This is a genomic window from Bacillus cereus group sp. BfR-BA-01379 (assembly GCF_022663605.1).
Taxonomy (GTDB): Bacteria; Bacillota; Bacilli; order Bacillales; family Bacillaceae_G; genus Bacillus_A; species Bacillus_A mobilis.
On record NZ_JAKUFT010000045.1, the window covers coordinates 1 to 41,069 of the forward strand.

Consider the following 41,069-nt stretch of genomic DNA (forward strand, 5'->3'; position numbering starts at 1 on the left):
TCTTATTACAATCGTCTTTTCTAAATCATTTATAAAGGGGCAAAAAACTAATGAAATTTAAAGTATTCTTTTTAACCATTACGATTCAAAAAACTAAGTTCTCCGACAGTGAAATATTGCATGATCATCAAATCAATAAAGCTATGGAAGATGTAAAAGAACGTCAAAGTCACTACTGTAGCCATCTATAATTCCTTTCGAAAGGAGGAATGTATTATGAAGTTTCACCTTTTCTTTTTAACAATTACAATTCAGAAAAAAAACTATTCTGAAGCTGAATTAAAACAAGAACAACAATACAAACAGGTTATAGACGAAATTCGAGATCGTAGAAGCAAATACTACTCTCACCTATAAACCTTTAAAATATAAAAATTGAAAGGAGTCGATTATGATGTTGATAGCACGTTCTAAAGAAATGATTTGGATAGTTCAGAGGGATTCCACATAGTTTTATAGACATAATATCACACAAGTATATCGTTATATTTGATGTGTAATAAATATATAATAAAATTAGACCCTTGCACTTTTAATTTCGAGTAATCAAACAAAAGATACACCACTTAAAAAGCGGTGTATCTTTCTCAACATATACTATTTTCGATTACTTCGTTTCGTCTTAAACAGTCTCACTAAGTTCGATACAACTGTTTTCGTTACTGCATAAACTGGTACTGCTAAAATCATTCCGATAATTCCCGCAAAATTACCTACCCCTAAAATTAAAATAATAATTGTTAACGGATGGATATTTAATTTTGAACTCATAATACGCGGTGAAATGATGTTACTTTCAAACTGTTGTACAATTGTTACGATAATAATTACGTACAACGCTTGCATCGGAGATACGAACAGACCCACAATTACAGCTGGTGCTGCACCGATAAATGGACCTAAGTTAGGAATGATATTTGTAAATGCTGCTATAATTCCTAATACAAAAGCGTACGGTAAATCGATAATTAAATAACCGATAAAAGTAAAAGCACCTACAAATATACAAACGAGCGCTTGCCCTTGAATATATGCAGATAATGTTTCATTCGTTTCCTTAATGATGCGAAGTCCTTCTTCACGGTAAGATTCTGGTAATAGACTTACTGCTTTACCTGGAAAGGCATGTCCATCTTTAAACATATAAAATAAAATGAATGGTACTGTGAAGATAACTAATGCAACGTTCGTGATAATACCAAATAAAGCCGTTGCACTCGACGTAATTGTGTTTGGTATATCCTTTAAGTATTCAATCGCATTTTTCTCAATTGTTTCAATGGAAACATAATTTTGTGTAGATAACCATTCAAATAATCTGTGATGGGATAAATCTTGTATGTATAGTTTTCCCTCTTTAATATAACCTGGCATATTTTTTACTAAGTCCATTAGCTGTTGTGAGATTGTTGGAACAACAACTCCAACTCCAACCGCAGTTAATGTTATGATAAAAAGATATAACAGTAAAATCGCTAAATTTCTAGGTACTTTTTTATTCTCCAAAAAGACTAACAATGGGTTAAATATGAAGTATAAAAATAACGCGATTAAGATTGGGAAAAACAACGTCGATATGAAGATACCAATCGGTTGAAATAAAAACGATATTTTTGTGCAAATAAATATGATCGCTACAACCATTAGCACTTCTAATGTCCAAAAGTGCACTTTCGATTTCAAAAAAACGTCCTCCTTTAAACTAGCACTTCTCTTCATTGTACCAAAATAAGCAAGAATTTCACATAATATTTTCCTTTACAATATTCCAAAATACCAATAAATACACTACAATGAGATTACATACAAATTTGCAGGTAAAGGTGATAAAAATGACACAATGCATCATTTGCAGAAAAGATACGAAAGAACTTAGTGAACAATATGTCATCCCAGAAATATTATGTGGATATTATTTCACAAACTCTATTTGTGATACTTGCCATGAACAAATGACAACAAATATTGACCGTCCCTTAATTCGACATAAATTAAGTCAATTTAAGATTGAGCAAATGAAAAAACAAATTGATTCTCCTCTCTATACGAATAAACACGGTGAGGAACTTGCGGCTGCTGAGACAGATGTTGTTGAAGTAAGTGATGAAATACTTTATTCCAATGCATTAATTATGAAACTATGTAAAAAGCACGATATTTCACTACATAATGAAATTTGGAAAGAAGAACGTGTCACGAAAGTAGCTAGCTCTATCCAACGTGAATTACTTTTAGATAACCGTAAATACAAAATGAGTGTATTAAAAATGGCTTATACTTTCGCTGTCCAAGCTGTTGATGGCTATTTTGAAGATCCAGACGCGATTGATATTTCTAACATTCTATCAAATGCGGATTTCATCGAATTAAAAGAAAAGAGCATTGTCCGCGATTTAAGCAAAAGTTCTTTATGGAATACATTAAATACAAATAGCGAAAACCATTACTTTATTTTATTAAGTGATAAAGATGGCCTGTTCTGTTTCATTCGTCTATTTGATATTTTTGACGTTGTCGTTCATTTATCAGAAAAGAGATATGAACTTTCATCGCCTATTGTCGGCGTAAATAATGTAAGTAAGCAGGAATTTTATGTCCAAACTTTAAAACAGTATATGGATGGGCTATTTAAAGAAAAAACTCCTTCTATTTAATCAGAATCAGAACATACGGTCTCCTTTCTTGATGAAAAGACACTGTGTTATAATAAGTATGAAAAGAACAATACAATCACATAAACCAATTATTAATTGTATATAAATAAAAAAGACTAGTGTGCGGCTACACACTAGTCCACGTAACTTAGCAGATTGGATTGTTCATTTATCCTATTTGTTTCTTACAAACAAAACAACCCACATTCTATTGGCATAGGTGGGTTGTTATTTTTTGAGCTTGTCTATTAAAACGACGACGAACGTTAACAATGCAACGAGAAACAGTCCACCCTGCAGTAGCAACGCTATTTCACTCACGTATTATCACCCCCCTCCTACTTTGGAGAAGTGATAATTGAACAACCAACCGTACCTTAAGTTACTATTTAATTTTACCATATTTTCTAATAGTTTACGATGAAAACCCGCAAGTGAAATACTTGCGGGTTTATTATCCCGTATTAACAGGCAGTAAACAAAATAAAGCAAAACATAGGTGAAACTTTAATCCTCACTATTTTTTTAATGCATATGCATCCGCAATCATTTCACCAACAATTTTATTTTCTTGTTTATTCTCGTCTTTCAATAATGGGAATAATAATTCTGCTACTTCATACGCTTCTTCTAAATGCGGATATCCCGATAAAACAAACGTATCAATTCCTAAAGCTTCATATTCTTTTATTCTATTTGCTACTGTATGCGGATCTCCTACAAGAGCAGTACCTGCACCACCCCTTACAAGCCCTATGCCAGCCCATAAGTTAGGACTTATCTCTAACGACTCTCTCGTACCTTTATTTAAATGAGTCATTCGTTTTTGTCCGACTGAATCATATCTGGCAAATGTTTTTTGAGCAAGCTCAATTGTTTCATTATCTACATATCGAATTAACTTTTCAGCCTCTTCCCATGCTTCTACCTCTGTTTCTCTTACAATTACATGTAATCTGATGCCGAATCGTACCGTACGCCCCTTCTCTTCTGCAAGCCTTCTTACTTCTTTTATTTTCTCTTTCACTTGCTCTGGCGGCTCTCCCCACGTTAAATATACATCACTATGTTCAGCTGCAACTTCTTTACCTGCAGCAGACGATCCGCCAAAATAAATTGGTGGATACGGTGTTTGAACAGGAGGAAATACAACTTTACTATCCGTAACTTTAATATGTTTCCCTTCTAAAGAGATCGTTTCACCTTGTAAGGTCGATTTCCAAACTTTTAAAAATTCATCCGCTGCTTCATACCTTTCATCATGTTCAAGATATAATCCATCGCCATGCAATTCAACAGGATCTCCTCCAGCTACTACATTAATAAGTAACCTCCCATCTGAAATTCTATCAAATGTCGATGCCATCCTCGCTGCAACTGTCGGTGACATAAGTCCTGGTCTAACTGCTACTAAAAATTTTAATTTCTCTGTTTCGGCTGCAAGTGCCGATGCTAATACCCATGGATCTTCACACCCTTGACCAGTTGGAAGCAACACACCTGTATATCCTAAATAATCAGCTGCCTGTGCAACTTGCTTATAATAACCATATTCAGCTGTCCTTCCTCGTTTTGTCGTCCCTAAATATCGACCATCTCCATAGGCTGGAATAAACCATAACAAATCCATATCTTTACACATCCCTTATTTTTATTAATACGTATACTGAAATAATCTATATAAATTACCCCTAATAATTTATATGTTAATTCCCTGTCTCCCCTTTAAAATTATCTCGCCATCTCAAAAACTTTACTTCTAGTAAACGTACGAGTGAATCAGAAAACTTCCCGACAAATGCAAAGATAATAATACCGACAAATACGATATCTGTATTTGAAAATTGCCTTGCATCCATAATCATATAACCAATACCTTCTGTAGAGCCCATAAGTTCTGCTACCACTAAACTCACCCATGCAACCCCTAAAGATAATCTTGCTCCAAGTAATAGGTTTGGCAATGCGGCAGGTAAAATCAATTTCGTAATTAATTTTCTTTTACTAAACTCTAACACTCTCGCAACATCAAATAATTTTGAATCTACACCTCGTATCCCTAAAAACGCGTTTACGTATAAAGGAAAAAATGCGCCGTCCGCAATTAATAATACTTTCGATGTTTCTCCAAAACCGAACCATAGTACGAAAAGCGGTGCCACTGCTAAATGGGGCACAGTTCTTAACATCTGTACAGACGGATCTAAATATTGCTCACTTCTCGTTGAAAATCCAACAATGGTTCCTAAAATAATTCCTAAACTCCCGCCGATAAAGAAACCAGCCGCAGCCCTAAATACACTAATACTTAAATGACCGAATAACTCTCCTGTTTTTATAAGTTCTTGAAAAGCTAGAAATATATCTAATGGCGTCGGTAAAACTGTTTTAGAAACGAAATCGAATACGCCGGCTAACTGCCAAATAATTAATACGATAATTGGTATAGTAATTGCTCTTACTAGCACTTTTATATTCGTCTTTCGCACTTTCTTTACATTCTTTTTGGCAATCGTTATACCTGCTGGTTTCATAACAGCTTTCGTATTCTCCAATTTACAAAACCTCTTTTCATTTTGCCTTTAACGCTTTTTCTACGTAAGAATTGTCTACAACTTTATCTGTCTTTATTTCTTTCTTTATAGAACCGAGCTTATATTGAAAATCCGCTGTCTTTTGCTGTTCAGTTATTATTTCTTTCGTTACTGGAACTAAAATTGGCTTGTCGTGATCAAATACTTCTTTTACAATTTCAGCATCTATTTTCTTTGCAGAAGTATATATTTTTATCGCTTCATCTAAGTTTGACTCTTGCCATACACGTGCCTTTTCATAAACTTTAAGGAATTTCTCAACTAATTCTGGATGTTCTTTCACAAATTTTGTTCTCGCAATTAAGAATTCTGGAGAAGAAACATTTAATTGTTCACCATCTGTAATAACCTTGGCACCTTTATTTAATGTATGTAGCGAAATGAATGGATCCCAAATTGCCCATGCATCTACTGATCCGGATTCAAATGCCGGCTGTGCTTCATCTGGCTGCAACTGAATGACATTTACATCTTTCGTATTGATACCTTCTTTATCTAATGCTCGATATAATAAATTAAATGCGCTACTTCCTTTTGCTACTGCGATTTTTTTACCTTTTAAATCTTTTACACTCGTAATCTTGCTATCTTTTTGTACAAGAATACCTGTTCCTTTTCTCGCATAACTTGTATTAGCAATTTCAGTAAATTCAATACCTGCTGCTTGCGCGGAAATAACTGGAGAGTTGCCAACTTCGCCAAAGTCTAATCGATTTGATGCGATTGCCTCAAAATAAGGAGGTCCGCTTTGGAACTCTGTCCATTTCACCTTAACTCCTTCTTTTTTAAACTCCTCTTCAAACCATCCCTTTTTCTGTGCCAGTAAGAGCGGGCTTAACCCTTGTTGTATACCTATTTGAATGGTTACATCTTCTTTCTTACTACTTGCTGTACTTTTTTCACACCCTAATAAAAATAAAGATATAGCTAATGCAAAAGAAAGAACTTTGCCTTTTTTATTCATATATAATCCATCCTTTCCTATATACTCGTTTGAATCAGTCCCCCGTGTTCAAACTGCTGCAATATTTTCGTACGAATTTCTTGGAATAATTCCGAAGTTTTACTACGTGGATAAGGTAAATTATTTTCAATCACTTTATGTATTTTTCCAGGCTTTGCACTCATGATGATTATTCGGTTTGAAAGATATATCGCTTCGTCTATATCATGAGTAACAAATATCATTGTTATTTTCTTCTGCTCCCAAATATTCAACAATACTTCTTGCAAATGACTTCTAGTAAAAGCATCAAGTGCCCCGAATGGCTCATCAAGTAATAATACATTCGGATCTCTTAATAAAGCTCTCGCAATCGCAACACGTTGTGACATCCCGCCTGAAATTTCTTTCGGATAAGATTTTTCAAAACCGTCTAATCGAACGATTTCAACCCATTCTTTTACTTTATCTTTTACATACTTATCCTTTAACGACAAATCTGCAGCAATATTTTCTTCAACTGTTAGCCATGGAAACAAGCGGTGTTCTTGAAAAATAAATCCTTGTTTCTTACTCGGTTTTACGATTTGCTCCCCATCGATAACAACTTTACCTTCAAATTCGTCATCTAATCCAGCAACAATTTTCAAAAGCGTACTTTTTCCGCAACCACTCGGTCCGATTACAGTGACAAGGTCCCCTCTCTCTAATTGAAAATTAATATCTTCTAATACTTGGACCGTACCAGTTTGTTTCGAAAAATATTTTGATACTCCATTAATTGAAACAGTCACTTCTTCCCCTCCTTGAAATGATTCATTCAAATGAATAGATACAACATTTGTATAATAAAAAAACCAAAGGCATTTCATCTTGTAATGAAATGCCTTTGGTTTCTCCAATCAGCTATACGTTATAGAATTAACTACATATTATACAAATTTTTCCGATAAGTCAACTAGGTTTTAATAAACGGTATTTATTTATAAAAATGTTAGCAGTTTCTGAAATGATATTCGGAAGCGATTCTTGAATTGTATTTTTCACCGTATGAAGAGCTTTTTCTACATATCCATCTTCAAAATGTTCTAACGGCTCAGGTAATTCATCCTCATCCAATATAAATAATTCTCCACTTGGAAGTACCATAATATCAAGGATTAGATCTTCAAAGGATACCACTTCATCCGTTATATCAGTATTCTTTACAATATTAAAATAAGAACCTAGATAACTCCCATCCTGATCTCTCCAAACGTATAAATTATATGGACGATTCCTCCAGTAATATGCAACTGTATAACTTCCTTTCGGGATCGTTAACTTCGTATCGTTTGCTGCCATTGTAAAAGAGTACTGTACTTCATGGTATAAAACAATTTTATCTGGCTGCGTTTCTATTAATAAACAAGCATGATCTACAGTTGTAGCATCATAGCGAATTTTTCTTTCAATAATTTCAATCCCTGACGGACGTAAGCAACTCATGTTTTAAATGCCCCTTTTATTTTAGTTCTTTCATTATATCCCTTTATATTTCCACTAAGAAAGCGTTTAGTCAATTCATTCATTCATTGTTTTTTAAGTTAGAATTTATATGATTTCATTTTCTACTTCACAAAAAAGCTCCTTCTAAGTTAGAAGGAACTCCAATAGCATTATTCATGTTTCAACTTCTCCGTAACCATATCATAAAATTTCCGTTCCTCATCAACATTTAAGTGAACACGACTTACAGTTTTAGAAAATCCATATAACAATCGCGCCTTCACTGGCTCTTTTAGTGTTATTTCAAATGTTGGAGGTTCCTTTATAAATTCCATCACAGTTGCGTCAAGGACCTCTTTCTCTTTCTTTAAAGATTCTCCTTTATAAAACGAAATTTTATCAATTTGTGTAAATGGTATAACAATTTTCTTTCCTAATCCGATTTGAATGATTATTTGTTCTTCTGTAATGATAATCGGATTTTTACGCATTGCTTGTATTTCAGCTAAACAATAAACCATTCCGTATACGTTTAAGACAAGTAAAATCCATGCTACTACTGGATTCCATTGATGAAGCAAATAATGAAAACCGATACTTTCTATTAAGGTAGCATGAATGATCATGATATATACACCTATTGCACCAGTCTTTTTGTGATAGGTGTATACAGATTCACCTTCCGGTACTGTTGCACGCCACGATAAAAATGCATAATAGATTAACTTACACTCTGTTACAATGATATCTACTAATTTATTTCTTTCCATAGTAGCATCAAACGCTGCATCAATCGCATAAGAAAATGGAGAACACTCTCTTTTATATTCTTTATATTTTTTTATTATGTTAGGCAGCATTCTAACGATTTTATAAAGAAGGAATAACTCTAAGCATACAAACGCAATTTCTCCTGCAACTATAATATAGGAAACGTACGAAAAAGCTTGAAAATAGTCATTTGGAATAATAAACCTTGCAAATATATACCCGGCTATTACGACAGGTATTATATACGTTAACGAATATCTTTTTCGAATAATAAAGAAATACGTAACGACTGGAACTACAAACATACAATCTAGCAAAGAGCCAAGCACTACTTCTTTCGGAGCACCTGGTACAATTGGAAGAGCATACAATAAATAGTTTGATAACAAGATGAAAGATATTAATCCAAACCAAATACCTTTTCGCCTTCGTGATAGTTCGACATTCATACATTCACCCTCTATTTAAAAACCTCGTCTAAATGGTCTTTATAAAATGAAATGGCACGTTCATATTCTTTTACTTCCTCTACTTTCAAAACTGTTTCAAGTAATAATTTCATTGCGGATTCATGATCGTTTACGTTATATTTTGCTAATGACAAAAATACTTTTATCACATCATTATCCGGAAACTGCTGCAAAGCTGTTTCTAAAACTGTAATTGCTTTATCATACTCACCTATACAACGATATGTACTGCCAAGACCGATATATGCGCCGCAAAGTGACTCACCATCAAGACCATTTGCAATTGCCTGTTCATAATACGGCAAAGCCTCCGTTTCAAGTCCCATTACATCATGTATCCAGGCGCATTGAAACAGCACTTCGGCATCCCGCGTAAAGTTTGTTAACCCAATAAGTATCTCTCTCGATTGTGCATATTTCTTTTCATTTCTTAGTTTTATAGCTTGCTTTAATAAATGTTCCATAGAATCCACTCCTCACCAATTATGCTATGTATCCATCTTAAATGGTTAACGTTTGTGTAAAAGTAAAATTCCCATAAATTAAAGTTTCGCTTACCTATATATATTATACAGATTCATTCTTATCCAAATACTTAAAATTATAAAACAGTAATGTGATTACATAGTACTTCTAACCTTTTGACAATTTCTTTGGCTGTTTCATCTTTGCCGTTACATAACTTCCCTTTACCGTCTTGTCCAATTACGTGGTGTACTGCTCCGCGCGAATATAAAGAATGTGGTGAATTCGCAATCATTACACTTGCCTTCGCTTCTTCCATTCTTTTCTTTGCTCTTTTAAACAGTTCTTCTTCATTTATATCACTTTCAAGTTTAAAGCCAACGAGTACCGTTTCTGAATCCCACTCTTTTATTTGTTTTAATACTTTTGGAGCCTTTTGAAAATGAATAATTGGTGCTATATCACTTGGAATTTTCCCATTCATATCAAGAACATTACCTTCTTGATCACAAATTTTGTCTACAATCCAATCTGATCCAGCGGCTGCCATAATAACCGCATCTACTTTTTCATGCGTAATTATACTTTTCATTTTATCTTGTAAATCAACAATTCCTTCAAATGGATGTAATTCCAATTGATTATTTATATCGTTAGGTTTTTCAGCGAAATAACCGTGTAAATAAATAACATATGCCCCTTTATTTATAAGCTCTTCGGCGATTATTCTCCCAATTGTACCTTTTGCCATATTCGTATGCCCACGTACTTGGTCCCATTTTTCTAAACAACCACCACTCGTAATTAATACCTTTTTCCCCTTCATTGTAACCATCCCTTACTGATTTTTCTTACGAAACCATTCTGTTCCAAAGTCAACGATATCTCGTTGCTTCATAAGACGGCACGTTGCATTTCCTATTTTTCCATTTGTTACAGTTCCTTTTCGCTCAAACTCTACACCGATTTCTACAAACTTATCAGAATCGTAATCCATATCAACAAACTCTTTCCATACTCTTTCCCCATTCTCTATAATTGGTGCCCCTACTTTTATTAACTCACATGCACCAGTACGTACTTCAGATAAATGAACAGACGTATTGGAATCATATCCAACACCAATTAATAATATGTATCCGTCTAAATCGTATATTTTTCTTAATGGAGATTCCTCTCCTAAACTCATTGATAGCGACTGATTCATCGTTATTTCTTCTGCATGCTTTCCCCATGCAGCAAAACTTCCTAACGGATGGTTACTACGTACTACATTCGGATATGTACGAAAACATTCCACTACTTTTCCCATTGCTCTTGTTGGTGTTATATGTGGCTCAAATGCTGGTACATTATCCCTGATAATCTGCCACCATTCTTCAGGTACAGGTGGTCTTGACCAATGTTTTGGATCAGATAAATCTGAAGATTGCGTCGGCATAATAATTGTTCCCTCTTCCGTAATCACTTTCATTAACGCCTCTACTACCGCAACCGCTCCGCCAGATACCCAGCCAATCGAACTTAGCGAAGAATGTACAATTACCGTCATTCCTTTTTCTAGCCCTAATTTTCTTAAATCATTTGAAATTGTTTTGATTGTATTTGGCAATGGTGTACTTGCCACTATATCATTCATTTTCACGATTGTTCCCCCATTTTTTTAAAACTACTACATACATATATTATCATATTTTTCTTAATTTTTAACTTAATCATTTTTCATACTTATAAAATAGCGAACTATAAAAACAAATTGATTTTTAACATATACAGAAAGAACGTTTAATACCTCTTAAAAACGTGTAGTTTTTATCAATTAACAAAATATTTTTCAAATCAATTACAAATATAACACCAAAAAAAAGAATCACATATTATGTTAGTGATTCTTTTTCTATAAGATAACGATGCACCATTTCAACAAAAAAATGGCATATTTAATTTTAAAATGTGTTTCTTATAAATATTTTTCAATTTATGTATTTAAGCCTCGAACTTCAGGAACATTTGAAGTTATTTTTGCCCTTGTAGTTGCTCTACTATAGTTTTCGCCTGTGTATCAAGTCTCTGAGCCGCTTTACCAATACCATTGAATTCATGAACTGCTTGTTCTATACATGAGTAACTTTCAGTAACTCTCTTTTCTGATTGAAGGGTCCCTGCACTAATCTTTTGTACCTGTTTGGTTATATTCTCCACATTAAAGTGTACATCTGTAGTTACAGTTTTAACTTTATTTGCTAAATTACGAACTTCATTTGCAACAACATTAAAACCACTACCATAGGTACCAGCATGGGCAGCCTGAATTCCAGCATTTAAGGCCAATAAATTAGTTTGTGTGGCAATTTCATTAATCGTTTTTACCATGTCGCGTATCATATTAGTTTGTACGTTAAGCTCTTGTAATAACTTCATATTGTCATTAGTTTGTTCGACTATTTGTTTAATGGCCGCGGAAACCATATGACTACGCTTAATCCCTTCTTGCGCACGTTCCTTTAGATTTTCCGCCATTTCTTGCAATTCAAGTGTTACCTTTGCCGTTCCATTCTCACGCGCAGTAATATCTGTAGCGACTTTAATAACCGCTTGAATTTTTCCATTCTTATCTACAACAGGGGTATATGTCGCTTCTAGCCATATAATTTTCCCTTGTTTAGTGATTCTCTGTATTTTCCTTTGAAATGAGACTCCATTCCGAAAATTTCTCCAAAAGATATCATATTCTGGACTTTGAGCAAACTGTGAAGTACAAAACTGACGATGATGACTGTTTAATAGTTCATCCACTTCATAGCCCATTGCATATGCAAAATTATGATTTGCCCATATTACTTTTCCATAGGGATCAAACTCAATCATAGCTAGTGAACGTTCTAATGCAGCAAGTACCTCCCCTTGATTTAATACTTGTGTACTAAGTGAAATAGTTTTTGAAATATTATCACTCTTCATATACTTCTCTCCATTTCAAAAAATTAAATATCATAGCATCTCCCATTAAATATACCACTATCGAATTATACTAATATTTATATAATTTGTCCCACTTTAATTAATACGCTCTTTAATAATATTTTTTTCAAAATAAAAAGAGCACTTTTAATTTCAAAGTGCTCTACCATTAATGCTTTTTTTCATATATTTCTTACCCTTCAATCGTAACCCCTGTAAACATCGATAAGTTGCCTGTTATTTTCTCACCTACACGTAAAAATAATCCTGCGGCTCTCCCGCTAATACAGTGTGAACCAATTAATAGTTTACCAGTATACGGACCATCCCATGTGTCAATTGTATAGTCAGGCATTTCTATGTATTGCTGGTATATTTTTCGCTGTTCAAAGTAATACTCCGTTTTATCTTCAGCTAATAGTTCATCATTATCGTATATAGATACCCCTCCACCTTCACGGCCGTATAAAGGCTTAGAAACATATGGTTCATTTCTTTCTAAAAACGGCTTATTTGTAAAATATGTTGGTATGAAGTAGTTCTGAATGATTTCTCTCTCTTCTTTCTCAAAGAAAACTCCCTTTTCGAACAGTTGCCAAATTAATGCGAGTACACTTTTATTTTGCATAAGAAAAGCTGCAGGTGGATTAATGATTTTCACTCTTCCTTGCGCTATATGATCTAAAAACTGAAGTCCAATTCTTTTCCCATTTTTATCAGTATCTGAAACTAAATATTCAATTGGATATAGTCTATATAAATAATGGATTCGTTCACCATTTTGCGTATATATACCATCATCTGCAACAACGATATCTTGTATGCCTATATAGTCCGTTGATTGATCTAAGCAATAGCTTCTTAAAAATTGAACTGTTTGATGATCTTCATCGTGCCAATCATAACTAGTAAAATATATCGTCTCGATAGGACTTATATTATAGTCATGTTTAATTTGTTCCCACGCCTGCACAATATGCTCTTCTATATGATTTGGATGATTCACATCGTGATAACGGCACAACACTTCATTTGCGACAGACGGCTCTAAATAACCTGTTGGTGTGTCACAATTTACTTCTATTAATTTTATATCTTCACCATTTACGATAAAGTCAAACCTTGTAAAATATGAAAACAAACCAATATGTTTCATTCTCACAATTTCCCACGTTTCAGCTGGAAATCCTAGTTTTTGAAAATCTTCTGTCGTATTTACAATATATTGATACGTTCTATATAACACGTACATAATTTCTTCTGTCGCTTTTGAAATAGCAGTATACGTGTTTACAGGCATACGATACATACCCGTTGCCATATATTGATTCCATTCTTCCTTCTCTAAAAGGCTCGGCCACGTAAATCCATTCCTACCAGCCTCTTCCGCAAGTGAAAACCATACTTTCATATACTCTTTTTGCTCTTGTTCTGTATACATGACTCCATTTTCCTTTCGTGTTATGATCCGGCTGGTGCTTTTGCATTCCCAATTCCACTGGAACCAGAATTCACTTTCGGCGTTTGTGTCGTAGATGATTTCGGCGTATTTGTATCTGGCGTCACTTTATTTGAGGAATTTGGCTGTTGTTTATTTAAATCCACTTTATTGGAAGAGTTATTATTGTTACTGTTAGTTCCGCCGTAATAACCTCCACCACCGCTGCCACCAGTTCTACTTTGGTCTTTTTCACGATATGGAATAACATTATTTGCATACGGTTTCTTCATTATATTTGGTTTTGCTGTATAATTCATATTTGTAGTTCTGCTTGCTAGTAAATATCCTGCTACGAATGGAAGTATTGGTAAATGTGAATTTTCATTATACGATGAAAATGACGGATTATTTTCCTTGCATAACTCATCATTCTCTACATTTTCATTAGTAGGAGTTTTATCGTCACAATTTAATGTTTCTTGTTCATTCCCTTGTTTTCCACCATCTGTTTTAACAGCAGTACTTTCTTTCTGGGCCGTTTCTTCTTCATAATCGCCACAGCCTGTTAATAAAAAAGATGACACCCCAATTGAAGTAGCAATTTTTATAAATTTACTTTTATCCATTCTCATTTGTTATACACCTAATTTCTTTTATCTATATTTTTCCAGATACCTTTATTATATAATGTAATTCTTACTTTTTTCAAACTATACTCAATATGTATATTTGCATATTTTCAATGCTATCCTTCCAGATAGCATTGAAACCTTTCGACTCCCGGATACTTTTCTCCTAAACTTTTAACCAGAAAACCAATTTTCTTATAAAATTCTACTGCCTCTTTGTCTGTCTCTGCTTCTACATAAGTCAATTGATGTATTCTTAATACTTCCTTTATCATTTGCAATGCAATTCCTTTATAACGATATTTCGGAGCGACTGCTATATGGCAAATTCTCGCTTTATTTGCTCCGATTATTTCAATACCTATACAAGCTTTTTCTTCATATTTATAAAAAGTCCCTTTATTCTTTTCATAAAATAAAACTGCTTTCTTTAAGCTAGTTTCACTTGGACCAATTGCATACTGTAGTACATGTAAAATTGGATCTTTTTCAATTTGTTCAACACGCTGTAAATTCATTCTTCCATCCTTTTCTATGAAAAAAGACTAGCTCTTTATAAAAAGAGCTAATCTCATTACGCCGTTATTTTTTCTTCTTTCTTCACAACGACCGCTACATAACTATGTAGTATCATTCCGACAATAACAAGACTCATACCAATCCAAGATAAAGATGACGGAATTGGAGCAGATAGTAAGATGAGCTCTCCTACTAGCGCAAATAAAACTTCACCGGATTGTGTTGCTTCTACTGTTGCTAGTTTTTGCGGATCATCTTTTACAAGATCTGTCGCAAAGAAGAATAATACTGTCGCGATTAAACCAGAACTAACTGCTACAATAAAACATTGGAAAACTTGGCTACTTGACGGTAGCCCGCCTGTTGATACTTCATAACCAGATAGTAAAAACCAAAATGGTAAACTTGCTAATGTCATACCGAGAACTCGCTGGAATACATCTAACTCTCCTTTACAAACTTGCATCATTTTCCGGTTTCCAAGAGGATACGCAAACGCTGCAATAAGAACAGGAACTACACATAAAACAGTTTCACGAATTCCTAATGAAGAAGCATGTTCTACTTGCATGAGTACAACACCGCATAAAATAATACCCGACATAACTAATTCCTTAATTGGAAGTTTTTTATGTAATGGATCTACAGCAAAAAATGGTGTTAATAAAATTCCTGCGACGATTGTAATTTGCCATGTTGATGCAACGAGCCAACCAGGTCCAAAAGCTCCAGCAAAACTAAGTGGTGCATAGAAGAGACCAAATCCTACGATACTCCACACTAGCCATTCTTTCGGATTATTTTTCATATATTGAAAGAGTTGCTTTAAATTACCTCTATACATGACAATAAGTAAAAGCATTGGAACCATAAAGTAGTACCGTAATGAAGCACTCCAAATCCAGCTTCCACCTTCTAAGTCCATTGCCCGATTTAAAACGAAGGTAAAGGCAAAGAAAAATGATGCCAATATCCCTACTGCAATAGCTTTCATTATATAACCCCTTATAATAGTTTTTATTAAATAACTCTCAATCTATTCGGATGCAAAATTTTTTAACAGCATATTAACTTATAAAAATAATAGTGTTTTTATTTATTATACAATATATTAAAATAAAATCAGGATGAATCGCTACATCATTCGTTTCATAGATTCCGTTAATCGAGATGTGTATGCATTTTATATCTGCTATATGCATAATGGTTAGTGCATATTGTACCGATGAAAAGTTTTGGCTTAAGAAATAAATTAGTTATTTGGATGTGATCATATTGAAAACATATAAAATTTCCATGGTATTCACCTTATTGATGTTAGCTGCAGGACTTTCTTTTCTATTCATTTGTATTTTAGCTTTAATAGATGAATTTTTCTTCCTTGGTATTCTAATCTTAATCATCCCAGGCATTTTTATATACTATGGTTTTTATCTTTTGAAAAAAAGAAAAGAGAATACCGGTTTTTATTGGGATGATGAAGGTATTATAATTGATTTAGATGGGAATAAAGTTTATTGGTATGAGATAGAAGATATTGTATACAGCGGTTTTCCAGAAACAAAAGCGACTGTAATTTCCACTCACTATACTCATCACGAAAATATAAGAATACGCCATAAAAAATGGCAACCTACAATTTCGCATATAATTTACTGGTATTTAATGGCGCAACCAAAAGACTACCATAAAAATTTGATGTTAACTTGGGAAGAAAAGAAAAAAAAGCCAATTTAAAATGAACTCCCCCTAATCTATTAATTACGGGGAGTTTTTCACACTTACATTTAGATTATATGTAGTTGATATTCTTTGTACAATTTTCTCAACCGACTAATATGAGCTTGATGGTACCGATTATGATCGGCTATATGCCATATCCCCCACCTTATAGTCGCACTTTCTCCCTTTTCATAAAAAACTTCCCGTGTTAAATCATTTTCTGTTAGTTTCATACATTCCTCATATAACATACGTTGCACAGCTTCATAATCTTGCATTAATTGTTGCAGAGTCTGTTTTCTTAAACTTGGCAGTTCTCCTACTTCATTTAACATAGGTCCATATATTTTTTCAAGTGCCAGTGGAACTGCTTCTCTTTTTAAGCGATACACCCAATGTAAATCAACAACTGCTAAATGTTGAAGTAGTTGTCCGATGTTATTTTCATTATTTTCTGCCCCTTTAAAAAACAGTTCCTTCTCATCAGTACCTTCTACTAACTTTTGCAGTCGTTTAAATGTATCAGTAACCGTCGCATACAGAATCGCTACTTGCGTGTTCATATTTTTGTCTAAATGGAGATCTTTCATACTAAACTCCCTCTCTTAAAGGAACAAGACCATATATTCATCGTCACTATATACACCGTTCATCTTTAGAGCTCTTTTTTCAATTCCGTACGTTTTAAAGCCTATTGATTCATACAATTTTTTTGCTGGTTCGTTTGTAGATACAACACCTAAGTTCAATTGTTCCAAGCTCATTTCTCCTGCTCTTTCAATTGCCTTACGTATTAACTCACGTGCAAGACCACTTCTTCGATTACTAGCATCTACATACATCGCAACGATATGACCTTTATGTTTATATGCCTCTTTTTCTTCAGTTAGTAAAGTGACAACTCCAACTAATTGATGATCCTCATTAAAAGCACCAAATGTACAGCTGGTAGTAGCTGTTAAATTACTTTCCACTCGTTTAATAGGATTTTCCTGGCGAATTGCCTCTTCATAAGTTGTTACAAATGCCTCTGGATTTACTTGTAATGCTTGTAAACGTAAGTCCCAATATTTTTCCGCATCTTCTTTCATAAGTAATCGGATCATATTTCTTCAGCCCCTTAAGTTAACATAATATTTTTATAAACCACTATTTAAAGAATCGTATTCTTTTCTTAACATACTATAACGATAACGATGAATGAACTTCCCTTGACGTAATCGATCATTTCTCATTAGCCCTTCACAAACAAAACCAGCCTTTTCATAACTCTTTCTAGCTTGAAAATTATCTTCATCTACACGTAACCAAACTTTTTCTAATTCAAATTCATAGAATGCAAGATGTAACATACTATATAGAGCCGCTATTCCATACCCTTTACCCCAGTATTCTTTATTACCAATCGCGATTCCCAGTTCTGCATTATTATTTGTTTTATCAAAATTTTTAAGATCTACCCATCCAATATGTATGCCATTCTCTGCAGTGATAGCTCTTTGTTCATAGCCATTTTTCCGATTTATACATGCTTCAATCCATTTTTTCGTTTCTTCACGAGTAAACGGTGGATATTGATCTGGTACAACTAGATGTTTTGTTACTTTTGTATCTAATGACCATTGATAGCGATCTTCTACATCATCTAGTGTCAGTTCTCTTAATTGAACGAATGGTACATTCATTGTGCTATCCCCTTTTTATTTTCCTATAGAAAATCCTTCGAACATTCTTCCTCCATACTGTTCTAGCGTTTTTTCTACAAAAGTAATTAATTTACTTTTCTCTCCTGTTGTATAAAAATGATCAAACGCCGCTACAAATTGATCTGCATATTGTTCATCATATTTTCTAAGTACCCTTATAAACCATTTTGAATTTCCCAGCCATTTACCATTTACTCTTAATACATATTCATGTACTAAATCAGCTAATAGATTCGCGATAAACAATTCTTCTTCTCTTTTTGTCGCCCCGATAAAGTCATCCAAAGTATCCGTAATAAAATATCGCTTCTGCTTCATTATTTCTTCGTTCCATTTAGCTGGTCCTTGATTTAGTAAATCATTTGCTTCTCTTTTTAATTCCTCAACAATTTCATTTTCACCTTTTAATACAATTCCCTCTGAAACTAATTGTGGCAACGAAGGTCTTCCGCGATCACAATCACTTTTAAAAAAGGTTTTATACGTTTCAAAATTATGTACAAACACCTCAACGGGCCATCCATTACTATAGAAAGATTCTCTATAACAAAATGACAAACTACAATCTATTATTACAATGTCCAGATCAGATGTTTTTGTCGCTTCCCCTCGTACAACGCTTCCTCCCAGTAAAGCTACATCACAATTCGGAAATTGTGATGTAATGATGCTTTGTGCCGCTTCCATTGGTTTCATAACCGTTCTCCTATTCTTATTTCACTTTCTTTTTTTCAGCTCTTTCTCTCGCTTTTTTTATATATGGCTCTGCATCAGGTGTTTTGCATGACGTTGCCCCGTGATCAACCTGTACTTTTCCAATTTCACGTGCAATTTCAATCGCTTTTCTCTCTAAGTCTTCATTACGAATTCCTATCGCAATTAAAGCACTATTCATCGCTTCTTTTTTTCTATTTTTTTCATTATGTATATTTACTTTAATCTCTTCTATATAAGGAGAAAAGAAATCATCATGTAACGTTTTATTTTTAATCGCGATATTCGCTAATAATGACCAACCTGCTCTTCCAATCCATTCATCATCAGAATTTGTCCATTCTTCCATTCTTTCTATCGCGATTGGCGATGTACAAATAGCGGTCATCAAAACGTCCATTAAACAATAATAATCAACTTCTTGTACCCATTTATTTAGCTGTTCTGTCGTAACTTTCTTTGGATCTAAAATCATCGTCGCTAAAGTCATTGCATCCAAATTTTTTGTTTCCCATAATAAAATTGCTAAATCATGATCTTTTTTTATCTTCTTTTTTAACAATTTTAAATTGGCAAAACTAACTCCGAAGAGTGGCTCTTTCGCTCCGTGGTTTTTATACGTTTTACGATTTTGTTCTGTTCCATATTCCTCTAGTTGTTGCATTACTTCTTCCAGTAACATATGCACACCTCTTTTTCTTTTATGTTGATTTCATATATGTATGTACGATATATTCTACATTACTTTTTGGTTTTCCTATATGTATTTTAAAAATACGGTATGTGAAATTTTATAGTTGCTATATATAATTAAAACAACCACGAAAAACCTGTACATTTTACATATACAGGTTTTCATTTCATCAATTTCCCAAAGTGTAAGAAATAGAATTTGAAAGAACTTTTATTTGTTTGATTCTCTCTTTATTTTTTGTAAGCTCTTTACATCTGACCACTCTTCTATAGACCCTGCGTCCGGAAAAACTGTAACTACATTAAAATTCGCACCTTTTTCTTTTCCAATTTGTTTAGCAGCTAATAAATTCGCTGCCGCAGACGTTCCTATTTTCATACCAGTTTCATTATAAAAACGTGCCATTTCATACAAGGTTTCTTCATATGAATAAGTCCATTGTTTTTCTATCAAATTGTCTTCCTGTTCTATGAAATGTTGTTTCCTTCCTAAGCCAAACCCACCTGATCCAGCATATTTCTTTAAATCATTCGGTGGTTGTTCGGAACCATAAGGCAATTCAGCAGGCATTACTAAATGTAGCTCAACATTTTTGGTATAATTCTTTACTTCTTTATAGACTCCCATTAGAGTTCCACCAGTACCAGCAGATGCTACCCATGCGTGTATTGGTTTTCCATTCATTTGTGTAATAATTTCTCTGCCTGTACCTTCTATATGACTTAATAGATTTGCGTTATTATAATGTTGGAATAAAAAGTATAACTCTGGTTTTTGTTTGCTAATCTCAATTGCCTTTTCAATTACTGCGTAGAAACCCATACATTTATCAACTAAAATCACGTTAGCTCCATAACACTCAAGTTCATTTAGTAATGATTTACCAGTTCCAGAACTTAAAACTAACGTGCATTCAACCTCTAAATAATAACAAATATAACCAATTGATCTCGCTAAGCTTCCACCACTATACTCTAAGATAGGTTGTTTTTTGTCCGCTTCTTGTAAATATTTTTTAATCATTCCAAGTGCAGCTCTATCCTTAATCGATTCTGTAGGGTTGTGCCATTCACATTTAGCATAAATAGAAAAATCCTTCGTTTCTTCGCATTCTAATTTAATGAGAGGTGTGTTCCCAACATTTTTAGCAAACTCATTAAAATGCTTTAATGTCATACTTCTATTCCTCCTACATAAATCATATTTATTTTTAGCTAAAATACTTTCTACATTTTCATAACTCTCTTAACTAAATCTTTTTATATAAAAATCCCTACAAATACTGTAGGGATTTATGACTAAATCATTTTGTTACACTACATTACATACGAAAAGAGCTTCTTTATTCAAATGCGTTCATAAGCACAATTCTCCAACCATCTGGATCCTCTATTGTGGTTCCTTTCTCTATCCAATACGGATTTTCTGGTTCCACCTCATGATAGCCCATATTACTTAATCGATTCACTATTTTTTCAATTTCATCTTTATTAGGCATATAAAAAACTAGTAAATTATCTTTTGTCGGTGCCGGACATGGGCTTCCATTAACGTGCGTTGTAAACTCCAAATGATACTCGGCATCCGGTAATCCAAACATAACCCCATCATATCCTTCATGATTGTGAAATTCTCCTATACGCTTTAATCCTAACCCCGTCTCATAAAAACTTATAACTTCTTCAAATTTATCTGTTGGTCTTGCAATTCTAAATTGAACCCAATTCTTCATGCAAATCTCCTCCTTTTCATTTTCCAAAGCTTTATAGTAATCATTATAGGTTACATATATTCCCTTTCATATCCCTCATTAGTGTGAGAACTGCCTAAGTTGAAAGACCTATTAGTTTATAAATAGTAGGACTTTAGTATTAAATTTATATAAAAATAGTTATATAAATAATGAGATGAAATAAATAGTTCTTCCTTATATTTTATTACGTATGAAAAAGGTCTCCTTGTAGGGCCTTTATATACCGATCAGCAGATCTTTGTACAGCCTTATTCGCATCTTCCACCACACCATGAAATGCATTATATAGTCGACTAAATTGGATATCTTTTACTTTCTCTGCCATATCTCTAACTTTATTCGCTGGTAATGGAATGAGATTTGGATAACTATACATAAAACTTACCCATTTTTGATCGGAAACTACTTGTATAATATCACCTGATAACAAAATTCCTTTCCCTTCGTTACCTTCTTTCCAATGCATAACAGTCCCGCCCTTAAAATGGCCTCCTAAGCGATGCAATGTAAGTTCTTCCGATAATATCAAATGTTCCCCAGACCAAAATTTAATTTGTTTACTCGGGCAAACCACCCACTCTTTATCATCTTCATGAATATAGATAGGTACATTGAATGTTTCCGCCCATTTTACTTGTGTAGAGTAATAATGTGGATGAGAAAGTGCTATTGCCTGAATACCACCTAAATCATATATACTCTGAATCGTCTTATCATCTAAATAACTAATGCAATCCCACATAACATTTAGAGTTTTACTTTGTATTAAAAATGCTGTTTGTCCAATTGCAAATTTAGGTTTTGTACTAATGCTATACAAACCACTTTCTTCTTTTATTATTTCATTTTTGTATAAATTGCTATTTTGCATAGTTTCTAATGTTGTCCATGACTGCCCAATTGGATTCACATATTGCCTTTCCTCATTACAAATTTTACAACTAGAAGGCACTTCTTCATTTTCAGGATACTGTACTCCACATGTAGTGCAAATATAATTAACCATATTCCCACTCCCTTATTAAATTTAATTGTTCTTATACCAATATTTTAATAGAAAACAAAAATATTCGAATCAATAATTGGAATGAAAATGAAGTAATACGAAAGTATGATGAATCCCTTTTCGTTTTGATACCCGTTCGTCTAAAAAAGCACATACTTCATTATTAAAAGAATTAAATTTAATGCTTGAAAATTTTCATAATAAAGTTTAAAATCACCCTATTTTTTCAAGACTACAATTGATACAAAATCTTGCATACTTTTGACCAAATTTTTTTGCGCTTGTAAAAAAGTTTTTTTGCAATTACCGCCCTATAATTGCTAATATAGTAGAGTAGAACTTTTATAGAGAGAAGGAAAATTATGCACAATGGAATTCGAATGACAACTTTAGTAAAAAGGGCTATGTTGATTTGCGCGGGGGTATTATTTACATACGAAGCAGCTTTAGGATCAGCACATACTGCTCTAGCAAGTACAGAGGATGAAGCAAAATCTGTTCAACTTGTAAGTGAAATTCAATCATCTCTTGCACCGAAAGAAGCTCCAAAACAATATAACGGGCAAGTTAGAAAAGTCGCTTACTTAACATTTGATGATGGTCCTGGAAAATACACAGCTGAGCTTTTAGATATGTTAAAAAGAGAAAATGCAAAAGCAACATTCTTCCTAATTGGTTCAAACGTAAAAGCATTCCCGGATCTTGTAAAACGTGAAGATGCTGAAGGCCACTATGTTGGGATGCACAGTATGACTCATAACTACAAGAAACTTTACACAGAAGGTCATTACGTAGATGAAATGAAGGAAGATCAAGGCTTAATCGCCGGCGTTCTAGGTAAATCGCCTGTATTAACTCGTCCATCATACGGCTCAATGCCAGGATTAAACGAAGCTCTTCGCAACAAAGTTGTCGAAAATGGCTTAAAAGTTTGGGATTGGACAATTGATTCTTTAGACTGGAAATATAACAAAATGCCTGTTGACGCTGCATCAGCTAAAATTGTAGAAAACGTTCTTAACATTGCTAACAAACCAACTGAAGTTATTCTTATGCACGACATTCATCCTCAATCCGTTAAAGCAGTACCTGGAATTATAAAAGGACTGAAAGAAAAAGGATATGAATTAGAAGCCTATAATGAGAACGAACACTTCCCATTAAACTTCTGGCATGATAATCGTATGTAATATGAAAGACTCTATTTCCTCTAGTAGGTTATTGAGTCTTTTTTTCGTATTGGGCATTACTTCTCTTATATTCGATTCCCCTCCTTCCTTTATATCAATAGAAAGTAAAAATTACATTAATTTAACTTAAAAACATAACATGTTATTCTAAAAACGACTAGTACGAAATTAAAACATATATCAAAATACAGTAAAAAATTTAGGATTGAATATACAAATTCAATCCTATTTTTTATATTATCAACACTTTAGCACATATTACTCTTAAGGAGTGATGTGTATATGGATTTTCTTTCAGCCGAATATTTGTCTGCCTTACTTGCCATCATTGTAATTGATTTAGTGTTAGCCGGTGATAATGCCATTGTAATTGGATTAGCAGCACGGCGATTACCGAAAGATCAGCAAAAGAAAGTGATTATATGGGGAACTATCGGGGCAATCGCGATTAGAGCCCTGGCTACTTTAGTTGTTGTTTGGTTATTAAAAATACCAGGGCTACTTCTAATTGGTGGTGTACTCCTTATATGGATTGCTTACAAATTAATTGCTGAAGGCAAAGACCATGATATTAAAGCCGAAGAAGGATTTTGGTCTGCTATTAAAACCATTATTATTGCTGATGCGTTAATGGGTATTGACAATGTACTTGCTGTTGCAGGAGCTGCCCATGGCAATTTTTCTTTAGTCATCATTGGACTATTAGTATCTATTCCAGTAGTAGTATGGGGCAGTACATTAATTTTAAAATGGGTGGACCGGTTCCCTGTCATCATTACAATTGGAGCAGCTGTTTTAGCTTATACTGCCGCGAAAATGATTGTAGATGAGAAATGGTTCGCTGGATTTTTCGAAAGTAACCCTTTCATAAAATGGGCATTTATCATAATTATCATTGCTGGTGTAGTATTCTTTGGAAAGATGAAACAAAAAAATAAGGATAACTCTATATAATGACAACGTTCTATTTACAAACAAAAGCGCTACTCTTATGAGTAGCGCTCTTTCATATTTATTTCGTTTCCCCGTCTTCAGTCGTCTTTACCTTCGTTTTATTTTTATCACGATGGTTATAGTTGTACTTCGAACGATCTACCGGTGTAAATCCTTCCGGTGTATAGAATCGTAATAAGTCACCGTTTACGACTTGGTCAGAGTATTTCAGTGATTTTTGAACCATTTGTTCATTTTCTTTTATTTCGTCTGTTAATTCTACAGAGTTACCAGTAGCTGTATCATAGTATTTTCCATTCAATGCAGTAACTGTTGGACTTACGAAGTTACCGTTACGGAATGGAACAACTTGTTTATGCTCTGGTGATAATAAATCTGATCCAAACTGGACATAATTTTTCGTATCTGTACCTAATAAGTGTAATAGTGTCGGAAGAACATCAATTTCTCCGCCGTATTGATGCTGTACGCCACCCTTCATTCCTGGAACACGAATGATTAATGGTACACGTTGCAGCTGTGCATTTTCGAATGAGTTCATTTCTTTACCCATTATTTGAGACATTGCTGCACCATGATTATCGGAAATGCCGTAATGATCACCGTACATAACGATAATTGAGTTATCGTATAAACCAGATTGTTTCAAGTAATCCAAGAATCCTTTTACAGACTCATCTAAATAACGTGCTGTTTGGAAATACGTATCTACTGATGAATCACCTGTTTTAGCTGGTTCAATCGTCGCTTCTTCTTTATCAATCGGATAAGGGAAATGGTTCGATAGCGTAATGAACTTCGTATAGAACGGTTGTTTCAATGTTTGTAATAATGGAATAGATTCGTTAAAGAACGGTTTATCTTTTAATCCATAGTTTACTACATCTTTTTCGTTCATATCGTAGTATGACGCATCAAAGAATTTATTAAAACCAAATGATTTATAAATCTCGTCACGGTTCCAGAACGTTTTATAGTTACCGTGGAACACTGCTGATGTGTATCCTTGTTGACCTAAAATAGCTGGTGCTGATTGAAACGTGTTATGAGCTTTATTTGTAAAAACAGATCCTTGTGGTAATCCAAACATTGAGTTTTCTAGCATGAACTCCGCATCAGATGTTTTACCTTGTCCTGTTTGATGGAAGAAGTTATCAAAGTATAACGTATTCGCATCTTTTGTAAATGAATTTAAGAACGGTGTAACTTCTTGCCCATTTAATTTATAATCGATTAAAAAGTTTTGGAATGACTCTAAATGAATATAAATTACGTTCATTCCTTTACCTTTACCAAAGTACTCAGGATTTGGACTTGCATATGTTGATGCAAGATAATTTCTAACCTCAGTCATATTATCTCCATCAGCTAACGCTCGTTCTGTTGATGCTTTCGCACTTTGAATGCCATCATAAATCGTATAGTTGTATGCCCCTAAATATTTCACAATATAATTACGGTCAAATGTTCTTGTTAATAATTCAGGACGATCGGATTCTGCAAGACCTAAGTTAATGCTGAATAATAAAATACCTGCTACAAATACTAGTGATAATTTATGCTTCGCAACACGGATAGGTTTTGGACTTGCAAATTTTGTTGCTACTAAAACAATTAAAATGATTGTATCTAAGAAATATAGTGGATCATATGCGTGTAGTAATGCAAAAATACTACCACCTAAATCTCCAAAGTTATTCGTTTGTGTTAATGTCGGGAACGTAATAAAGTCGCTGAAAAAGCGATAATATACTACGTTTGCGTATAAAAGTATAGACATTAACAAATTAATAACAATTAACCAAATGTAAGCACGTTTCCCCTTTGCAAATAATGCGAGCCCTAAAAATAGAACTGCTGAGCTTAACGGGTTGAAAAACAGTAAAAACTTTTGGATTGTGTTGGATATCCCTAAATTAAATTCTGTCACATATGCTGCATATGTTTTTAACCAGAATAAAACAATGGCAAACACAAAAAATCCAAAGTGATTGCTTAACACACTTTTGCTCTTTAATAAGAACTGTTTCATCTCTCCACCTCTTTTAATCATCCAAGGCTTATTTTGATATAAGTCTGTCTATCTATTCAATTTTTCATCTTCAAATAGATTTTATCTGTTTAACTATATGAAGAATATTAGTAATTATAATTTGAAGCTTTTATTTATTCAACTATTTCTTTTTAAATATTTTGACCTTGGTTTCTATTTAACAAAATACTTTTGTAACATTTTCTGTTTTCTCCCAAGTCTCATCCACTAATTATGACTCCACATACTATAAACCTTTATTCACTGCTTCGCAAATAAATATGTCTCCAGTTCTGGAACATTCATGTAATATAATGAAATTCACAATAGAAAACATTTGTTTTTATCCGGTGTATATTACACCCCTTTCATTTATTTCAAGTTTATTCATGATGCAGCCATTTCTATATTTGTAACATCAAAATATCTTTCAACCTCCAAAGTTATTTTTGTATAATTATTCATAGTTCATATAATCAATGATTATAAAAAAAACTCACTCTCATTACGAGAGCGAGGTTTTTCATCATTTATTATTGACCTTTGTACATTGCATCTACTTGTTTTTGAAGTTCTTCATTTTCTAAGAACTCATCGTAAGTAGCCTCTTTATCAATTACACCGTTTGGCGTTACTTCGATAATGCGGTTTGCAATTGTTTGTACGAACTGATGGTCATGAGATGTGAATAGCATTGTACCTTTAAATGCGATTAAACCATTGTTTAATGCAGTGATAGACTCAAGGTCTAAGTGGTTCGTTGGATCGTCAAGTGTGATTACGTTCGCACCACTTAACATCATTTTAGATAGCATACAACGAACTTTTTCGCCCCCAGATAATACAGAAACGTTCTTCTTAACTTCTTCACCTGAGAATAACATACGGCCTAAGAAACCACGTAAGAAGCTTTCTGACTCATCTTGTGGAGAGAATTGGCGTAACCAATCAACTAAGTTAGAGTCACTGTTCTCAAAGTATTTAGAGTTATCTCTTGGGAAGTAAGATTGAGATGTTGTAACGCCCCATTTGAATGAACCGCTATCTGGCTCCATTTCACCCATAAGAATTTTAAATAATGTTGTCATCGCAATATCGTTACGACCGATAAATGCAACTTTATCACCTTTATTTAAAGTGAAGTACACATTATCTAACACTTTTTCGCCATCAATTGTTTTAGAAAGACCTTCAACAGTTAATAAGTCATTTCCTATTTCTCGCTCAGGTGTAAAGCCAACGAATGGATAACGACGTGATGATGGTCTAATATCATCTAATGTAATTTTATCTAATAATTTTTTACGAGAAGTTGCTTGTTTCGCTTTAGATGCGTTTGAGCTAAAGCGTGCAATGAAGTTTTGTAACTCTTTTACTTTCTCTTCTTTTTTCTTATTAGCATCTTGTGTTAATTTTAAAGCTAATTGGCTTGACTCATACCAGAAGTCATAGTTACCAACATAAAGTTGAATTTTACCGAAATCAAGATCAGCCATGTGCGTACAAACTTTATTTAAGAAGTGACGGTCATGGGATACAACGATTACTGTATTTTCAAAGTTCATTAAGAAGTTTTCTAACCATTGAATCGCTTTTAAGTCCAAGTGGTTGGTAGGCTCATCTAGTAATAGAATGTCTGGTTTACCGAATAAAGCTTGAGCAAGTAATACTTTTACTTTCTCTGCTCCAGTTAATTCTGACAATTTCTTATCATGAACATCTTCACCAATACCTAAACCTTTAAGAAGGATTGCAGCTTCTGATTCTGCTTCCCAACCGTTAAGCTCAGCGAACTCACCTTCAAGTTCAGCAGCACGCATACCATCTTCATCACTAAAGTCTTCTTTCATGTAAATGGCATTTTTCTCTTGCATTACTTTATAAAGTTGCGTGTGACCCATAATTACTGTTTCTAATACTGGGAACTCTTCATATTCGAAGTGGTTCTGTTTTAATACTGCTAAACGCTCACCTGGCGTAATATGTATGTCACCTGTTGATGGTTCGATTTCTCCAGATAAAATCTTTAGAAATGTCGATTTACCAGCACCGTTTGCTCCGATTAAACCGTAGCAGTTACCTGGCGTGAATTTTATGTTAACATCTTCAAATAATTTGCGATCCGCAAAACGCAAACTAACGTTACTTACTGTAATCATTTGTGTCCTCCTACTAATACCGCTTATTTCAGCGTTTTCTCACCGATTGTCTTAAAAAATCGCATATTACGACTCAATTATTGTAGACTATAGCTATTATATAGTAGAAGATGGATGAATAGCAACGGTTGATTGCTATTCATCCCTTTTCTACCTTGAATAAAATGTATGTTTTTAATGAAACAATATTATATAGAAGCAAATTTTATAATGAATAGAGATATGATAAATGAGGAATTTGCAAAATATAAAGATGTGATGGACAAATTTATTAAATAAGAAAAATCCCCTTTTAAAAGGGGATTTTTTTACTTTCTTTTACTTAATTTTTTCGTATAATTCTTCATTTTATTCGTTAACCCTATTAAAGCAGGTAACAATATTGGCATTACAATGATAGCTAATAGTAACAGTGCAACACCAACAACGGATGCTACTTGTATAAGTGTCAATACACCTGAAGGGATTAATGCAGCAAATGTACCACCTAAAATAAGCGCAGCTGATAATACGACTCCTCCTATGTGACGAGATGCATTTACAATTTTCGTTGCAGGGTCCCCTTCTAACTCATTGTATCGCATCATTACGAAAATGCTATAATCCACACCTAAAGCGACTATCATTATAAAACTAAAGAATGGTACATTCCAGCTTAATGACTCTACGTTTAGTATGTGTGTACTAATTTGTTCACTTATACCAAGTGATGCAAAATAAGCTAATATTAAAGAGCCAATAATGAAGATTGTATTTAAAAATGACCGTGTAATAACGAGTAATACAACCGCAATTCCAATTAACATAATCGTAGCTGTACGTAAGAAATCTTGGCCTGTTACTTCTTTTAAATCAACGTTTCTTGCTGTTGTACCGCCGATCGCTTTTTTGGCTGATTTTAATTCTGTACCATTTAACGTACCGTCTATCGTTTTATTAATTTCTTCAATGATTGGCATCGCTTCTTTCGAATACGGATTTACGTCTAAAATGATTGTCATTTTTGCAGTCTTTCTATCATGTGACATGTACGTATTCAATGCTTTTTGGAAATCTTCTCCCTCTAAAACTTCTTTTGGAATATAAAATTTCTCAGAGCTTTTGGATTCATTCAATTCTCCTAAATATTTCTGAGCATCCCCTAGTCCGTTACTTACCTTTTCGAGCCCTTCTGTACTTTTAAATAATCCTGATTGTAATTGCCCCATCTGTTCTTGCAAGTCTTTCAGCCCGGTTAATAACTGGCCTTGCCCATCATTTATTTTTGTTAATCCGGTTTGTAACTCAGATGACTTGTTCGCAATTTGTTTAGAACCTGAAGCACCTTCATCTAATCCATTTTTAAGATCAGCTGCTCCTTTTCGTAATTTAGTAACTCCATTGTTCATTTCTTTTAAGCCGTTATCCACTTTCAATAACGATTGATTCGCTTCTTTAAATGAGCCCATCGCCGCTTTATGCTGCGTTGCTAATTGATTTAATTCATTTGAAAGCACACCTAATTGCTTTTGAGCCTCTTTAGCAATTCCTATCGTTTGCAGTATGTTCGGATCATTTGCTAATTCTGGTTTCGTTTGAATGAAATTGGTCATTAACATTTCAATTTGTTCATAACCTTTTTTCGCACCATCAATGGCTTGAGAAATACTTCCGAAGTATTGATCGTATGAACTTAATCCTTTTTCTAACTGCGCATAACCAGCATGAATTTGTGAAGTTGCATTAGATAAAACATTTATATTTTCATTTACTGAAGTTAATCCACTCTCAATTTTCTGCGCACCTTGTGCTCCGTCATTTATACCAGTTGATAGTTGATGTAAAGCTGTTCCTAATGCTGTTACACCGTTTTTCGCTTCGTTTGTTCCATCAATTAACTTTTGAACGTTTGCAAGACTATTTGAGTCTTTACTACCCATTTTATCTTTCGCAGTAGTTAATCCATCATTAATTTCCTTTATACCACCATTGGCATCTCCTAAACCTGTATTTAGTTCTCCCGCTTGTTTATTTATATATAGTTCTTTTATCCTTTCACCAGTTGGACGCGTCGGTGAATATACTTCTGAAACACCTTTCACTTTCAAAATCTTATCAGTTAGTTCATCTAAAGTTTGAAGAGAACTCGCATCATCTAACTTGTTATCCGATTGAATGACTAACGTACTTGGTGAAGAAAAACCAGGTGGAAAATGGGCTTCTATTACGTTAATCCCCATTTTCGACTCATATTTATTATCTACTTCAAATAAATCATTGTAATTTAGTGTATTAGAGTATTTCATTACGAAAGGAATCGATATCACAAATACAATGATTAAAGCTGCGAATGGTCTTACTACTGAGTTTTTCGCAAGAAATCCCCATAAACGACTATCCTCATGGCCTTTAAATGTTTTTACTGGATAAAACATTCCTTTTCCTAATAGCACCATGAAAAATGGATTTAACGTAGTTAATACGAGTAATAATACTGCGACACCAATTGCTACTGCTGAAGTAGATTGATATAATTTAAAACTCGCTAAAGCAAGAGATGCAAAACCAATTAGTACTGCTATTCCGCTATATAAAACGGTTTTCCCTGCCAATTTAAACGTTTCTTTCGTAGCTAAAAATGCATTTTCTTGTTTACTTAATTCTTCCTTAAACCTTGTATATAATAAAATGTTATAGTCTGTTCCAACCCCAAACAGGACAACAACTACAAACACTTGTGTGAAGTTAGAAAACGGAAAATTAAATTGATCTACTAGATGGGCAATAATCCCCATTGAAACTAAGTATGATACACCAACTGTAAGCAGAGAAACGATTGGAACAATTGGTGAACGAAATACAATGATTAATACAACTAAAATGAAAATGATAGAAATAATTTCTGTCTTTTTCACTCCCTCTTGAGAGGATGTAAGAAAATCACCCGCAATTAAATCACTTCCTGTTAAGTATGTTTTAACGCCCTTCGGTTTAATTTTATTATGAAGCCCATTTGCAATTTTTGATATTTCACCGTGTTTTTTATCCACAGAGATTTGCGTTAAAATGGTCGTATTGTCTTTAGATATCAATTGCTTTTCCAAGTCTTTATTATCTAAATGTGAAACAACTTCCTTAATTCCTAATTGCTCTTTTTCATTTTGCAGGGCGTTGATTGTTTTTATTATTTCATCTTTTTGTTCAGTTGTTAAAGCTGCTTTACTTCCACTATTAAAAACAGCTATAACATCATATTTTTCTGTCCCGTCTTTATCCATCTCTCTTATCATTTTGTCAGCGATACTACTTTGCTCTGTATTAGGAATCGTAATATGCCCTTTTTCTTTCACTAATTTATCCATATTAGGCATCGTTACGATCATTGTAATAGTAATAACTATCCATAATAGAAAAGATAAACTTCTCCAATTTTTCAGCTTACTCATATTAATCATCTCCCGTTTTGAAAGTTTCACGTTAGTTTAGGAATGAATATTCATTCCTATCATTTCGAAACTATTTTTCAGGAATGAACGTTCATTCCTATCGTTTTATTAATTTATTTTATAAACTCTATTAAACTACTCTTTCCGGAATGAATGTTCATTCCCTTAGTTACACAAATATCCTCTCCTACTTTCATTTTTTTAATCTATTTAGGAATGAATATTCATTCCTGTCCTTATAAAGCTATAGAATCAAATGATTCTAATAGCATTCCAAGAGCTTTCTTCCAATTCTTTTACTAACTCTTTTGAGTATTCTAATTGCCCTGTTGCAATTACTTTCGTTAATTTTTCTAACGGTTGATATACAATAATAATTAAAGCAACTGGAGGCAATGGACGAAGAAAACCTTTTGCAATTCCATCTTCAATAATATTCATAAAGAAGCCTATAAAATCGTCAAATATTTTCTTACTCTGTTCGTCAAGAAAATAACTATCGCAGTGAGAATTTGTAAATAAAAAAGCATCCACATTGTTTCTCGCAAATTCAAATAAACGGTTATACGTATGACTAAACTGTTCACGAATATTTGCTTCAACAGGAAAATCCGTTTTTATCATTTCAGAAAGCTGTAACATACTTTTTGAAAATAATGAGTTAACAAGTGCCTCTTTATTTGCAAAATAGCGATAAATAGTACCCGCACCGACATTTGCTTTTTCAGCGATCATTGGAATTGTCGTACCATCGTAACCACGCTCTGCAAAAAGTTGCATCGCAGCATCAAAAATATCCTCTTGTTTGTTTTTAGCCATTTTTTCCACCTCTATTTTCAGGAATGAAAATTCATTCCGTTTTTAATTATAAATTACAGGGACTAAAAGTCAAGTGCGTGACTACGTATAGTTGCAATTTTAATCCCGTGTTTGTGAATAAATTTATATCAGCGGTTTTTAAAATATATCGACTTACCGAAAAAAACGACAATCAAAGAGAAAGGCGTCCCAAAATTTTGTTTGGGACAGCCCAATTCCCTATTTAAAACTTAAAAGAAATCATAAATAAAAGCTTTACGTACTGGAACTATATTCTCAAATGCTTGTATTTCCTCTTCGCTTCCGGTAATGAATTCTAGTTCATTAAGTTCTAACGGACGTTTGTATCCAAACATTATTGTAGATAATGCGTTTATATCCAGCTTGATTCCTTTTTCCATTGTTTCTTCTACAATTGTTATTTCATGATTTGCAAGCCTCACTGTAACGTTATTCCACGGTGCAAACGAATCTGTAATCTGTAAAATCACTTCTTGCTGTACATTGTTCCAGTTTAATTCATATTGTTTTAGGAACTGCTCCACATCTACAATTCTGCCCATAAAATACGTCTTTATTTCTGCCTTCACGCGTGGCTCTTGTAGTGTATATAATAGCGGTTCGTTTTCACTTATAGTCATTTCAAGTTCTTTAATCATAGAATCATGCTGATAAATAAAGTTCCACAGGCCATTTCGCGCCTCATTATGCAGTGGAACAAATTCTTCTACTGTCATTTTGCTGTTTTCAATTTTATATAGCATGTAGCCTGCTGCCGTTTTATTTTTATCGTAATAAATCGCTAATGTTAAATCATCATAAACAGCTTGTAACCACCATTTTTCATCGCGAACTAGCATACCGGAAAAACATTGTGCAAATGTTTCATAAAGTTTCTCGACCTCTTCAGGGTGATTTTCTTTATTGAATCGTTTCACAGTACCGTTTACTTGTTTTTTCATCACGAAATCGCTCTTTGTCATTTGACATACAAGGAGGTTCGCACAAAGTTCCCATCCATATTTACGGTAAAATGAAACGGCAAATGGATGTAGCATCGATACTGTATATCCATCTTTTTTCATCGTTTGTAGTGAGTGTCGAAGCAATTCTTTTACATACCCGCTTCTTCTATACTCTGGATACGTCGCTACCCCTGCAACGCCACCCATTTTAAATTTTTCTTTGCCTATGTATATATGAAACGGAATGAGATGCAGTTTTGCTGCTAAATCTTCCCCTTCCATAATACCGTATATTTCATGACTTTCTTTCATCTTTGTAAGTTGTTGCTGCAATCGTTCCTCTTCAACTTTATATTGAAAAGCGTATTCTGATAAGCGTAATGCTTCTTTAAATTTATCTTCTTTTAATCGTATAACGTTCATATACTTCTCCTCCATTCCTTGTTTGAATTGTACCATAATTCTCAATATTACAGTGTGGTAAATGAAATTATATGAACTTCACGAAACGAATCCAATATAAGAAGCAGATACATCCTGTATCTGCTTCTTATTACTTTATCCCGCTTTAACGGGCAGTAAGACCCCCACCTCAAAATTTAGCGAAAGCAAAGAATTTAGGTGGGGGATCAACTGCCCGTAAAAGTCCGATTGGTTCAACTAATAATCAGTGGGGGATGAAGAACCCCCCACTGATTAAAGTTTCACTTTATTTAGCTAACGTTTGAAGTTCTTCGAAGAATGTAGGATATGATACGCCTACTGCTTCTGCATCTTCAATTGTTGTTTTTCCTTCTGCGATACATCCAGCGATCGCAAGCATCATTCCGATGCGGTGGTCACCGTAACTATTTACTGTATTACCTTTTAGAGCTGATTTCCCGTAAATAATCATCCCGTCGTCAGTTGCTTCTATGCGAGCTCCTAGCTTCGTTAATTCTGCAACGACTGTATCAATACGGTTCGTTTCTTTAACTTTTAATTCGTGTGCATCTTTAATAACTGTAATTCCTTCTGCTTGTGTTGCTGCTAAAGCAATTACAGGAATTTCATCAATTAATCTTGGGATAATATCTCCGCCAATTTCAGTTCCTTTTAATGAAGATGTTTCAATTGTAATGTTTGCAGCTGGTTCTGATGCTCCTTCGTTAATTGGCTCTACAGTAAACGTAGCACCCATTTTCTCTAATACATCAATAATACCAGTACGAGTTGGATTCATCCCTACATTTTGTAATACTAGTTTACTATTTGGAATGATTGCGCCCGCTACTAGGAAAAATGCTGCTGATGATACGTCACCTGGCACTTGGACGTCTGTTGCTGTTAGCTTTTGTCCACCTGCAAGTTTCACTGTTTTTCCTTCGCGCGTTACTTTAACTCCAAAGGCTTCAAGCATTCTTTCCGTATGATCGCGTGAAATATGTGGTTCTGTAACAGCTGTTACACCTTCTGCTCGAAGTCCTGCAAGTAAAATAGCTGACTTTACTTGTGCACTTGCTACAGGTGAAGTGTATTCAATTGCTTTTAAATCTCCGCCACGTATTGTTAACGGTGTGAACGTTCCTTCTTCACGACCATCAAGGTTTGCACCCATTTGTTTTAATGGGTTTGTAACACGTTTCATCGGTCTTTTTGCGATAGATGCATCACCTTGTACACAAGAGAAAAATGGTGTATTTGCCAAGATCCCTGACATTAAACGTATTGTTGTACCAGAATTACCAACATCTAATACAGCTTTCGGTTCTTGTAAACCTTCTAATCCTTTACCAACTACAGTGACTTCATCACCATTTTGCACGATGTCTACTCCCATTTCTTTAAAGCAAGAAATCGTACTTAAACAGTCTGCACCGGGCAAGAAACCTTTAATTGTTGTTTTTCCTTCTGCAATCGCACCGAACATGACAGCACGGTGTGAAATGGATTTATCTCCTGGAATTGTAATGTTGCCATTTAATCCGTTATTAACAGGTTGTATCGTTCTTTCCTTCACGTTTTCACCTTCTCATTTAAATTGTTTCATAAGTTTGGTATTTTTCTTCTCTAAGCGCTAGCTTTGCTTTCATACGATCTTCTTCTCTTTGGAAGCTAATACGTAACACCCCTAGCAATCCTTCACGCGCTTCTAATATTTGCAAGTTCGTAATACTAATTTCTTCGCGTGCTAAAATGCTCGTAATGTGAGCCAATGCTCCTACTTTATCTAAAACATCGACGTATAAGTCGTGATAGGCAGGAATTGCCCCTCTTTTTCGTACTGGTAAAGAGTCACGGTATTCTTTCGCGTCTGCAAAATAGTTTTGAATCTCGCCTGCATCTCCGGTAGAAACTGTATCATATAAATCTTCCATTTCAGAGATCCACTCTTTTAATAATACCATTAAATGCTCACGATTTTGCTTAACAATATCACTCCACATTTTTGGGCTACTAGATGCGATACGTGTAATGTCTTTAAAACCTCCAGCAGCTAGTTGATGAATAAGTGGATTATCTCCTGCATGTTTCTCCACTTGCTTTACTAACCCTGCTGCAATAAGATGCGGAAAATGACTTACAATTCCTGTTACATAATCATGTTCTTCCGTATTTAAAACGAGAAAATGAGATCCTGTCCCTTGTAACCAACGCTTTAGTTCTTCTACATGTTCATTTGGCACATGATTCATCGGTGTCAAAATGTAAAATGCATTTTCAAATAAATGTGCTTTTGCACTTTCAACGCCCGTTTTATGAGAACCTGCCATTGGATGTCCACCAATGAAAGAAACTTCCTTTGAAAATAAAGCTTCTGCTTCATTCATAATCGTCCCTTTTGTACTACCAACATCGGTTACAATAACATCTTCTCGTAATCGAAATGACGCTAATTTGTGTAATAACTTCTTCGTTTCTTCAACTGGAGAAGCAAAAACAATTAAATGCGCCTCTTCACACGCATGCTGTAAATCTACCGCTACTTCATCTACTACGTGTAATTCTTTTGCACGCTCTACTTGTTCTTGAAAAATATCATAACCTGTTATCGTTACATCGTGCTCTTTCTTAATTGCTAATGCAAGAGAGCCCCCTATTAAACCAGTTCCAATTAAAACTACCTTTTTACGCATTTGCCTCATCTCGAGACTTTCTTTTTTTATTTTCAAAGTGTTGTTGTAACACTGAAATCACTCCTTCATTTTGCTCCCTTGTTCCGACTGTAATACGGACACCATTTGGGAACGGACGAATAATAAATCCTGCGTGTGCACAAGCTTCATAAATCTCCCCAGCATTCTCAACTGGCAAGAAGATGAAATTTGTTTGCGATGGATAAAATGGAATTTCATTTTCCTTACAAAAGCTTTCGTATTGTTGTAATCCTTCTGTATTCACACGAACTATTTCTTCAATAAACTCGTCATCACCAAAAGCAATCGTCGCTGCTTTTTGCGCTAATGAAGATACGTTAAATGGCAAACGTACGACATTTAATTTCTCGATTAGCTCTTCATGTCCAATCGCATATCCAACGCGGAAAGAAGCTAATCCGTATGCTTTAGAAAACGTTCTAAGTACAAAAATATTTTTATGTTTTTCTAATAGCGGTAATGTCTCTGGGAAATCTTTTGCTGTTACGTATTCATAGTACGCTTCATCAATGACAATTAACGTATTTTCACTAATACCTTCAATAAATTGAGACAATTTTTGATCATTCACATATGTGCCTGTCGGGTTATTTGGATTACAAATCCATACGATTTTCGTATTATTATTTACCGCTGACGAAATTTCGTCTAAATCGTATACACCGTTATTTAAAGGAATTTCTTTCACTTCACAGCCTTCAATAATTGCATGATGACGGTACTGCGGGAATGTCGTACCAGCCGTCACGATGTTATCTCCTGCTTTCAGTACTGCACGACTTATGATTTGAATGACTTCATCTAATCCACTACCGCAAAGTACTTGTTCCATTTGTACATGTAACTTATTTGCAATTGTTTGACGGAGCGTTGTAGCACCTCCGTCAGGATATAAAGCATGTTCCAACCACGATTTTTGCAACTCATCTAAAACACGTGGTGAGCAGCCGAATGGGTTTTCATTCGATGCTAATTTCACAAATGAATGATCTCCGTACACTTCTTTCATTTGTTCAGGTGATTTACCTGGTTTATATGGTTGTAATGATGAGAGTTGATCTTTTACTTGCATGTTAAAACCACCTTTTATTAAAATTCTTTTGCGTATTTGTTATGTTGCGTAATGTTTTGCTGGATTAATTCTATACGATCTTTTCCGAATTGTTCGACTAGTGCATGTGCAAGTTCCCATGCTACAACAGACTCAGCTACTACTCCTGCTGCTGGTACTGCACAACTATCAGATCTTTCAATACTCGCTTGGAATGATTCTTTCGTATCAATATCAACACTTGCTAACGGTTTGTATAATGTAGGTATTGGCTTCATCACACCTCTTACGACAATTGGCATGCCTGTTGTCATACCACCTTCTAAACCGCCGGCATTATTCGTATTTCTCGTGTATCCTTGTTCTTCATCCCATAAAATTTCATCATGCACTTTACTTCCTGGCTGTCTTGCCGCTTCAAAACCAATGCCAATTTCAGCACCTTTAAATGCATTAATACTCATAATTGCACCAGCAAGTTTTGCATCTAATTTACGATCGTAATGAACGTAACTACCGACACCTATTGGCATGCCTTCTGCAATGACTTCAACAATGCCACCGATTGAATCTCCACTACTTTTAGCGTTATCTATCGCACCCATCATCTCTTGTTCTACTTCTTTATCCAAACATCGAACTGGTGAGTTTTCAGTAATTGTTTGAATCTCTTCAATTGATAACTTTGAAATATGTTTTGCTTTTACTCCACCAATTTCAAGTACATGCCCTGCAATTTCTACGCCTAATTCTTTTAAAATTTGTTTCGCAACTGCACCAGCAGCTACACGAACTGTCGTTTCTCTTGCAGATGAGCGCTCTAGCACATTTCTTATATCACGGTGACCGTATTTAATTGCTCCGTTTAAATCCGCATGTCCTGGACGTGGTTTTGTAATTGTACGTTTCATTTCTTTACTTTCTTTTTCCGAAATTGGCTCTGCACCCATTACTTTCGTCCAATGTTTGAAATCATCGTTTTTTACGATTAACGTTATCGGCGAGCCAAGTGTCATCCCATGACGAACACCACTTACAATTTCAACTGTATCAGTTTCAATTTGCATACGTCTTCCGCGTCCGTGCCCTTTTTGTCTTCTTAATAATTCTTTATTAATATGTTCCACTGTTAATGTTAAACCTGCTGGTACACCTTCTAAAATAACTGTTAACTGCGGCCCATGTGATTCTCCAGCTGTAATGTATCTCATTTCTCTTGCCCCTTTACTATTTTTTTGTACAAAAAAGTCCCTACTGAGCGCTCAGTAGGGACGATGTTTATCGCGGTACCACCCTAGTTGTAGACAACTTTCGTCTACCTCTCTTCTTCTTTAACGATCATTTGACCGTCTTTCCCTCCAACAGTTGGCGGAAAAGATGCTCCAAGGCTGTAATTCATGCTTACCTTTGTACTGATTCTCACCGACCATCAGCTCTCTTTAACAGGGAGATAAGCACTACTGTTTCCTCTTCAGCGCATATATGATATGGGATTAAGATAATTTATTTTTGAATCCTTTTAACTCATCCATGAATCTATGGAATTCTGGAATATCCATTTGTTGTGCAGAATCTGATAATGCAACTGCTGGATCTGGATGTACTTCAGCCATAACTGCATCTGCACCAATTGCAAGTGCTGCTTTCGCTGTTGGTAATAATAAATCTCTGCGTCCAGTTGAATGCGTTACGTCAACGATAACTGGTAAATGTGTTTCTTTCTTTAAAATCGGTACTGCTGAAATGTCTAATGTGTTACGTGTCGCTCTTTCGTATGTGCGGATACCACGCTCACATAGAATAATTTGGTCGTTACCTTGTGCAATGATGTATTCAGCTGCGTTAATGAACTCATCAATTGTTGCTGCTAATCCACGTTTTAGTAATACTGGCTTGTTAACTTTACCTACAGCTCGTAATAAATCGAAGTTTTGCATGTTACGTGCTCCAACTTGAATGACATCAACGTAGTCTAGCGCCATTTCAACATCGTTCGGATTTAAAATTTCACTAATGATCGCTAAGTCGAACTCATCTGCTACTTGGCGTAAAATTTGTAATCCTTCTACTCCTAAACCTTGGAAATCGTATGGAGATGTTCTCGGTTTGAAAGCACCACCGCGCATTAATTTTAGGCCTTGGTCTTTCATCGCTTGCCCTACTTGACGAACTTGTTCTAAGCTTTCTACCGCACAAGGTCCCATAATGAATGTTTGTGTTCCGTTTCCAATCAATTCACCTTTTACATTAACGATTGTGTTTTCTTGTTTCTTTTTACGTGATACTAGTAATGCTTTACGGTTATCATCTTCCTGTAATTCTAAGCTAGCTTTGAAGATTGTTTTGAAAATGTGTTGAACTGTTGACGTTTCGAACGGTCCTTCGTTATGCTCTGCAATCATATCAAGCACTTCACGCTCACGTACTGGATCAAAACGTTTCGTACCTTGTACTTGCTTTTGCTCCCCAATTTTTTGAACGATTTCACCACGTTTGTTTAAAAGGTGTAATAGTTGTAAGTTAATTTCATCTACCTGTTTACGTAATTGATCTAATTCATGATTTGCCATTTGGAAATCCTCCTCTAATGTTTTAAAAGTATAGTAAGAGAATGAAAAATTCTCTATTTTCTGAACTGATAAATTATACAAATTTTAAGTGGAATCGATACCTCTTCTTATTTTAAACGAATACTTACTATAAGGACACTATCTACTAGATAAAAACCCACTTTTTTGTACAAAAAATCCCTACTGATTCAATCAGTAGGGACGATATTTATCGCGGTACCACCCTAGTTGTAGACT

General features: G+C 34.4%; 40 protein-coding genes and 1 other annotated feature. Of the genes, 6 read left to right on the forward strand and 34 right to left on the reverse strand.

Features of this window, described 5'->3' with window-relative positions:
• Positions 1-50 precede the first annotated feature (50 nt).
• Positions 51-191, forward strand: coding sequence for a YrzI family small protein (locus tag MR113_RS17215; protein WP_000669812.1), 141 nt, complete (start codon positions 51-53; stop codon positions 189-191).
• Positions 192-216: 25 nt separating this feature from the next.
• A complete protein-coding gene (locus MR113_RS17220) occupies positions 217-357 on the forward strand; it encodes a YrzI family small protein (RefSeq protein WP_088321443.1) in 141 nt (46 codons plus the stop codon).
• Between the two features lie 240 nt (positions 358-597).
• On the opposite strand, the gene MR113_RS17225 is transcribed toward MR113_RS17220, so the two are convergent.
• Positions 598-1,683, reverse strand: a complete 1,086-nt coding sequence (locus MR113_RS17225) for an AI-2E family transporter (protein ID WP_000837880.1) — start codon at positions 1,681-1,683, stop codon at positions 598-600.
• A gap of 149 nt (positions 1,684-1,832) precedes the next feature.
• Between MR113_RS17225 and MR113_RS17230 the strand changes: the two genes are divergently transcribed.
• Positions 1,833-2,654 carry an HNH endonuclease gene (locus tag MR113_RS17230; protein ID WP_242255742.1) on the forward strand — a complete coding sequence of 274 codons (822 nt, stop codon included), beginning with the start codon at positions 1,833-1,835 and terminating at the stop codon, positions 2,652-2,654.
• A gap of 228 nt (positions 2,655-2,882) precedes the next feature.
• On the opposite strand, the gene MR113_RS17235 is transcribed toward MR113_RS17230, so the two are convergent.
• The 15 genes from MR113_RS17235 to MR113_RS17305 form a co-directional block, all read right to left on the reverse strand.
• Positions 2,883-2,975 carry a putative holin-like toxin gene (locus tag MR113_RS17235; RefSeq protein ID WP_001289320.1) on the reverse strand — a complete coding sequence of 31 codons (93 nt, stop codon included), beginning with the start codon at positions 2,973-2,975 and terminating at the stop codon, positions 2,883-2,885.
• 196 nt (positions 2,976-3,171) lie between these two features.
• Positions 3,172-4,284, reverse strand: a complete 1,113-nt coding sequence (gene ssuD / locus MR113_RS17240) for an FMNH2-dependent alkanesulfonate monooxygenase (RefSeq protein WP_242255744.1) — start codon at positions 4,282-4,284, stop codon at positions 3,172-3,174.
• Between the two features lie 76 nt (positions 4,285-4,360).
• Positions 4,361-5,209 (reverse strand): ABC transporter permease, encoded by an 849-nt coding sequence (locus MR113_RS17245; RefSeq protein WP_242255746.1) that lies wholly within the window; start codon positions 5,207-5,209, stop codon positions 4,361-4,363.
• Between the two features lie 16 nt (positions 5,210-5,225).
• Positions 5,226-6,212, reverse strand: coding sequence for an aliphatic sulfonate ABC transporter substrate-binding protein (locus MR113_RS17250; RefSeq protein WP_242255748.1), 987 nt, complete (start codon positions 6,210-6,212; stop codon positions 5,226-5,228).
• A gap of 17 nt (positions 6,213-6,229) precedes the next feature.
• Entirely contained in the window at positions 6,230-6,985 is a 756-nt protein-coding gene (locus MR113_RS17255) for an ABC transporter ATP-binding protein (RefSeq protein ID WP_242255749.1), read from the reverse strand.
• A 160-nt stretch (positions 6,986-7,145) separates the two neighbouring features.
• Positions 7,146-7,679 (reverse strand): ribonuclease FAU-1 family protein, encoded by a 534-nt coding sequence (locus MR113_RS17260; protein WP_242255751.1) that lies wholly within the window; start codon positions 7,677-7,679, stop codon positions 7,146-7,148.
• A 170-nt stretch (positions 7,680-7,849) separates the two neighbouring features.
• Positions 7,850-8,899, reverse strand: a complete 1,050-nt coding sequence (locus tag MR113_RS17265; protein WP_242255752.1) for a hypothetical protein — start codon at positions 8,897-8,899, stop codon at positions 7,850-7,852.
• Between the two features lie 11 nt (positions 8,900-8,910).
• Positions 8,911-9,384, reverse strand: coding sequence for a tetratricopeptide repeat protein (locus MR113_RS17270; RefSeq protein ID WP_132132568.1), 474 nt, complete (start codon positions 9,382-9,384; stop codon positions 8,911-8,913).
• A gap of 137 nt (positions 9,385-9,521) precedes the next feature.
• The gene (locus MR113_RS17275) at positions 9,522-10,211 is read right to left on the reverse strand and encodes a phosphopantothenoylcysteine decarboxylase domain-containing protein (RefSeq protein ID WP_242255753.1); all 690 of its coding nucleotides are present in this window, start codon (positions 10,209-10,211) and stop codon (positions 9,522-9,524) included.
• A 12-nt stretch (positions 10,212-10,223) separates the two neighbouring features.
• On the reverse strand, positions 10,224-11,024 hold the full coding sequence (aacC, locus tag MR113_RS17280) for a BA2930 family N-acetyltransferase (RefSeq protein WP_144612071.1): 801 nt from the start codon (positions 11,022-11,024) through the stop codon (positions 10,224-10,226).
• Between the two features lie 377 nt (positions 11,025-11,401).
• Positions 11,402-12,346, reverse strand: a complete 945-nt coding sequence (locus MR113_RS17285) for a methyl-accepting chemotaxis protein (RefSeq protein ID WP_242255755.1) — start codon at positions 12,344-12,346, stop codon at positions 11,402-11,404.
• Between the two features lie 193 nt (positions 12,347-12,539).
• Positions 12,540-13,787, reverse strand: a complete 1,248-nt coding sequence (locus tag MR113_RS17290) for a glutathionylspermidine synthase family protein (RefSeq protein ID WP_242255756.1) — start codon at positions 13,785-13,787, stop codon at positions 12,540-12,542.
• A 20-nt stretch (positions 13,788-13,807) separates the two neighbouring features.
• Positions 13,808-14,419, reverse strand: coding sequence for a hypothetical protein (locus MR113_RS17295; protein ID WP_242255757.1), 612 nt, complete (start codon positions 14,417-14,419; stop codon positions 13,808-13,810).
• A 113-nt stretch (positions 14,420-14,532) separates the two neighbouring features.
• Complete coding sequence (locus MR113_RS17300; RefSeq protein WP_132132578.1) at positions 14,533-14,934, reverse strand: GNAT family N-acetyltransferase; 402 nt, start codon at positions 14,932-14,934, stop codon at positions 14,533-14,535.
• A gap of 56 nt (positions 14,935-14,990) precedes the next feature.
• Positions 14,991-15,929: a DMT family transporter gene (locus MR113_RS17305; RefSeq protein WP_132132580.1), complete on the reverse strand. Its 939-nt coding sequence runs from the start codon at positions 15,927-15,929 to the stop codon at positions 14,991-14,993.
• Positions 15,930-16,201: 272 nt separating this feature from the next.
• On the opposite strand from MR113_RS17305, the gene MR113_RS17310 reads away from it, so the two are divergent.
• On the forward strand, positions 16,202-16,672 hold the full coding sequence (locus tag MR113_RS17310) for a hypothetical protein (protein WP_242255782.1): 471 nt from the start codon (positions 16,202-16,204) through the stop codon (positions 16,670-16,672).
• A gap of 50 nt (positions 16,673-16,722) precedes the next feature.
• Here the strand turns inward: MR113_RS17310 and MR113_RS17315 are convergent, their stop codons facing one another.
• The 8 genes from MR113_RS17315 to MR113_RS17350 all read right to left on the reverse strand — a co-directional run bounded on the left by MR113_RS17315 (position 16,723) and on the right by MR113_RS17350 (position 22,530).
• Positions 16,723-17,247 carry a DinB family protein gene (locus tag MR113_RS17315; RefSeq protein ID WP_242255758.1) on the reverse strand — a complete coding sequence of 175 codons (525 nt, stop codon included), beginning with the start codon at positions 17,245-17,247 and terminating at the stop codon, positions 16,723-16,725.
• A 15-nt stretch (positions 17,248-17,262) separates the two neighbouring features.
• Positions 17,263-17,763: a GNAT family N-acetyltransferase gene (locus MR113_RS17320; RefSeq protein WP_242255759.1), complete on the reverse strand. Its 501-nt coding sequence runs from the start codon at positions 17,761-17,763 to the stop codon at positions 17,263-17,265.
• A gap of 33 nt (positions 17,764-17,796) precedes the next feature.
• Positions 17,797-18,342: a GNAT family N-acetyltransferase gene (locus MR113_RS17325; RefSeq protein ID WP_242255760.1), complete on the reverse strand. Its 546-nt coding sequence runs from the start codon at positions 18,340-18,342 to the stop codon at positions 17,797-17,799.
• Between the two features lie 15 nt (positions 18,343-18,357).
• Positions 18,358-19,059, reverse strand: coding sequence for a nucleotidyltransferase domain-containing protein (locus MR113_RS17330; protein WP_242255761.1), 702 nt, complete (start codon positions 19,057-19,059; stop codon positions 18,358-18,360).
• A 16-nt stretch (positions 19,060-19,075) separates the two neighbouring features.
• Positions 19,076-19,759 (reverse strand): DNA alkylation repair protein, encoded by a 684-nt coding sequence (locus tag MR113_RS17335; RefSeq protein ID WP_242255763.1) that lies wholly within the window; start codon positions 19,757-19,759, stop codon positions 19,076-19,078.
• Positions 19,760-19,981: 222 nt separating this feature from the next.
• Positions 19,982-20,947 carry a pyridoxal-phosphate dependent enzyme gene (locus MR113_RS17340; RefSeq protein ID WP_242255765.1) on the reverse strand — a complete coding sequence of 322 codons (966 nt, stop codon included), beginning with the start codon at positions 20,945-20,947 and terminating at the stop codon, positions 19,982-19,984.
• 166 nt (positions 20,948-21,113) lie between these two features.
• On the reverse strand, positions 21,114-21,503 hold the full coding sequence (locus MR113_RS17345; RefSeq protein WP_172553261.1) for a VOC family protein: 390 nt from the start codon (positions 21,501-21,503) through the stop codon (positions 21,114-21,116).
• A 205-nt stretch (positions 21,504-21,708) separates the two neighbouring features.
• On the reverse strand, positions 21,709-22,530 hold the full coding sequence (locus MR113_RS17350) for an MBL fold metallo-hydrolase (RefSeq protein ID WP_242255767.1): 822 nt from the start codon (positions 22,528-22,530) through the stop codon (positions 21,709-21,711).
• A 362-nt stretch (positions 22,531-22,892) separates the two neighbouring features.
• Between MR113_RS17350 and MR113_RS17355 the strand changes: the two genes are divergently transcribed.
• Together MR113_RS17355 and MR113_RS17360 are read left to right on the forward strand one after the other, a co-directional pair.
• Positions 22,893-23,720, forward strand: a complete 828-nt coding sequence (locus tag MR113_RS17355; protein WP_242255769.1) for a peptidoglycan-N-acetylglucosamine deacetylase — start codon at positions 22,893-22,895, stop codon at positions 23,718-23,720.
• A gap of 282 nt (positions 23,721-24,002) precedes the next feature.
• Positions 24,003-24,674 (forward strand): TerC family protein, encoded by a 672-nt coding sequence (locus tag MR113_RS17360; protein WP_242255771.1) that lies wholly within the window; start codon positions 24,003-24,005, stop codon positions 24,672-24,674.
• A gap of 58 nt (positions 24,675-24,732) precedes the next feature.
• On the opposite strand, the gene ltaS is transcribed toward MR113_RS17360, so the two are convergent.
• The 10 genes from ltaS to MR113_RS17410 all read right to left on the reverse strand — a co-directional run bounded on the left by ltaS (position 24,733) and on the right by MR113_RS17410 (position 40,832).
• Entirely contained in the window at positions 24,733-26,706 is a 1,974-nt protein-coding gene (gene ltaS, locus MR113_RS17365; RefSeq protein WP_242255773.1) for a lipoteichoic acid synthase, read from the reverse strand.
• 533 nt (positions 26,707-27,239) lie between these two features.
• Entirely contained in the window at positions 27,240-28,865 is a 1,626-nt protein-coding gene (locus MR113_RS17370; protein WP_242255775.1) for an ABC-F family ATP-binding cassette domain-containing protein, read from the reverse strand.
• A gap of 308 nt (positions 28,866-29,173) precedes the next feature.
• Positions 29,174-32,290: an MMPL family transporter gene (locus tag MR113_RS17375; RefSeq protein WP_242255776.1), complete on the reverse strand. Its 3,117-nt coding sequence runs from the start codon at positions 32,288-32,290 to the stop codon at positions 29,174-29,176.
• 252 nt (positions 32,291-32,542) lie between these two features.
• The gene (locus MR113_RS17380) at positions 32,543-33,109 is read right to left on the reverse strand and encodes a TetR/AcrR family transcriptional regulator (RefSeq protein WP_001107306.1); all 567 of its coding nucleotides are present in this window, start codon (positions 33,107-33,109) and stop codon (positions 32,543-32,545) included.
• A gap of 230 nt (positions 33,110-33,339) precedes the next feature.
• The gene (locus tag MR113_RS17385; RefSeq protein WP_242255777.1) at positions 33,340-34,497 is read right to left on the reverse strand and encodes a GNAT family N-acetyltransferase; all 1,158 of its coding nucleotides are present in this window, start codon (positions 34,495-34,497) and stop codon (positions 33,340-33,342) included.
• Between the two features lie 286 nt (positions 34,498-34,783).
• Positions 34,784-36,073, reverse strand: a complete 1,290-nt coding sequence (gene aroA, locus MR113_RS17390) for a 3-phosphoshikimate 1-carboxyvinyltransferase (protein ID WP_242255778.1) — start codon at positions 36,071-36,073, stop codon at positions 34,784-34,786.
• A 16-nt stretch (positions 36,074-36,089) separates the two neighbouring features.
• Complete coding sequence (tyrA, locus tag MR113_RS17395; RefSeq protein ID WP_242255779.1) at positions 36,090-37,190, reverse strand: prephenate dehydrogenase; 1,101 nt, start codon at positions 37,188-37,190, stop codon at positions 36,090-36,092.
• The gene (gene hisC / locus MR113_RS17400) at positions 37,183-38,283 is read right to left on the reverse strand and encodes a histidinol-phosphate transaminase (protein ID WP_242255780.1); all 1,101 of its coding nucleotides are present in this window, start codon (positions 38,281-38,283) and stop codon (positions 37,183-37,185) included. The genes tyrA and hisC overlap by 8 nt, the downstream gene beginning before the upstream one ends.
• A gap of 17 nt (positions 38,284-38,300) precedes the next feature.
• Entirely contained in the window at positions 38,301-39,473 is a 1,173-nt protein-coding gene (aroC, locus tag MR113_RS17405) for a chorismate synthase (RefSeq protein WP_242255781.1), read from the reverse strand.
• 53 nt (positions 39,474-39,526) lie between these two features.
• Positions 39,527-39,746: a binding site (T-box leader), on the reverse strand.
• Positions 39,747-39,755: 9 nt separating this feature from the next.
• The gene (locus tag MR113_RS17410; protein WP_001273578.1) at positions 39,756-40,832 is read right to left on the reverse strand and encodes a bifunctional 3-deoxy-7-phosphoheptulonate synthase/chorismate mutase; all 1,077 of its coding nucleotides are present in this window, start codon (positions 40,830-40,832) and stop codon (positions 39,756-39,758) included.
• Positions 40,833-41,069: the final 237 nt, after the last annotated feature.

Excerpts from the sequence above, each read along its gene's own strand:
- aacC (WP_144612071.1), bottom strand. The coding sequence starts at position 11,024 with ATGAATGATATAGTGGCAAGTACACCATTGCCAAATACAATCAAAACA.
- ltaS (WP_242255773.1), bottom strand. The coding sequence starts at position 26,706 with ATGAAACAGTTCTTATTAAAGAGCAAAAGTGTGTTAAGCAATCACTTT.
- MR113_RS17350 (WP_242255767.1), bottom strand. The coding sequence starts at position 22,530 with ATGGTTAATTATATTTGCACTACATGTGGAGTACAGTATCCTGAAAAT.
- MR113_RS17265 (WP_242255752.1), bottom strand. The coding sequence starts at position 8,899 with ATGAATGTCGAACTATCACGAAGGCGAAAAGGTATTTGGTTTGGATTA.
- MR113_RS17360 (WP_242255771.1), top strand. The coding sequence starts at position 24,003 with ATGGATTTTCTTTCAGCCGAATATTTGTCTGCCTTACTTGCCATCATT.
- MR113_RS17340 (WP_242255765.1), bottom strand. The coding sequence starts at position 20,947 with ATGACATTAAAGCATTTTAATGAGTTTGCTAAAAATGTTGGGAACACA.
- MR113_RS17250 (WP_242255748.1), bottom strand. The coding sequence starts at position 6,212 with ATGAATAAAAAAGGCAAAGTTCTTTCTTTTGCATTAGCTATATCTTTA.
- MR113_RS17230 (WP_242255742.1), top strand. The coding sequence starts at position 1,833 with ATGACACAATGCATCATTTGCAGAAAAGATACGAAAGAACTTAGTGAA.
- MR113_RS17285 (WP_242255755.1), bottom strand. The coding sequence starts at position 12,346 with ATGAAGAGTGATAATATTTCAAAAACTATTTCACTTAGTACACAAGTA.
- MR113_RS17300 (WP_132132578.1), bottom strand. The coding sequence starts at position 14,934 with ATGAATTTACAGCGTGTTGAACAAATTGAAAAAGATCCAATTTTACAT.
- hisC (WP_242255780.1), bottom strand. The coding sequence starts at position 38,283 with ATGCAAGTAAAAGATCAACTCTCATCATTACAACCATATAAACCAGGT.
- MR113_RS17330 (WP_242255761.1), bottom strand. The coding sequence starts at position 19,059 with ATGAAACCAATGGAAGCGGCACAAAGCATCATTACATCACAATTTCCG.
- MR113_RS17385 (WP_242255777.1), bottom strand. The coding sequence starts at position 34,497 with ATGAACGTTATACGATTAAAAGAAGATAAATTTAAAGAAGCATTACGC.
- MR113_RS17410 (WP_001273578.1), bottom strand. The coding sequence starts at position 40,832 with ATGGCAAATCATGAATTAGATCAATTACGTAAACAGGTAGATGAAATT.
- MR113_RS17320 (WP_242255759.1), bottom strand. The coding sequence starts at position 17,763 with ATGATCCGATTACTTATGAAAGAAGATGCGGAAAAATATTGGGACTTA.
- aroC (WP_242255781.1), bottom strand. The coding sequence starts at position 39,473 with ATGAGATACATTACAGCTGGAGAATCACATGGGCCGCAGTTAACAGTT.
- MR113_RS17305 (WP_132132580.1), bottom strand. The coding sequence starts at position 15,929 with ATGAAAGCTATTGCAGTAGGGATATTGGCATCATTTTTCTTTGCCTTT.
- MR113_RS17315 (WP_242255758.1), bottom strand. The coding sequence starts at position 17,247 with ATGAAAGATCTCCATTTAGACAAAAATATGAACACGCAAGTAGCGATT.
- MR113_RS17380 (WP_001107306.1), bottom strand. The coding sequence starts at position 33,109 with ATGGCTAAAAACAAACAAGAGGATATTTTTGATGCTGCGATGCAACTT.
- MR113_RS17345 (WP_172553261.1), bottom strand. The coding sequence starts at position 21,503 with ATGAAGAATTGGGTTCAATTTAGAATTGCAAGACCAACAGATAAATTT.
- tyrA (WP_242255779.1), bottom strand. The coding sequence starts at position 37,190 with ATGCGTAAAAAGGTAGTTTTAATTGGAACTGGTTTAATAGGGGGCTCT.
- MR113_RS17295 (WP_242255757.1), bottom strand. The coding sequence starts at position 14,419 with ATGAGAATGGATAAAAGTAAATTTATAAAAATTGCTACTTCAATTGGG.
- MR113_RS17275 (WP_242255753.1), bottom strand. The coding sequence starts at position 10,211 with ATGAAGGGGAAAAAGGTATTAATTACGAGTGGTGGTTGTTTAGAAAAA.
- MR113_RS17335 (WP_242255763.1), bottom strand. The coding sequence starts at position 19,759 with ATGTTACTGGAAGAAGTAATGCAACAACTAGAGGAATATGGAACAGAA.
- MR113_RS17220 (WP_088321443.1), top strand. The coding sequence starts at position 217 with ATGAAGTTTCACCTTTTCTTTTTAACAATTACAATTCAGAAAAAAAAC.
- MR113_RS17325 (WP_242255760.1), bottom strand. The coding sequence starts at position 18,342 with ATGAATGTACCATTCGTTCAATTAAGAGAACTGACACTAGATGATGTA.
- MR113_RS17370 (WP_242255775.1), bottom strand. The coding sequence starts at position 28,865 with ATGATTACAGTAAGTAACGTTAGTTTGCGTTTTGCGGATCGCAAATTA.
- MR113_RS17215 (WP_000669812.1), top strand. The coding sequence starts at position 51 with ATGAAATTTAAAGTATTCTTTTTAACCATTACGATTCAAAAAACTAAG.
- MR113_RS17260 (WP_242255751.1), bottom strand. The coding sequence starts at position 7,679 with ATGAGTTGCTTACGTCCGTCAGGGATTGAAATTATTGAAAGAAAAATT.
- MR113_RS17355 (WP_242255769.1), top strand. The coding sequence starts at position 22,893 with ATGCACAATGGAATTCGAATGACAACTTTAGTAAAAAGGGCTATGTTG.
- MR113_RS17375 (WP_242255776.1), bottom strand. The coding sequence starts at position 32,290 with ATGAGTAAGCTGAAAAATTGGAGAAGTTTATCTTTTCTATTATGGATA.
- ssuD (WP_242255744.1), bottom strand. The coding sequence starts at position 4,284 with ATGGATTTGTTATGGTTTATTCCAGCCTATGGAGATGGTCGATATTTA.
- MR113_RS17290 (WP_242255756.1), bottom strand. The coding sequence starts at position 13,787 with ATGTATACAGAACAAGAGCAAAAAGAGTATATGAAAGTATGGTTTTCA.
- MR113_RS17270 (WP_132132568.1), bottom strand. The coding sequence starts at position 9,384 with ATGGAACATTTATTAAAGCAAGCTATAAAACTAAGAAATGAAAAGAAA.